The 56,478-nt window shown below is 71.2% G+C and carries 51 protein-coding genes and 2 pseudogenes (1 of these 53 only partly in view); 28 read left to right on the top strand and 25 right to left on the bottom strand.

Going from position 1 to position 56,478, the window contains the following annotated elements; translation table 11 throughout:
- Positions 1-110: 110 nt before the first annotated feature.
- The 8 genes from DI573_RS02475 to DI573_RS02510 all read right to left on the bottom strand — a co-directional run bounded on the left by DI573_RS02475 (position 111) and on the right by DI573_RS02510 (position 8,623).
- Positions 111-935, bottom strand: a complete 825-nt coding sequence (locus DI573_RS02475; protein WP_292810277.1) for an aquaporin — start codon at positions 933-935, stop codon at positions 111-113.
- Positions 936-1,074: 139 nt separating this feature from the next.
- Complete coding sequence (locus DI573_RS02480) at positions 1,075-2,589, bottom strand: catalase (protein WP_292810279.1); 1,515 nt, start codon at positions 2,587-2,589, stop codon at positions 1,075-1,077.
- Positions 2,582-3,055, bottom strand: a complete 474-nt coding sequence (locus tag DI573_RS02485) for a Fur family transcriptional regulator (RefSeq protein ID WP_292810282.1) — start codon at positions 3,053-3,055, stop codon at positions 2,582-2,584. Before DI573_RS02485 ends, DI573_RS02480 begins: the two co-directional genes overlap by 8 nt.
- Positions 3,056-3,125: 70 nt before the next feature.
- The gene (locus DI573_RS02490) at positions 3,126-4,445 is read right to left on the bottom strand and encodes a DUF58 domain-containing protein (protein ID WP_292810284.1); all 1,320 of its coding nucleotides are present in this window, start codon (positions 4,443-4,445) and stop codon (positions 3,126-3,128) included.
- 23 nt (positions 4,446-4,468) lie between these two features.
- Positions 4,469-5,425, bottom strand: coding sequence for a MoxR family ATPase (locus DI573_RS02495; protein ID WP_292810286.1), 957 nt, complete (start codon positions 5,423-5,425; stop codon positions 4,469-4,471).
- A complete protein-coding gene (locus tag DI573_RS02500; protein WP_292810288.1) occupies positions 5,422-6,648 on the bottom strand; it encodes a DUF4350 domain-containing protein in 1,227 nt (408 codons plus the stop codon). Before DI573_RS02500 ends, DI573_RS02495 begins: the two co-directional genes overlap by 4 nt.
- The gene (locus DI573_RS02505) at positions 6,645-7,310 is read right to left on the bottom strand and encodes a DUF4129 domain-containing protein (RefSeq protein ID WP_292810290.1); all 666 of its coding nucleotides are present in this window, start codon (positions 7,308-7,310) and stop codon (positions 6,645-6,647) included. The genes DI573_RS02500 and DI573_RS02505 overlap by 4 nt, the downstream gene beginning before the upstream one ends.
- A complete protein-coding gene (locus DI573_RS02510; protein WP_292810292.1) occupies positions 7,307-8,623 on the bottom strand; it encodes a glycerophosphoryl diester phosphodiesterase membrane domain-containing protein in 1,317 nt (438 codons plus the stop codon). Before DI573_RS02510 ends, DI573_RS02505 begins: the two co-directional genes overlap by 4 nt.
- A gap of 249 nt (positions 8,624-8,872) precedes the next feature.
- On the opposite strand from DI573_RS02510, the gene mtrA reads away from it, so the two are divergent.
- The 5 genes from mtrA (at position 8,873) to raiA (ending at position 14,502) form a co-directional block, all read left to right on the top strand.
- Positions 8,873-9,553, top strand: a complete 681-nt coding sequence (mtrA, locus tag DI573_RS02515; protein WP_292810294.1) for an MtrAB system response regulator MtrA — start codon at positions 8,873-8,875, stop codon at positions 9,551-9,553.
- Between the two features lie 8 nt (positions 9,554-9,561).
- A complete protein-coding gene (gene mtrB / locus DI573_RS02520) occupies positions 9,562-11,280 on the top strand; it encodes an MtrAB system histidine kinase MtrB (RefSeq protein WP_292810298.1) in 1,719 nt (572 codons plus the stop codon).
- Complete coding sequence (locus tag DI573_RS02525) at positions 11,277-12,956, top strand: LpqB family beta-propeller domain-containing protein (RefSeq protein ID WP_292810300.1); 1,680 nt, start codon at positions 11,277-11,279, stop codon at positions 12,954-12,956. The genes mtrB and DI573_RS02525 overlap by 4 nt, the downstream gene beginning before the upstream one ends.
- Positions 12,957-13,049: 93 nt before the next feature.
- Positions 13,050-13,745, top strand: a complete 696-nt coding sequence (locus DI573_RS02530; RefSeq protein ID WP_292810302.1) for a phosphoribosyltransferase family protein — start codon at positions 13,050-13,052, stop codon at positions 13,743-13,745.
- Between the two features lie 91 nt (positions 13,746-13,836).
- Positions 13,837-14,502 carry a ribosome-associated translation inhibitor RaiA gene (gene raiA, locus DI573_RS02535; RefSeq protein WP_292810304.1) on the top strand — a complete coding sequence of 222 codons (666 nt, stop codon included), beginning with the start codon at positions 13,837-13,839 and terminating at the stop codon, positions 14,500-14,502.
- 81 nt (positions 14,503-14,583) lie between these two features.
- Here the strand turns inward: raiA and DI573_RS02540 are convergent, their stop codons facing one another.
- Together DI573_RS02540 and DI573_RS02545 are read right to left on the bottom strand one after the other, a co-directional pair.
- On the bottom strand, positions 14,584-15,906 hold the full coding sequence (locus DI573_RS02540) for a hypothetical protein (RefSeq protein ID WP_292810306.1): 1,323 nt from the start codon (positions 15,904-15,906) through the stop codon (positions 14,584-14,586).
- A gap of 59 nt (positions 15,907-15,965) precedes the next feature.
- On the bottom strand, positions 15,966-16,595 hold the full coding sequence (locus DI573_RS02545) for a PadR family transcriptional regulator (protein ID WP_292810307.1): 630 nt from the start codon (positions 16,593-16,595) through the stop codon (positions 15,966-15,968).
- A gap of 156 nt (positions 16,596-16,751) precedes the next feature.
- Here DI573_RS02545 and DI573_RS02550 point away from each other — a divergent pair, with 156 nt between their 5' ends.
- Positions 16,752-17,741: a phosphodiesterase gene (locus DI573_RS02550; RefSeq protein WP_292810309.1), complete on the top strand. Its 990-nt coding sequence runs from the start codon at positions 16,752-16,754 to the stop codon at positions 17,739-17,741.
- On the opposite strand, the gene DI573_RS02555 is transcribed toward DI573_RS02550, so the two are convergent.
- Positions 17,704-19,284 (bottom strand): stealth family protein, encoded by a 1,581-nt coding sequence (locus DI573_RS02555; RefSeq protein WP_292810311.1) that lies wholly within the window; start codon positions 19,282-19,284, stop codon positions 17,704-17,706. The genes DI573_RS02550 and DI573_RS02555 overlap by 38 nt on opposite strands.
- Positions 19,285-19,511: 227 nt before the next feature.
- Here DI573_RS02555 and secA point away from each other — a divergent pair.
- Positions 19,512-22,243 (top strand): annotated as a pseudogene (gene secA / locus DI573_RS02560) (preprotein translocase subunit SecA).
- 67 nt (positions 22,244-22,310) lie between these two features.
- A complete protein-coding gene (locus DI573_RS02565) occupies positions 22,311-23,537 on the top strand; it encodes a pyridoxal phosphate-dependent aminotransferase (protein WP_292810313.1) in 1,227 nt (408 codons plus the stop codon).
- A gap of 18 nt (positions 23,538-23,555) precedes the next feature.
- Here the strand turns inward: DI573_RS02565 and DI573_RS02570 are convergent, their stop codons facing one another.
- On the bottom strand, positions 23,556-24,002 hold the full coding sequence (locus DI573_RS02570) for an Rv3235 family protein (RefSeq protein WP_292810315.1): 447 nt from the start codon (positions 24,000-24,002) through the stop codon (positions 23,556-23,558).
- Between the two features lie 128 nt (positions 24,003-24,130).
- Here DI573_RS02570 and DI573_RS02575 point away from each other — a divergent pair, with 128 nt between their 5' ends.
- On the top strand, positions 24,131-24,748 hold the full coding sequence (locus DI573_RS02575) for a hypothetical protein (RefSeq protein WP_292810317.1): 618 nt from the start codon (positions 24,131-24,133) through the stop codon (positions 24,746-24,748).
- A gap of 20 nt (positions 24,749-24,768) precedes the next feature.
- On the opposite strand, the gene DI573_RS02580 is transcribed toward DI573_RS02575, so the two are convergent.
- Positions 24,769-25,050 carry a helix-turn-helix domain-containing protein gene (locus tag DI573_RS02580; protein WP_292810319.1) on the bottom strand — a complete coding sequence of 94 codons (282 nt, stop codon included), beginning with the start codon at positions 25,048-25,050 and terminating at the stop codon, positions 24,769-24,771.
- Between the two features lie 136 nt (positions 25,051-25,186).
- Between DI573_RS02580 and DI573_RS02585 the strand changes: the two genes are divergently transcribed.
- The 3 genes from DI573_RS02585 to DI573_RS02595 are packed head-to-tail and all read left to right on the top strand — an operon-like array spanning position 25,187 to position 28,605.
- The gene (locus DI573_RS02585) at positions 25,187-25,813 is read left to right on the top strand and encodes an SAF domain-containing protein (RefSeq protein ID WP_292810321.1); all 627 of its coding nucleotides are present in this window, start codon (positions 25,187-25,189) and stop codon (positions 25,811-25,813) included.
- Positions 25,810-27,102, top strand: coding sequence for a P-loop NTPase (locus DI573_RS02590; RefSeq protein WP_292810323.1), 1,293 nt, complete (start codon positions 25,810-25,812; stop codon positions 27,100-27,102). The genes DI573_RS02585 and DI573_RS02590 overlap by 4 nt, the downstream gene beginning before the upstream one ends.
- 9 nt (positions 27,103-27,111) lie before the next feature.
- Positions 27,112-28,605: a PAS domain-containing sensor histidine kinase gene (locus DI573_RS02595; RefSeq protein WP_292810325.1), complete on the top strand. Its 1,494-nt coding sequence runs from the start codon at positions 27,112-27,114 to the stop codon at positions 28,603-28,605.
- Positions 28,606-28,635: 30 nt separating this feature from the next.
- Here DI573_RS02595 and DI573_RS02600 read toward each other — a convergent pair whose 3' ends face one another.
- The gene (locus tag DI573_RS02600) at positions 28,636-28,884 is read right to left on the bottom strand and encodes a WhiB family transcriptional regulator (RefSeq protein WP_036295594.1); all 249 of its coding nucleotides are present in this window, start codon (positions 28,882-28,884) and stop codon (positions 28,636-28,638) included.
- A gap of 260 nt (positions 28,885-29,144) precedes the next feature.
- Between DI573_RS02600 and DI573_RS02605 the strand changes: the two genes are divergently transcribed.
- Complete coding sequence (locus tag DI573_RS02605) at positions 29,145-29,549, top strand: histidine kinase (RefSeq protein ID WP_292810331.1); 405 nt, start codon at positions 29,145-29,147, stop codon at positions 29,547-29,549.
- A gap of 6 nt (positions 29,550-29,555) precedes the next feature.
- On the opposite strand, the gene bcp is transcribed toward DI573_RS02605, so the two are convergent.
- The 3 genes from bcp to aroA are packed head-to-tail and all read right to left on the bottom strand — an operon-like array spanning position 29,556 to position 32,497.
- Positions 29,556-30,032, bottom strand: a complete 477-nt coding sequence (gene bcp, locus DI573_RS02610; RefSeq protein ID WP_292810333.1) for a thioredoxin-dependent thiol peroxidase — start codon at positions 30,030-30,032, stop codon at positions 29,556-29,558.
- Between the two features lie 9 nt (positions 30,033-30,041).
- Positions 30,042-31,118 carry a ribosome small subunit-dependent GTPase A gene (gene rsgA, locus DI573_RS02615; RefSeq protein WP_292810335.1) on the bottom strand — a complete coding sequence of 359 codons (1,077 nt, stop codon included), beginning with the start codon at positions 31,116-31,118 and terminating at the stop codon, positions 30,042-30,044.
- 17 nt (positions 31,119-31,135) lie between these two features.
- On the bottom strand, positions 31,136-32,497 hold the full coding sequence (gene aroA, locus DI573_RS02620) for a 3-phosphoshikimate 1-carboxyvinyltransferase (protein ID WP_292810337.1): 1,362 nt from the start codon (positions 32,495-32,497) through the stop codon (positions 31,136-31,138).
- A gap of 95 nt (positions 32,498-32,592) precedes the next feature.
- On the opposite strand from aroA, the gene DI573_RS02625 reads away from it, so the two are divergent.
- From DI573_RS02625 to DI573_RS02640, 4 genes are read left to right on the top strand one after another with little or no spacing between them, the layout of a single operon-like run.
- Positions 32,593-33,210: a sigma-70 family RNA polymerase sigma factor gene (locus DI573_RS02625; RefSeq protein ID WP_292810439.1), complete on the top strand. Its 618-nt coding sequence runs from the start codon at positions 32,593-32,595 to the stop codon at positions 33,208-33,210.
- Positions 33,207-33,452: a zf-HC2 domain-containing protein gene (locus DI573_RS02630; RefSeq protein ID WP_292810340.1), complete on the top strand. Its 246-nt coding sequence runs from the start codon at positions 33,207-33,209 to the stop codon at positions 33,450-33,452. Before DI573_RS02625 ends, DI573_RS02630 begins: the two co-directional genes overlap by 4 nt.
- Positions 33,453-33,501: 49 nt before the next feature.
- The gene (locus DI573_RS02635) at positions 33,502-34,806 is read left to right on the top strand and encodes a GNAT family N-acetyltransferase (RefSeq protein WP_292810342.1); all 1,305 of its coding nucleotides are present in this window, start codon (positions 33,502-33,504) and stop codon (positions 34,804-34,806) included.
- 1 nt (position 34,807) lies between these two features.
- Positions 34,808-35,473, top strand: coding sequence for an SDR family oxidoreductase (locus tag DI573_RS02640; protein WP_292810344.1), 666 nt, complete (start codon positions 34,808-34,810; stop codon positions 35,471-35,473).
- A gap of 23 nt (positions 35,474-35,496) precedes the next feature.
- Here the strand turns inward: DI573_RS02640 and DI573_RS02645 are convergent, their stop codons facing one another.
- A complete protein-coding gene (locus DI573_RS02645; protein ID WP_292810346.1) occupies positions 35,497-39,303 on the bottom strand; it encodes a multifunctional oxoglutarate decarboxylase/oxoglutarate dehydrogenase thiamine pyrophosphate-binding subunit/dihydrolipoyllysine-residue succinyltransferase subunit in 3,807 nt (1,268 codons plus the stop codon).
- A gap of 149 nt (positions 39,304-39,452) precedes the next feature.
- On the opposite strand from DI573_RS02645, the gene DI573_RS02650 reads away from it, so the two are divergent.
- The 7 genes and pseudogenes from DI573_RS02650 to DI573_RS02680 all read left to right on the top strand — a co-directional run bounded on the left by DI573_RS02650 (position 39,453) and on the right by DI573_RS02680 (position 47,227).
- Positions 39,453-40,907, top strand: coding sequence for a GuaB1 family IMP dehydrogenase-related protein (locus DI573_RS02650; protein WP_292810348.1), 1,455 nt, complete (start codon positions 39,453-39,455; stop codon positions 40,905-40,907).
- A gap of 125 nt (positions 40,908-41,032) precedes the next feature.
- Positions 41,033-42,415, top strand: a complete 1,383-nt coding sequence (locus tag DI573_RS02655) for a hemolysin family protein (protein ID WP_292810350.1) — start codon at positions 41,033-41,035, stop codon at positions 42,413-42,415.
- Entirely contained in the window at positions 42,412-43,458 is a 1,047-nt protein-coding gene (locus DI573_RS02660; RefSeq protein ID WP_292810352.1) for a hemolysin family protein, read from the top strand. Before DI573_RS02655 ends, DI573_RS02660 begins: the two co-directional genes overlap by 4 nt.
- Positions 43,459-43,523: 65 nt before the next feature.
- Entirely contained in the window at positions 43,524-44,387 is an 864-nt protein-coding gene (locus DI573_RS02665; RefSeq protein ID WP_292810354.1) for an ADP/ATP-dependent (S)-NAD(P)H-hydrate dehydratase, read from the top strand.
- Between the two features lie 9 nt (positions 44,388-44,396).
- Entirely contained in the window at positions 44,397-45,647 is a 1,251-nt protein-coding gene (locus DI573_RS02670) for a hypothetical protein (protein ID WP_292810356.1), read from the top strand.
- 29 nt (positions 45,648-45,676) lie between these two features.
- A complete protein-coding gene (locus DI573_RS02675) occupies positions 45,677-45,985 on the top strand; it encodes a thiamine-binding protein (RefSeq protein WP_292810358.1) in 309 nt (102 codons plus the stop codon).
- Between the two features lie 52 nt (positions 45,986-46,037).
- A pseudogene (locus tag DI573_RS02680) lies at positions 46,038-47,227 on the top strand (MFS transporter).
- An 89-nt stretch (positions 47,228-47,316) separates the two neighbouring features.
- Here DI573_RS02680 and DI573_RS02685 read toward each other — a convergent pair.
- Positions 47,317-48,522 carry a homoserine O-acetyltransferase gene (locus tag DI573_RS02685; protein WP_292810359.1) on the bottom strand — a complete coding sequence of 402 codons (1,206 nt, stop codon included), beginning with the start codon at positions 48,520-48,522 and terminating at the stop codon, positions 47,317-47,319.
- Between the two features lie 343 nt (positions 48,523-48,865).
- Entirely contained in the window at positions 48,866-50,188 is a 1,323-nt protein-coding gene (locus tag DI573_RS02690) for a bifunctional o-acetylhomoserine/o-acetylserine sulfhydrylase (protein ID WP_292810362.1), read from the bottom strand.
- A gap of 171 nt (positions 50,189-50,359) precedes the next feature.
- Here DI573_RS02690 and DI573_RS02695 point away from each other — a divergent pair, with 171 nt between their 5' ends.
- The 4 genes from DI573_RS02695 to DI573_RS02710 all read left to right on the top strand — a co-directional run bounded on the left by DI573_RS02695 (position 50,360) and on the right by DI573_RS02710 (position 53,034).
- Complete coding sequence (locus tag DI573_RS02695) at positions 50,360-51,145, top strand: SDR family oxidoreductase (RefSeq protein ID WP_292810364.1); 786 nt, start codon at positions 50,360-50,362, stop codon at positions 51,143-51,145.
- Between the two features lie 69 nt (positions 51,146-51,214).
- Positions 51,215-51,709, top strand: a complete 495-nt coding sequence (locus tag DI573_RS02700) for a phosphoribosyltransferase (protein WP_292810366.1) — start codon at positions 51,215-51,217, stop codon at positions 51,707-51,709.
- A gap of 13 nt (positions 51,710-51,722) precedes the next feature.
- Positions 51,723-52,415, top strand: coding sequence for a uracil-DNA glycosylase (locus DI573_RS02705; protein ID WP_292810368.1), 693 nt, complete (start codon positions 51,723-51,725; stop codon positions 52,413-52,415).
- A 10-nt stretch (positions 52,416-52,425) separates the two neighbouring features.
- A complete protein-coding gene (locus DI573_RS02710) occupies positions 52,426-53,034 on the top strand; it encodes a GNAT family N-acetyltransferase (protein ID WP_292810370.1) in 609 nt (202 codons plus the stop codon).
- Here the strand turns inward: DI573_RS02710 and DI573_RS02715 are convergent, their stop codons facing one another.
- The 5 genes in view from DI573_RS02715 to DI573_RS02735 are tightly spaced (at most 52 nt apart) and all read right to left on the bottom strand, a layout consistent with a single transcriptional unit that may run on beyond the window.
- Complete coding sequence (locus tag DI573_RS02715) at positions 53,035-53,370, bottom strand: protealysin inhibitor emfourin (RefSeq protein WP_292810372.1); 336 nt, start codon at positions 53,368-53,370, stop codon at positions 53,035-53,037.
- Positions 53,351-54,445, bottom strand: coding sequence for a M4 family metallopeptidase (locus DI573_RS02720; protein WP_292810374.1), 1,095 nt, complete (start codon positions 54,443-54,445; stop codon positions 53,351-53,353). Before DI573_RS02720 ends, DI573_RS02715 begins: the two co-directional genes overlap by 20 nt.
- A gap of 52 nt (positions 54,446-54,497) precedes the next feature.
- The gene (locus tag DI573_RS02725; RefSeq protein ID WP_292810376.1) at positions 54,498-55,307 is read right to left on the bottom strand and encodes an ATP-binding cassette domain-containing protein; all 810 of its coding nucleotides are present in this window, start codon (positions 55,305-55,307) and stop codon (positions 54,498-54,500) included.
- Positions 55,304-56,107, bottom strand: a complete 804-nt coding sequence (locus DI573_RS02730) for an ABC transporter ATP-binding protein (RefSeq protein ID WP_292810378.1) — start codon at positions 56,105-56,107, stop codon at positions 55,304-55,306. The genes DI573_RS02725 and DI573_RS02730 overlap by 4 nt, the downstream gene beginning before the upstream one ends.
- On the bottom strand, positions 56,104-56,478 hold the 3' end of the coding sequence (locus DI573_RS02735; protein ID WP_292810380.1) for an ABC transporter permease. The gene runs 510 nt beyond the window's last position; 375 of the gene's 885 nt are visible here — the last part of the coding sequence; its start codon lies beyond the right edge, outside the window; its stop codon occupies positions 56,104-56,106. The genes DI573_RS02730 and DI573_RS02735 overlap by 4 nt, the downstream gene beginning before the upstream one ends.

Genomic DNA, 56,478 nt, shown 5'->3' on the forward strand with positions numbered 1-56,478 from the left:
GGCGGGGTTTGCCCATGTTGGGGCGTCGGGGCTGCGTTGGGGCGTGCTGCAGCGCGCCCCACGGTGGTTTGAACGCCCCAACGCGGCACAGACGGCGCGGGATGCTGCGGCTACGACTTCTTCGTGGCGTCGAACAGTGCGCGGTACGACCAGCCGGCCAGCAGCGCGCCGAGGATCGGGAAGACCAGGAAGACCCACAGCTGCCCGAGCGCGTCGGGTCCGCCGTAGATCGCCGTGGCGATCGAGCGGGCGGGGTTCACCGAGGTGTTGTCGACGGGGATGCTCACGAGATGGATGAGGGTGAGCGAGAGCCCGATCGCGAGGCCCGCGAAGGTCGTGCCGCGCGTCGAGTGCGTGACGCCCAGGATCACGAGCAGAAACAGGAACGTGAGGATCACCTCGATGATCATCGCGGCGGCGATGCCGAAGCCGCCCGGCGACAGCACGCCCCAGCCGTTGCTGGCGAAGCCGCCGTCCTGGGCCGCCGAGAGCCAGCCCTCGGGGCCGAACAGGCCGACGAGGACGATGGCGGTCGTCGCGGCCGCACCGCCGACGATCTGCGCGGCGATGTAGCCGCCGGCCTCGCGCCAGGGAAAGCGACCCGCGGCCGCAAGGCCCAGGGTCACGGCGGGGTTGAAGTGCCCGCCCGAGATCGGCCCGAAGGCGTAGGCGCCCATGATCACGGTGAGCCCGACCGCGAACGACGCCGCGATGTAGACGATTCCGGGGGCGAACGCGCCGGCCTCGTTCGCCAGGTGCGAGCCGAAGAGCGCGGTGCCGATGAGGCCGAACACGAGCAGGAAGGTGCCGAAGCCCTCGGCGGCGAGCTTGGCGCCGGTCGAAGGGCCGGCGGGCTGCAGCTCGGGAGTGTGCGCGAGTTCGGTGGGGTCGATCGGTGTCTCAGGGCGCGGATCATCGTTGCGTGCGGGGGACATCGCCTTCTCCTTCGTGGCGGCGACCCGATCGCGCGCCACCCGCATCATGGCAGGCGGGCGGGGCGCGGTGAAAGCGGAAACGCCGAGGGGCGAGAGGATGTCGATCCCCTCGCCCCTCGGCGTTCACCTGTCCGTGCGGTCAGACGCCCACCGGCTCGGCCTCGGGCTCGGTGCTGTAGGGAGCGCCGGGGGAGTCGGCGGCGGCGTTCGCCTCGGCCTGAGCGCGCACCTTGTCGGCCGTGGTCTGGTCGACCTGGCCCCAGTACCAGAGGAAGCGCTCGCGCACCTCCGGGCGGGTCAGCGACTCGTACTGGCCGACGAGGGTCTCCACGAATCGAGCCTTCTGCGCGTCGTCGAACACCTCGCGCACGAGGGTGCCGGCCTGGCCGAAGTCGTCGTCCTCGGCGCGCAGCGTGTAGGCCGAGCGCACGAGGTCGCCGTCGTTCTGCCATCCGCCCTCACCGGCGCGCACGGCGTCGGCGCGCGGGCCGCCCAGCGAGTTCGGGGCGTAGACCGGGCGCTCGCCGCCGGAGAAGAAGTGACGCATCGCGCCCTCCTTGCCGTAGGAGTGCACCTCGGAGAGCGGGCGGTTCACCGGCAGCTCGTTGTAGTTGGTGCCGATGCGGTAGCGGTGCGCGTCGGCGTAGGAGAAAATACGCGCGAGGAGCATCTTGTCGGGGCTCGCGTCGATGCCGGGGACGAAGTTCGACGGCGCGAAGGCGGCCTGCTCGATCTCGGCGAAGTAGTTCACCGGGTTGCGGTTGAGCTCGAACTCGCCGATCTTGCGCAGCGGGAAGTCCGCGTGCGGCCAGATCTTGGTCAGGTCGAACGGGTTGAAGCGATAGGTCTTCGCCTCGTCGTTCGTCATGATCTGCACCGAGACGTCCCACTTCGGGAACTCGCCCCGGTCGATCGCGTCGTACAGGTCGCGCAGGTAGTAGTCGGTGTCTTCGCCGACGATCTGCTGTGCCTGCTCGCCCGTGATGTTGTGCACGCCCTGCTGGGAGTGGAAGTGGTACTTCACCCAGAACGTCTCGCCGGCCGCGTTGATCCACTGGTACGTGTGCGAGCCGTAGCCGTTGACGTGACGCCACGAGGTGGGCAGCCCGCGGTCGCCCATGAGGTAGGTGACCTGGTGGGCCGACTCGGGGGAGAGGGTCCAGAAGTCCCACTGCATGTCGGCGTCGCGCAGGTGCGTGTGCGGCAGGCGCTTCTGCGAGCGGATGAAGTCCGGGAACTTGATGCCGTCGCGGATGAAGAACACCGGGGTGTTGTTGCCGACGAGGTCGTAGTTGCCCTCGGGGGTGTAGAACTTCAGCGCGAAGCCGCGCACGTCGCGCCATGTGTCGGGCGAGCCGAGCTCACCGGCGACCGACGAGAAGCGCAGCAGCAGCGGCGTCTCGGCGCCCTGCTGGAACAGCGCTGCGCGGGTGTAGGCCGACACATCCTCCGTGATGGTCATGGTGCCGAAGGCGCCGCCGCCCTTGGCGTGCACGACACGCTCCGGCACGCGCTCGCGGTTGAACTGCGCGAGTTTCTCGACGAGGTAGTGGTCGTGCAGCACGGTGGCGCCGTCGGCGCCGACCGTGCGCGAGAACTCGTCGGACGCGACGGGCGCCCCGTTGTCCTTCGTGGTGTAAGTCGGATCAGTCATCTCTCTGTTTCCTTTCGCACTCGGCACAGATGGCCCGGAACGTCACGCTCGCCTCGAGGACGCGCATGCCGTGGTCATGGGAGGGGTGCAGGCAGGGCGCCGCACCCACGGCGCACTCGACGTCTTCGACACGACCGCACACGATGCACTGCACGTGATGGTGGTTGTCGTCGTCTCGGTGCAGTTCGTACAGTGCGCTCGGGGCGCCCGGAAGGCTCACGCGGCGCACGACGCCGGCGGCGGTGAGGTCGTTCACGACCCCGTGCACGGTCTGCAGCGCGATGCCGGGCACACGTGCGCGGACCGCTCCGTGCAGCAGATCGACGGGGGCGTGCGGCGCCTCGTTCAGCGCCTCGAGCACGGCGGTGCGCTGTGCCGTGACCCGGAGCCCCGCGGCGCGCAGCAGCGGCGACGCCTCGAACTGCTCCGGCAGGCCGGAGACATCGTCGAGGGGGGTGATCGTCACCGTCCCAGTCTAGCTAATCCTGAATGATTAGCAACAATGAACACCTCGTGAATTGCACGGGATGCTGTCGTCACAGCCGTCCCGCGGCCTTCAGCTCGAGATACCTGTCGGCGACCTTCGGGGGCAGCTCGTCCGGGCCCTCGGCGATCGCCTCGGCCCCCAGGCGCGTGATGGCGTCGGCGAGGCGGCGCGCGTCGAGGAGCGTGCGCTCCGCGGCCGCCGCCCGCCAGATGTCGTCTGCGGAGGAGCGACGCGTCGCAGCCTCCGCGATGCCGGTGTCGGTGACCGAGCCGACGATGACGCGTGCGCGGGCGGTCAGGCGCGGCAGGGCGCCGAGCAGGGCACGGCTGGCGCTTGCGGCATCGAGGGCGGACAGCAGCACGACGAGGGAGGGACGCGTGGTCAGGCGCGCCGCCTCGCCGAGCGCCTGATCCCAGTCGGTGTCGATCAGCTGCGGCTCGACACCGGCGAGCGCGTCGACCATCGCCGGCAGCAGCGCCTGCCCGCGCCGACCCGTGACCCGCGCGCGAACGAGGCGATCGAACACGACGAGATGCACGTGATCGCCTGCCCGGTCGGCGAGGGCCGCGAGCAGCAGCGCCGCCTCCATCGCCGCATCCAGCCGGGTGCCATCGCCCACGCGCGCGGCCGACGTGCGGCCCGAGTCGATCACGATCACGACGTGACGATCGCGTTCGGGGCGCCACGTGCGCAGCATCGTCGTGCGCGCGCGGGCGGTCGCGCGCCAGTCGATCGAGCGCACATCGTCGCCGCGCACGTACTCGCGCAGCGAATCGAACTCGGTGCCCTGGCCGCGGATCTGCACGCTGGTCGATCCGTCCAGCTCACGGAGCCGGGCAAAGCGCGAGGGCAGGTGCCGCCGCGACGCGAAGGGAGGCAGCACGCGCAGCGCCCCGGGCGCATCCCTGCGCGCCTGCCGGCCGGCGAATCCCAGCGGGCCGCCCGAGCGCACGACGACGAACCCGGTGCGGCGCTCGCCGCGGCGGCGCGGACGCAGGACGATGCCGATGCGGCGGCTCTCGCCGGGCGGCACCTCCAGGCGCGCGCGCGCCGGTTCGGCTGCCGCCGTGGGCTGCCATCCATCGCGCAGCCACCCGTGCACCGGGCGCGCACCGTCGTTGGCGACGATCACCGAGGTGGGGACCGCTTCGCCGAGGCGTGCCCGCGCGGGCAGGTCGCGTGCGATGCGCAGCGTCCGCGGATCGGCCGCCGCGACGAGATCCGCCGCGAACAGGGCGAGGCAGAGGAGGATCCAGCCGCCCGCGGCGATCCAGGCGACGGATGCCCGGCCCCCCGCCGCCGCGGACAGCAGCACGACGGGCACGACACCGAGCCCCGTGAGCAGGGCGGCGCGGCCGGTGAGGTACATGGCGGATCGATTCGCGAGGCGGGTCAGAGGGGGACGCGGGTCTGCTGCAGCACCGAGCGGAGCGTCGCGTCGGGCGACACGCCCTCGATCTCGGCCTCGGGGCTCAACCGGATGCGGTGCCGCCACACCGGCACGAGCATCGTCTGCACGTGATCCGGGGTGATCGCCGGGTAGCCGCCCAGCCACGCCCAGGCCTTCGCGGCGGCCAGCAGAGCGGTCGAGGCGCGGGGGCTGACGCCCAGCTGCACCGACGGGGCGGCCCGGGTGCCCCGGGCGAGGTCGACGACGTAGGCCAGCACGTCGTCGGTGACGGTGACGGATGCCGCGGCCCGCTGCGCCGCGTGCACGTCGGCGATCGAGAGCGCGACACCGACGCCCGCCGCAGCGAGGTCGCGCGGCGAGAAGCCCTCGGCGTGGCGGCGCAGCACGGCCACCTCGGCATCGCGGTCGGGCACGTCGATCACGAGCTTGAGCAGAAACCGGTCGAGCTGCGCCTCGGGCAGCGAGTACGTGCCCTCGTGCTCGATCGGGTTCTGGGTCGCCGCGACGAGGAACGGGTCGGGCAGCGCGCGCGTGACCCCGTCGGCCGAGACCTGTCGCTCCTCCATCGCCTCCAGCAGCGCCGACTGGGTCTTCGGCGGCGTGCGGTTGATCTCGTCGGCCAGCAGCACGTGGGTGAACACCGGGCCCTCGCGGAAGGCGAACTCGCCGGAGCGGGCGTCGTAGACGAGCGATCCCGACACGTCGCCCGGCATGAGATCGGGCGTGAACTGGATGCGTGTGGTGTCGAGCCCCAGCGCCTGGCTGAACGAGCGCACGAGCAGGGTCTTGGCCACCCCGGGCACGCCCTCCAGCAGCACGTGGCCGCGGGCGAGCAGAGCGATCAGCAGGCCGGTGACCGCGCCGTCCTGGCCGATCACCGCCTTGCCGACCTCGATCCGCACGCGGTTCATCGCGTCGCGCAGGGCGTCGTCGCTCATCGGGTTGCTCCTTCGTCTCGCAGGGCGGCGCGCACGGCGCGCTCGAGGTCGTCCAGCCCGTCGCTGATCGCGACGAGATCCTTCTCCGTGCCGGGGACGTCGTCCACGAGCAGCGCCCGCACGCGCGCCCGCGGCGCCCCCGTGCGGTCGGCCGCAGCGTCCGCGATCGTGTGCACATCTGCGGCGCGACCGAGTCCCAGCATCCGCGCAAGTCTGCCCGCCGCGCCGATGCGCAGCGCGTCGGCGGCGTGCGCGGTGTCGCGGCCGCGGGCGTAGAGGCGCGCGCGGCCCTCCATGGTCTCGGACGCCCGCACGGTCACCGGCAGGTCTTCGACGACGAGAGGGCCGAACCGCCGTCCGCGCCAGATCGCGGCCGCGACCGCCGCAGCGGCGAGTACGACGATCGCGGGGGTGACCCACCCGGGTGTCAGCTCGCCGAGCGTGGGCTCGGCCGCGATGTCGGCGTCGTCGACGCCGGGGGAGTACCAGACCACGGTGGGCAGGCGTCCCATGAGGCTGAGCGCGAGCGCGGCGTTGCCGTTTTGCGCGAGGGCCGAGTTGATCACGATCTCGCGACCGTCCAGGGCCGAGGCGACACCGCCGGTCGCGCTCTCGCCCACCAGCAGGCCGTAGCCCCCGCCTGTGGGGTAGCAGGCGGTCAGGCCCGCGGCCGTTCCCGGCTGCAGCAGGCGCCCCGGCACGATCTCGCCCGCGCGGGCCGCCACCTCGCTCGCGCACTCGGGCGCGACGGGCGCGTCGGGCGCGAAGCCCTCGGACAGCGCGCCGGGCAGCACGATCTCGACCGCCCGCGCGCGGGGGTCGATCAGGACGACGTCGGTCGCGGCGTCGACGATCCCGCGCAGGGTGTCGTCGCTGAGCAGGGGGGAGTCCGCCGTGACGAGCGTGGCGGGGGATGCTGTCGCCAGAGCCTCCCGCGCATTCTCGCGATCGCGGGCGATCACGACATCGATCCCGCCCTCGCGCAGCAGCTCGACCACCGCGGCGGCGCCGTCCGGCCCCCGGCTCTCGGGGTCGAGCACGTCGCGCTCCGACCATTCGCCCAGGCCGGAGAGCGCGGCGCCGGCACCGCCGACCACCACCAGCAGACCGGCGATCGCCGCCCAGGCCCACAGCGACCGGCGACGGGAGGACGGGGCGGCACCGGGGGGCGCGGCACGCGAGGCGGCCCCGGGCGCGATCGAGGACGTCGTCGCGCCGCTCACCGGGGGGCCTCCGAGGCTGCACCGGTCACCGAAACGAGCGCGGGGCGGGCAGAGCCGACCTCACGGTCGGCGCGAGCGACACGCTCGTAGAGTGCGGCGGTCGCGGGGCGGCGCAGATACCGCACATCGTCGAACGCGTCGGCCGCGGCGTCGAGATCGGCGGCCAGCGTCGGGAACGCCCGGGTGGCTGCACGTGCGAAGGCGTGCACGGTCGCTCCGGGCGCAAGATCCACCACGCCGCGCTCGAGGGTCCCGCGGGCCAGCGCGCGCAGGCGCAGGATCACCGCCGTGTCATAGTCCCCCGAGGCCGCGGACGCCTCGGCCTCGGCCCGAAGGCTCGCGGCCGAGCGCGCCTCGTCGCCGTCGAACAGGCCGGGGCCCGCGGCACGCGATCTCGCCGACATGCGCGGCCTGCCCCAGATCGCGAAGGCGGCCGCGATCAGGCCGATCGCGACGACCGCGATCCCCACGAGGATCGCGGGGCCGAGGCCCGCCGGCGCCTGTGCGCCGAAGAGGGCCTCGAGCGCGTCGCCGATCGCCTGCGCGATGCGGTCGAGCGGCGTCGGCTCGGCGGCGGCGAACTCGGGCCGGGAGAGCACACGTTCGGCCTGCTCGCGCGCCTCGTCGCCGTCGGGCGTGAGCGGTGGTTCGGCGAAGATCACGCCGGCGGCGGCTCTCGGTCGGCCGATCCGGCACCGGGCGCCGTCCACTGCGTCGCCGCGGGCGGGACGGGCAGCGGTGGGGTGGCGGGCGGCTGCGGCGCGGACGGCGCGGTGGGCGCGACGGCGCTGCCCGCGGGCGGCTGCGGCGCATATCCGTAAGGGGCCTGCGCGCCGGGCGGCATGGGATACCCGTACGGTGGCTGGGCGTATCCGTACGGTGGCTGTGCGGGCGCGCCGTAGGCCGGCCCGTACGCGGGCGCACGCACCGGCGCCGGGCGGCCGGGATGCACGGCCCAGGGGTCCTCGAGGGTGGGGGCGCCGGCATCCCGCCGCTCGACGTAGGTCAGCAGGTCGATGTCGAGCCCCTCGTGCCGCATGCGGCAATCGACATAGAGCAGCACCGAGGCGGTTGCCTGCACGACGAGCGCGACCGCCTGCACGAGGAGCACGACGATGTTGCCGAGCAGGATCGCGACGACGAAGCCGATGACCGCCTCGGCGCCGGGCTCGCCGGTGGGTGCGAAGACGGTGAGGAAGCCGCTGGAGAGCAGCGAGAAGGGGATCTGCACGAACTGGGCGATGACGCCGAACAGCAGCGAGATGACGACGATCACACCGAGGATCGGCCAGAACCGGCGGCGCGTCAGCCGCCAGGACCGGGCGATCGCCCCCCGCACGCTCGCGCGCTCGAGGATGATCGCGCTCGGCGCGAGCAGCAGCTTGGTGCTCAGCCACAGGTAGAGCGGAATCGCGCCGAGGAATACGAGGATCGTCAGCACAACGGCCAGGACGGGCCCCGCCGCCGCACCCACCGCGAAGATGACACCGCCCACCGCCGCGACGAAGAGTACGACGGCCAGCAGCACGAGGAAGGTGTAGCCGAGCAGCCGCCACAGCGAGGGACGCACCTGGCGCCACAGCGCGCCCAGCGTCAGCTTCTCGGCGACGACGGCGTGGGCGACCTCGCCGACGACGACCGCCTGCACGATGACCTGGAGTGCGGAGGCGAGAAGCCCGAGCACCAGCCCCGCGAGGGCCGTGACCAGCACGGATCCTGCGGTGACGGCATCCCACTCGTCCGTGCCCGGGGTCAGGGTGTCGAGCCGCGAGAACGACAGCCAGCCCACCCCCGCGATGCCGACGATCAGCAGGATGAACACGAGCGACTGCACGCCGAGCGCGAAGCCCAGCAGCACCTTGGGGTTGTGGCGCAGGGCCTGGAACGACCTGCCGAGCACGGCTCCGAAGGTGAGCGGATGCAGCGGGATGATGCCGGGGCGTGCCGCGGGTGTCCAGCCGGGCTGGGCGCTCATGTGCTTCCTCCGTCCGCGGCGGCCGGGGCCGCGGGTCGTCGCGACCGCCCCGCGGGGTGGTCGACCGTCACGTGTTCCCCATCGTTCCACATGCCCGGGGCCCGATCATCCCGGGCGCCGGGGTGTCCAGCTTCTTCCCGGCGGGCCATCGGACGGCGTCCGGCCGGTGTCGACTACGCTGTGCCTTGCGGCCCCACGGGGGAGCCGAATCCCGTGATCCCCGTCTCACGAAGGACGAAACGCCGTTCCATGACCTCACGCATCCTGGTCGTCGACGATGACACCGCCCTCGCCGAGATGATCGGCATCGTGCTGCGCACGGAGGGCTTCGAGCCGGTGTTCTGCGCCGACGGCGCCATCGCGGTCGACGCCTACCGCACCGAGCGGCCCGACCTGATCCTGCTCGATCTCATGCTGCCCGGCATGGACGGCATCGAGGTGTGCACACGCGTGCGTGCCGAATCCGGCGTGCCCATCATCATGCTGACCGCCCGCACCGACACGGCGGATGTCGTCAAAGGGCTCGAGTCCGGTGCCGACGACTACATCGTGAAGCCGTTCAACCCCAAGGAGCTGGTCGCGCGCATCCGCACCCGCCTGCGTCCGACGCCCGAGGGGGCGGGTCCGCTGCTGCGCATCGGCGACCTCAGCGTCGACGTCGCCGCCCACGAGGTGCGTCGCGCCGATGAGGTCATCCCGCTCACCCCCCTCGAGTTCGAGCTCCTGGTCGCGCTGGCGACCAAGCCCCAGCAGGTCTTCTCCCGCGAGATGCTGCTCGAGCAGGTCTGGGGCTACCACTACAAGGCCGACACGCGCCTCGTGAACGTGCACGTGCAGCGCCTGCGCGCCAAAGTCGAGCAGGATCCCGACAACCCGAAGATCGTCACGACGGTGCGCGGCGTGGGCTACCGCGCCGGCGCCGTCGTCTGAGCGCGGTCATGACGCGCCCGAGGAGCGGGGGCGGTCCGGCGACGGGGGCCATCCGCACCTCGGTGCCGCTGGATCTGCGCCGCCCGACGACGTGGATCGAGGGCACCTCGCGCCTGTGGCGCAGCTCGCTGCGCTTCCGCACGATCCTCATCACCGTCACCCTGACGGCCCTGACGATCCTCATCGCGTGCGTCTGGATGGCGCTGGCGATCCAGAACGACCTGTTCCAGGCACGGCTGGATCGAGTGCTCGACGATTCCCGCGGCGCCACGGCCTCGGCGCAGGAGACCCTCGACGCCGCCGAACCCCAGGGCGAGCGCGTGCAGTTGCAGAACCTCATGACCGCCGTCGCGCGCGACGTCGCCCGGCAGTCCTCCAGCGACGGGATCGCGGCGCTTCGCATCGACACCGCCCCCTCCTCGATCGCCCCGCAGAACTTCTTCTCCGGCGCGCTCTCCGAAGACATCGTCTCCGACGGCCTTCGCGAGCGCGTGCAGACCCAGGCGCAGACCCAGTGGTGGCAGTCGGTGCCGCTCGCCGTGGACGGGCAGGAGGTTGCCGGCGTCGTCGTCGGACAGCAGATCCTCGTCCCCGATGTCGGCGCCTACGAGCTCTACCTCGCCTACGACCTCGCGGCCGAGTCGCAGACGCTCGGCTTCGTGCAGGGCACGCTGTGGATCGTCGGCATCGCCCTGGTCCTGCTGATCGGGGCGATCTCGTGGCTCGTGCTGCGTTCCGTCGCGACCCCGATCGCCGAGGCCGCCGACACGAGCGCGCGTCTCGCGGCGGGCGAGCTGCAGGTGCGGCTGCCCGTGCGGGGCGAGGACGAGCTGGCAACGCTCGGACGGTCGTTCAATGCGATGGCCGACAGCATCCAGACCCAGATCAGGGAGCTCGCCGACCTCTCGCTCGTGCAGCAGCGGTTCGTCTCCGACGTCTCGCACGAGCTGCGCACGCCGCTGACCACCATCCGGCTCGCCGCCGACATGATCAACGATCAGCGCGAGAGCTTCGACCCCGCGACGGCGCGCGCCGCCGAGCTGCTGCACGCGCAGGTGCAGCGATTCGAGACGCTGCTCGGCGACCTGCTCGAGATCAGCCGGTACGACGCGGGATCCGTGCAGCTCGAGTGGGAGCCCACGAGCCTCGCCCACCTGGCGGAGGATGTCATCGCCTCGATGCAGCAGCTGGCCGATCAGCACGGCAGCGACGTGCGCCTGGTCGCCCCCGGCGGATATTCCCCCGTCGACATGGACGCCCGGCGCGTGCGGCGGATCGTGCGCAACCTGCTCGGCAACGCCATCGAGCACGGTGAAGGACGACCGATCGTCGTCACGGTGGACAGCAGCTCGAGCGCCGTCGCGATCGGCGTGCGCGACTACGGGATGGGTATGCAGAAATCCGACGTCGAGCGCGTGTTCGATCGATTCTGGCGGGCCGACCCCTCACGTCGGCGCTCCATCGGCGGCACCGGCCTGGGCCTGTCGATCGCGCTCGGCGACGCCCGCCTGCACGGGGGCACCCTGGCCGTGTGGAGCGAGCTCGGACGCGGCTCCAACTTCGTGCTCACGCTGCCCCGGCAGCCCGGCGGCCCGATCGATGCCCCACCGCTGCGGCTGGACACGGGGGATGACCCGCTCGAAGACCTCGGCATGACGCAGCCGATCGACATCCAGGAGGCCCGCGCGCTCGACGAGGCGGACCGCCGGGCGGGGGAGCGCTCATGAAGGCCCGCACCGCCGCGATGCTCGTCGCCCTCCTGCTCGCGCTCACCGGCTGCGCGGGACTGCCCACGGCGGGGCCCGTCAACCCGGGCCTGGGCGCCGCCGAGGCACCGGACGTGCCCGACTTCTCCTTCTCGCCCGACCGCCCCCAGCCCGGCGCGACGCCCGAGCAGATCGTCGAGGGCTTCGTCGCCGCGGCCACGGGATCGCAGAACGACTGGGAGATCGCGCAGCTCTTCCTCGCCCCGGCGATCCGCGAGAGCTGGCGGCCCGAGGCGGGGGTCACGATCGACCGTCCCGGCTCGCGCACCGTCACCGCGATCGAGGACGGCCGTGTCGAGATGAGCGTGGTCGTCACCGCCTCGGTCGACGAGAACGGGGCGTACGAGCTCGCCGACGAACCCACCCAGACCTTCTCGTACGGCCTCGCCGAACAGGCCGACGGGCAGTGGCGCATCACCGAGGTGCCCGATGGCATCGTGCTCGACGAGGACAACTTCGACAACGTCTTCCGCGCCTACTCGCTGATGTACTTCGATCCCTCGTGGAACTACCTCGTTCCGGACGTGCGCTGGTTCGCCACCCGCAACCCCGCGACCCGCATCACGCGGGCGCTGCTCGGGTCGACCCCCAGCCCCTGGCTGCAGGAATCCGTCGCCTCGGCCGCGCCCGAGGGTGTCTCGCTCGCGCGGCAGTCGGTGCCCGTCGTGCAGGGTGTGGCCCGCATCGAGCTCACCGAGGCGGCTCTCGACGCCGACCCGGTGACACTCGGACGGCTGCAGAGGCAGTTGCAGGCGAGTCTGCAGGGGGCCGGCATCGCCGGCGCCGAGATGCTCGTCGACGGCGCGGCGCTCACCGTCGAACCCGCGCCCGTGCGCGGCACGGCGATCGATGCGCGACCGCTCGTGCTCACCGACGACGTGTTCGGCTTCCTCTCCGACGGCGAGGTCGCGCGACTGGGAGGCATGAGCGCGACCATCGAGTCCCTCGGTGTCACCGCCGTCTCGATGGGCCGGGGCGAGGAGACGGCCGCGGTGAGCCTCACGGGCGGCGGCGTCGCGCGGGTGGATGCAGATGGCGAGGCGACCACAGTCGACCCGCGGGCGGGACTGGCCGAACCCGCGCTCGACCCGGACGGCGTGATCTGGACGGTGCCGCGCGACCAGCCGACCGCGCTGCGGGCGACGCTCGCGGACGGCACGGCGATCGACATCGAGGGCGCTTGGGTCGGGTCCTCGCGCGTGCAGGCGATCCAGATCAGTCGCGACGGCACCCGCATGGCCGCGATCCTCACGGCGGGAGGCCGCGACTGGGCGGTGGTCTCCGGCATCGTCCGCGACGCCGACGGGGTGCCCCGCTCACTCGGGGAGTCCCGACGTATCGTGCGCCTCGACGGCAGCGGCATCGACGTCGCGTGGCTCGATGACCAGACCCTGGGCATCGCGTCGGCGGGTGACGACGGCGAGATGAGCGTCATCGAGCACGTCGTGGGTGGCACCGGACAGACGCTGTCGGGGCCCGCCGCGACGTTGACGACGATCGCGGCGGGCGCGACGGTGACCTCGGCCCGCGTGCTCAGCGACGACGGCGTGCTCTCACTGCGCCGGGGCTCGACGTGGCAGCCGGCCGCCGAGGGCGTGCGCGTCCTCGCCCCGCAGCTGGGCGCCGCGTCCGGCTGATCGCTCGTCCTCCCCAGTCTGTGGTGGCAGGGTCATCCCCCCGGGCGCACACACGACGCGACACGGGATGCTGCCCCCCGGCATCCTGGGCCCATGGATCCGGTCGTTCGCGACGCGCTGTCCCTCGCGCGCGGTGCCGTCGCCGACGCTCTGGCCCTGGTGCTGCCGGCGCCGTGCGTGGGATGCGGGGATGCGGGCGGTCCCGTCTGCGGACGGTGCCGGGAAGCCCTCCGCCCGCGGGTCGTCACGACGGATCTCGACGGTCTGCGGGTGTACAGCGGGCTGGCGTTCGAGGCGGTGGCGGCACGCGTCATCCGCGCGGTCAAGGCCGACGCGAGGCCGCGGCTGCTTCGTCCGTTCGCACCCGCGCTCGCCGCGGCCCTGCGGGCGTTGGCCGACGACCTCGGGGCCGACGCCGCATCGCTGCACGTCGTGCCGGTGCCCGCGAGCGCCCGCGCCATGCGCACGCGCGGCTTCCGCGTCGTGGAGGTCGCGACCCGACGTGCGGGGGTGGTTCCCGAGCGGCGGCTCGTCGCCGTGCGACGTACGGCCGATCAGCGCGAACTGGGCTTGGCCGAGCGCGTGCAGAACCAGCGCGGGAGCATGGCCGCCCGGAACGTGCGCGGAATGCCCGTCGTGATCGTCGACGACGTCCTCACCTCGGGCGCGACGCTGCGCGAGGCGGCGCGGGCGCTGCACGCGGGTGGTGCGGTCGTTGTCGGCGCGGCGACCATCGCGGCGACGCCGCGACGACATCGCCCCCGGAGCGCATCACAAATTCACACGTGACATCGTCGGGGGCCGCCACTACGGTGGAGCGAACAAGGCGACCGCGGTCCGCCCTTGTACGGGCGGACCGTCCCGAACAAGGAGGTCAAAGATGGATACCAACATCGTCGGCGTGGGTGTGGGGGTCACCGATCGGTTCCGGTCGGTGGTCGAAGAGAAGGCCGCACGCATCGAGCACCTGGCGTCGCGCGTGCAGCGCCTCGACGTCAAGGTGACGCACCGGGCCTACCACAACGGACGGGTCGAGGACGACACCGTCGAGCTGACCCTGCTGGGAAAGGGCCCCGTCGTTCGGGCCGAGGCCACCGACGGCGACAAGTTCGCCGCTCTCGATCTTGCGGTCGACAAGCTGTGCGAGCAGCTCCGGCGCGCCAAGGGCAAGCGCGTCGACGCCCGCAACCACCCCCGCGGCCCTCACTTCGAGAAGGGCAAGGGTGAGATCGAGGGCATCGATGTGCAGCCGGCATCCGTCGAGGCCATCCGGGCCGTGGCGACCGGCGAGGTGCCCGTCGTGGCCGGTGCGGACGACGAGGAGGAGTACACCCCCGTCGTCATCCGCGTGAAGAACTTCGATGCCGAGTGGATGACCGTCGAGAACGCCGTCGACCGGATGGAGCTGGTCGGTCACGACTTCTTCCTCTTCATCGACGCGCGCACCGACCACCCGAGTGTCGTGTATCGGCGCAAGGGGTGGGACTACGGTGTGATCTCGCTCGAGGCCGCCGCACCGCCGGTCGAGGCGGCGATCGCCTCCTAGACTCCGCGCGTCGCACGATCAGACGGATGCCCGGGGCTCACCGCCTCGGGTATCCGCGTGTGCGGGTGCACACACCGGAACTCAGCCGTCGAAGATGTCGCCGAGCAGGCCGCCGATGACGAGCCCGCCGAGCACGCCGCCCATCATGTCGCCCATGCCGCCGCCGCCGCGTCTTCCGCCGCCCTGTCCGCCCCAGCCGCCGTCCTGCGGCCGCGACGAGTCGATGTCGCGCTGCGCAAGATGAAGCGCCTCGCTCGCGAGCGATCCGGCGCGGCGCGCCATGTGCAACGCCTTCTCGAGCGAGTCGTCCTCGTCGGGCAGAGCGTTGATGTCCGTGCGGACGCGCTCGGCCTCGGCCAGGCGCGTGCGCGCATCGGCGCCGATCCAGCCGCGGTGCCCCGCGATCACGTTGCGGGCGACGGCGATCTGCCGGTCGGCATCGTCGACCGCGTGGCGCACGTGCGCGGGGTCGGGAAGCGGACGGGCCGCCCGTTCGCGGGCCTTGTCGACGGCGGCGTCGAGCGCGGTGTTGGCCTCGCGCAGCTGCGACAGATCCTCGAACGGGTCGGTCTTGGTGCCGGCCGGGGGGAGAGCGGCGAGCGCGCGCTGCAGAGTCGCCATCGCCTCGACGACGGCGGGCGTCTGAGGGGCGGTCCGCGCCTGCACGAGGTCGTCGCGGGAGTCGGCGATCACGTCCGCGAGGGTGGATTCGGCGCGCAGCGCCTCGATCTCCCAGTCCTCGACCCCGTCGATGATCGTCGCCGAGCGGCGCACGGCCTCGGTCGCCGTCTCGAGGGCCAGGTTGGCCTCTTCGGTGCGGCCCGCTTCGCGGCGACGCGTGGACACGTCCGCGCTGTGCAGCGCGAAGGAGAGCAGCTGGTCGGCCTCATCGGCGCTCTGCACGATCTGGCGCAGCGCCGCGTCCGAGTAGCGGGCGCCCATCCGCTCGATCGTCGAGCGCGCGTGCGGCAGACGTTCGCGCAGCCGCTCGGCGTCGGCGCGCACCTGCGCGAGGATCTCCGGCGCCCGGCGCACCCGCGCGATGTCGGCCGCCAGGGCCTCCGTGCGCTCGTCGAGCAGCTGTTCGGCCCACTCGCACAGCTGGATGATGCGCGCATTGCGCGTGCGCAGCTCCTCGGGGGTGTCGGGGATCTCGTCGTGATTGAGCTGATGCAGGTGGTACGCCTCGCCGAGATGTTCCGTGACGGCATCCAGCGCTGCGCGAAGATCCTTCGTCAGACCCTCACCGAGCTCGGCGACCGCGAACGCGAGCTCGTCGCGCGTCACGCGGATCCGCTCGTCCGCCCCCACGAGCGCGATGCCCGCCCGACGAGCGAGGTCGGCGTCGTGCGCGTCGAGCTCCGCCTGCTGCTCTCGTTTTCGCTTGCCCCAGAATCCGGCCATGCTCTCGATCCTAAGTCGCAACGACCGAGTGGATGCCGGGCGCCCGGCGCGCGCGGCAGCTACACGGCCGCGGTGCGCGGTCGGGGCGCTCCCGCCTTCGGCGGCCGGCCTCTGCGGGGCCGCTCGCTCGCGGGCCCGAGCGGCAGAGTCGGCGCGGGGTGCGCGAGCACGCGGGCCTCGACGTGGTCGAGCAGCCGCAGCTCGGCCTCGACCTGTGCGATCCGGCCGTCGGCGACGATCTGCCAGGCGAGCAGCTCACCGGTGCGGGCGGAGCCGGAGGCGCTCTCGCGATCGTGCCGCTCGGAGCGCAGCGCCGCCAGCGCCGCCTGCGAGGCCCGGCGCTGGGCGCGGAGCACCGGGGCGACCTCGACGCGCGGAAGACTGGCGGCCAATGCCAGTTTTAGTGGCAGCTCGTCGCGCGCGCCCGTCGCCGTGGCGACGGGGGAGAGCAGCCAATCGCCGACCTCGTCGCTTCCGGCCGGGGTGATCCGGTAGTACACGTGCCCGGCAGGGTCGGCATCGCCCTTGGCCACGAGACCGTCGCGTTCGAGTCGATCGAGCGTGTTGTAGATCTGCCCCACGTTCAGCGGCCGGGCGCCGCCGGTGCGTCGCTCGAACTCGCTGCGCAGCTGATAGCCGTAGCAGGGACCGTGATCGAGGATCGCCAGCAGACTCATGCGCACGGACATGTCTTCCCCCACCCCGCGACCTCGGTGCATGTCGCGTATCTGAATTCTGAGTATATGCATACCCGGAATTCGGTTCGTGTGATGTGCACCGGTGATTTTCCGGCCGTTCACGCGTCATTCGCCGGGTGCACGAAACATGCCTGTAACATTTCGGGCGTGACGAGTGACAGACCGACCCCGCGGATCGCCGAGTATCCGCGCGCCGGCCACCAGCTGCTGCACCTGAGCGACACCCACCTGCGCGCCCTGGGCGACCGGCTCTACGGGTCGATCGATGCCCGGGGGCGCCTCGAGAGGGCCCTCGCGCAGATCGAGGCGTCGGGTACGCGTCCCGCCGCCGTGGTCTTCACGGGCGACCTGGCCGACTTCGGCGAGGCCGCGGCCTACGCGGATCTGCGCGCCCTCGTCGAGCCGTGGAGCAGGCGCCTGGACACCCGTCTCATCTGGGTGATGGGCAACCACGACGATCGCGCGGCGTTCCGCGCCGAGATGCTCGAGGGCGACTCGGGCGCCGATCCGTACGCGCCCCACGACTCGGTGTCCGACGTCGACGGGCTCCGCGTCATCGCCCTCGACACCTCGGTGCCCGGCCACCATCACGGCGAGATCTCGGATGAGCAGCTGGCGTGGCTCGAGCTCGAGCTGTCGGTGCCCGCGCCGCACGGGACGATCCTCGCGATGCACCACCCGCCCGTGCCGAGCGTGCTCGACCTCGCCGTCACGGTCGAGCTTCGCGAGCAGTCCAGGCTGGCGGCGGTTCTGCGCGGCAGCGACGTCCGATCGATCCTCGCCGGTCACCTGCACTACTCGACATCGGCGACGTTCGCCGGCATCCCCGTCTCCGTCGCATCGGCCACCTGCTACACGCAGGACCTGTCCGTGCCCGTGGGGGGAACGCGTCCCTGGGACGCGGCCCAGGCGTTCAACCTCGTGCACGTATACGAAGACACCGTCGTGCACTCGGTCGTCCCGGTCTCGGACGCCCCCGGGCTGACCTACGTCGACGCCGACGAGAGCGCGCGCCTGCTCGCCCGGGCGGGCGTCGTCATCCCGGACGCCACGACCGGCGCCCTGCGCGCGCAGCACACCCGCGACGCCGCGCTCGCGGCTAACCCGCCGACGGCTCCGCTGCGGATCGTCGGCTGATCTCGACCTCGTCGACCGCCACCTCCCACGGCGCCCGCACGGGGAAGTAGGCCTCGAGCGTCTCGCGCAGGACCCGTTCGCGCACGTCCTCGGGCACCTCGGGACGGCTTCCGTCGTTGAGGCAGAACATGTCGACGTCGCGCTTGGCGAGCAGTCGCTCCATCTGCGCGAGCGCCGGCTGCAGCGTCGTCTGGATGTATCGCGTGCGCGGCTCGGTGGTCGCGATGGCGCGCCCCGTCATGAGGGCGTAGTAGTGGTAGAGCGAATTGGTGACCGAGATGTCGGTCGCGGAGCGGAAGGTGGATGCCGCCGTCCGGGCGAAGTCCTCGGGAAACGCCTGCTCGAGCTCGTACATCACGCTCCGGCGCAGGGGGGCCGCGCAGTGCTCGAGATCGCGGGTGATCACGCGGCCGAACCGCTGCTGCAGGAGCGCACGGTTGACCCGGGCGGCGTTGTCGTGGCCGCTGCGGTCCGTGCTCGTGGGCCCGACCCCGATGCGCACCCCGGACTCGACGAAGCGCGAGACCCCGCCGGGGGTGAAGAACAGCTCGGGGCGCACCGCGCGCCCGAAGAACATGTCGTCGTTGGCGTAGAGGAAGTGCTCGGCGAGCCCCTCGATCCGGTGCAGCTGAGCCTCGACGGCGTGGGAGTTGTGCGTGGGCAGCACCGAGGTGTCGGCGAAGAACTCCTCGCTGCGCACGACCGTGACCTTCGGGTGCTCGGCGAGCCACCAGGGCGCGGGGCTGTCGGTGGCGATGAAGATCCGGCGGATCCACGGCGCGTAGAGGTGCACGCTGCGCAGCGCGTACCTGATCTCATCGACGTGGCGGAAGCGCGCGGAGTGGTCGTCGCCGTCGCCGACGACGTATCGGCTCATGCGGCGGGCACGCTCCCGCTGGAAGTCGCTGGATGACCCGTCGACCCACGAGAAGACGAGATCCACATCCTCGGTGAATTCGCCGGGCGTGGGAGTGAACATGCCGTCGATGGTGCGCCACGTGCGTCCGTGCTTCTCGAGCTGCACGATCGTCATGTCGTCCTCGGCGATGATCCGGCGGGTCAGGGCGTTCGCCGAGGGTGCCGTGATCAGGCCGCCCTCACGACGCCAGAACTCGAGGCGGATGCCGGAATCGGCGCCGTGACGCAGGGTGCCCGCGGCGGTCGTGCGCGGTCGGTACAGGGTGACGGCGTCGTGCGAGCCGAAGCTGCGGGCGCCGTGATGGGCCAGGGGCCGCACCCGGCCGCCGCGACGGGCGACCCAGGGCTCGTCGTCGGCGCACAGGGCGATGATCGCCCGGGCACGCTCGACGGCGTCGACCGCGAGAGCCGGGCGGCCGCTCGATCGGCGGATGAGCAGCGGCTCGACTCCGACAGCCTCGAGCACCGCCGCGATGCGCAGCAGATCCTCGGTCTGGGCCTCGTCCGCGGAGACGTCTCTGATCAGGTGCGGGATGCCGGCCACGAGCACGACGTCGTCGCGCGCGCCTCCTGACTCCCATCCCCGGGGGACTCCGCTACCGGGCATCGCGTCGAGCAGTGCCATCTACCACCTCTTTCTTCTCGGCGCCCGCCCTCGCGGAGGCCACCCTGAAGTCTAGGTCGGCTGTGTGTCGGGCATGTTGCGGGCCGCGGATGCGTGCGTCGGATGCGCACCCCGGCGCGGGTGGAGTCCCAGGCTGAATCCAGGTCACGGCCCGGTAACATGGGAGGGATATGCCTGTCGCGTGGGCTGCACCGCCGCGCGGCATCCGATCGGATGGAGATCCTCCCGTGGCAAACCCGCTCGAGAAACTGCTGCGCGCCGGCGAGGGCCGCATCCTCAAGAGGCTGCAGCAGGTCGTCAAGGCCGTCAACGCGCTCGAGGAGGACTACGCGCACCTCACCGACGAGGAGCTGCGCGGCGAGACCGCCGAGCTGCGCGCGCGTCACGAGGCCGGCGAAACGCTCGACCAGCTGCTGCCGGAGGCCTTCGCCGCCGTGCGCGAGGCCGCCAAGCGCACCCTCGGTCAGCGCCCCTACGACGTCCAGCTCATGGGCGGGGCGGCGCTGCACCTGGGCAACATCGCCGAGATGCGCACCGGTGAGGGCAAGACGCTCGTGGCGACCCTGCCCTCGTACCTCAACGCGATCGCGGGCAAGGGCGTGCACGTGGTCACCGTCAACGACTTCCTCGCGAGCTACCAGTCCGAGCTCATGGGGCGCGTCTTCCGGGCCCTGGGCATGTCGACCGGCGTCATCCTGTCGGGGCAGACTCCTGCCCAGCGCCGCGAGCAGTACGCGTGCGACATCACCTACGGCACGAACAACGAGTTCGGCTTCGACTACCTGCGCGACAACATGGCCTGGCGCAAGGAGGACCTCGTCCAGCGCGGTCACTTCTTCGCGGTGGTCGACGAGGTCGACTCGATCCTGATCGACGAGGCGCGCACCCCGCTCATCATCTCGGGTCCGTCGTCGGGTGAAGCGAACCGCTGGTTCGCCGAGTTCGCCAAGATCGCCGCCACCCTTGAGGCCGGCGTGGACTACGAGGTCGACGAGAAGAAGCGCACGATCGGCGTGCTCGAGCCCGGCATCGAGAAGGTCGAGGACTACCTCGGCATCGACAACCTGTACGAGTCGGCCAACACCCCGCTGATCTCGTTCCTGAACAACTCGATCAAAGCCCTCGCGCTGTTCAAGCGCGACACCGATTACGTCGTGATCAACGACGAGGTGATGATCGTCGACGAGCACACCGGCCGCATCCTCGCGGGCCGGCGCTACAACGAGGGCATCCACCAGGCCATCGAGGCCAAAGAATCCGTGCCGGTCAAGGCCGAGAACCAGACTCTGGCGACCGTCACGCTGCAGAACTACTTCCGTCTCTACGACAAGCTGTCGGGCATGACGGGCACGGCCGAGACCGAGGCGGCTGAGTTCATGTCGACCTACAAGCTGGGCGTGGTGCCGATCCCCACCAACCGGCCGATGGTCCGCAAGGACCAGCCCGACCTGGTCTACAAGAACGAGCAGGCCAAGTTCGCGCAGGTCGTGGAGGACATCGCCGAGCGTCACGAGGCGGGGCAGCCCGTCCTCGTGGGCACCGTGAGCGTCGAGAAGAGCGAATACCTGTCGCGTCTGCTGGCCAAGAAGGGCGTCAAGCACGAGGTCCTCAACGCCAAGAACCACGCTCGAGAGGCCGAGATCGTCGCCCGCGCGGGGCGCCTGGGTGCCGTCACCGTCGCGACCAACATGGCCGGCCGCGGAACCGACATCATGCTCGGCGGGAACGCCGAGTTCCTCGCCGTGCAGGAGATGAAGACCAAGGGCCTCGACCCGGTCGACACCCCCGACGAGTACGAGGCCGAGTGGGACGGCGTCTATGAGGCCGTGCGCTCCCGCGTGGCCGAAGAGGGTGAGAAGGTCGTCGCCGTCGGCGGCCTGTACGTGCTCGGCACCGAGCGCCACGAGTCCCGCCGCATCGACAACCAGCTGCGCGGTCGGTCGGGCCGCCAGGGCGACCCCGGCGAGAGCCGGTTCTACCTCTCGCTGACCGACGACCTGATGCGCCTGTTCCAGTCCGGCGCGGCCGAGGCGATTCTGTCGCGGGCGAACTTCCCCGACGACGTCGCGATCGAGTCCTCGATGGTGAGCCGGGCGATCAAGAGCGCCCAGTCGCAGGTCGAGTCGCGCAACGCCGAGACCCGCAAGAACGTCCTGAAGTACGACGACGTCCTGAACCGTCAGCGCGAGGCCATCTACGCCGACCGCCGGCACATCCTCGAGGGCGATGACATCGCCGACCGCGTGCAGCACTTCATCGAAGACGCGGTGAGCGCCGTCATCGCCGAGCACACCTCGTCGGGGCACAGCGAGGGCTGGGACTTCGACGCGCTGTGGACCGAGCTGAAGACGATGTACCCCGTCGGCGTGACGATCGACGAGGTCGTGGCCGAAGCCGGCGCGAAGGGACGCATCACCGCCGAAGGCCTCACGCGCGAGCTGCTCTCCGACGCCCGCATCGCCTATGCGGGGCGCGAGGAGAAGCTCGGCGCGCAGGCGATGCGCGAGCTCGAGCGGCGCGTTGTGCTCCAGGTGCTCGATCGTCGCTGGCGCGAGCACCTCTACGAGATGGACTACCTGAAGGACGGCATCGGCCTGCGGGCGATGGCCCAGCGCGACCCGCTGGTCGAGTACCAGCGCGAGGCGCGGGCGAGGGCCCCGAGGCCCACGCCGAGGTCGCGGCCAAGGGTCTCGCGGCCGGGCCCGGCGACGAGCGGCTCGAGTTCTCGGCGGCCAACGACGCGGGCGAGGTCGAGGTGCGTAACGAGCGCGGTCAGGTGCAGCAGGCGGCGACCGCCAAACTGCAGCGGGCGGCGGCGCAGAGGGGTGCGCAGGCGCCGGATGCCGGAGCTCCGGCGGCGCGCGGAGCCTTCGGTCAGCCGACCGATCAGGCCGACCCGGGGCAGGGCCAGGCTCCGGTGAACCGCGCCGAACGGCGCGCGTCGGCCAAGCGCAAGTAGTCGCCCGGCTCCCGAGCATGCCACGGGGTGTCCGGTGGCCTGCTCGCACCGCGGATATCCTGGGCCGATGAGCACCCTCCGTCCCCTCGATCAGTCCTCGAAGCTGAAGAACGTCCTCTACGAGATCCGCGGCAACGCCCTCGTCGAGGCCGCCCGGCTCGAGGCCGAGGGGCACACGGTGCTCAAGCTCAACACCGGCAACCCCGCCACCTTCGGGTTCGAGGCGCCCTACCAGATCGTCCGCGACATGATCGCCGCGATCCCCACGGCGCACGGGTACAGCGAGAGCCGCGGCATCCTCTCGGCGCGTCGCGCCGTCGTGTACCGCTATGAAGAGGTCGAGGGCTTTCCACGCATCGATCCGGACGACGTGTTCCTCGGCAACGGCGTGTCCGAACTGATCACGATGACGATGCAGGCGCTGCTCGACGAGGGCGACGAGGTGTTGATCCCCGCGCCCGACTACCCGCTCTGGACGGCCATGACGAGCCTGTCGGGGGGCACTCCCGTGCACTACACGTGCGACGAGGAGAACGAGTGGCAGCCCGATCTCGAAGACATCCGCGCCAAGGTCACTCCGCGCACCAAGGCGATCGTCGTGATCAACCCGAACAATCCGACCGGTGCCGTGTACTCGCGGGCCGTGCTCGAGGGGATCGCCGAGATCGCCCGGGAGCACTCGCTGCTGGTCCTCGCCGACGAGATCTACGACCGCATCCTCTTCGACGAGGCGACGCACATCCCGATGGCGAGCGTGGCTCCCGACCTGCTCTGCCTGACCTTCAACGGGCTCTCGAAGACCTATCGGGTGGCGGGCTACCGCTCGGGCTGGATGGTCATCACAGGTCCGCAGCGGCACGCGGCCGGATTCCTCGAGGGCATCAACCTCCTGGCCTCGACACGTCTGTGCCCCAACGTCCCCGCGCAGCACGCGGTGCAGGCGGCCCTCAGCGGAGTGCAGTCGATCGACGCGCTGATCGCGCCGTCGGGACGCCTGCACGAGCAGCGCGATGTCGCGTGGGAGGGGCTGGAGAGCATCCCGGGCGTCTCGTGCGTGCGCCCGCGGGGAGCGCTCTACGCGTTTCCGCGACTGGACCCCGAGGTGCATGAGATCCGCGACGACGCCAAGCTCGTCTACGACTTCCTGGTGCAGGAGCACGTCCTGCTCGTGCAGGGCACCGGGTTCAACTGGCCCACGCCGGATCACCTGCGTGTCGTGACACTGCCCGAGGCGCGCGTGCTCGCGGATGCCGTCGAGCGGCTGGGCAACTTCCTGTCTTCGTATCGCCAGTAGCGCCCCGCGGGCCCTGAGTCAGAGCACGGCCAGGGACGTCGCGCGCCAGCGCCCGTCGGTGCCCTCGAGCCGCAGGGCGATCGCGCGCGTGCGGTGCGGAGCGGAGATGATCACGACGGCCTCCACCACGCCGTCGGCGGGGCTCATCGATCGGGTGGAGAGCACGGCGAGGTGCGGCCTGACGGCCGGGACGCCCCGTGCGCTGCGGGCGCGGGTGGCGAGGTTGCTTCGGGTCACGAGCCGGCGGAAGGCGTCCTCGGAGAGCCATCGGGCGAGCTGGTCGACCTCCCGAACGCCGGCAAGCACTTCGAGCACGCCACGGGCGAGGTTGGTGACGAGCGGGTCAGGGTCGGGCAGGTCGGATGTCGGTGTGCGCTGCCGCGAGAAGTACTCGTCGGACTCGCCCGGATAGGCGCTGCGGCGCGCACGCGGCGCCCCAGCACCGTCGGCGGCGGACCTGCTCATGGAGACCCCCATCTCTCGAGCGTTTGCTGTGTTGGCAGTAGACCACACGCAGCCTAGGAGTAGCCCGGGAAGGGGGCACGTGTGGATAACTCGCCGGGAGCGCGGCCCGGCTGTCCTAGGGTCGGCGCGTGCGCTGGGATCGGCTCTTCGAAGACCTCGAGGATCAACTCGCCTCCGAGTGGGAGGCCGAACGTGCTGCCCTCGACAGCGAAGCCGAACGCGTCCGGATCGCCAGAATGACGCTGCGGAGCCGACTGAGCGCGCTCGTGGAATCACCGCCGCGGTCCGCCGATCGGGTCGGCGTGGAGGTGCTGTGCGGCGACGTGCTGACCGGCTCGCTGCGGGCGGTCGGGGCGGATTTCACCGCCATCCGCGCCGACGACGCCGTGCACGGACTGGTCATCGCCCCGCTGGCGGCGATCGCGTCGGTGGCCGTGGCCCCGCACGCCCTCGTGCGCAGTGCGCGCCCACGGCCGCACGAGCGTGCCCACCTGTCGGAGCGGCTCACCTTCGGCTTCGTCCTGCGTGATGTCGCTCGCCGCCGTCTCCCCGTGCGTGTGGTGTCCGCGCAGGGTCGGCATCAGACGGGCACGATCGATCGCGTGGCGGCCGATCATCTCGATCTGGCGGTGCATGACGCGGGCACGCCCCGGCGTCAGCGGGAGATCACCGCGGTGCGCATCGTGCCGTTCGCCGCGATCGCCTGCGTCCACCTCGACGCGGACGCGGCTCCCGCCCTGGTGTGACGCGCTGCGGCGTCGGACGATCACTCGGGCCGGTAGCTCGCGCCGCCGCCCCACACCTCGGGAAAGCTGGCCGCCTGCGACTGCTGCCACAGGTGCATCTGTCGCGCTTCTTCGACCTGGTCGTCGATGTACCCGCGCAGGCTGTCCTCCTCGATGCGCCACTTCGCCGGCGAGCCCAGTCGTGCGCCACGCAGGCGACCCTCGTGCACCAGCTCCATGACCTCGGAGACGTCGATGCTCAACAGCTCGGCCACCTGTGACGGCGCGAGGTAGCGCACGCCGCCTGGGGAGCTATCGGACATGACCCCCATTATGGACCCGGCCACGGACGCCCGGATCGCGTGACCTGTGGATAACGGGACGCGCCGATCCGCCCGCATCGGCCACGATGGGCGATCGGACAGGGGACGGCCGCCGCGCCGCCCGGAGAGGATCGCCATGACCGCAACGGACCCACCCCGACCACGCCGCCGTGTCTTCTGGGCTGACCTGCGTTTCTTCGTCGGCATCGCGCTGATCGCGCTGTCGGTCGCCGGCGTCTGGATCGTGGTGGATGCTGCCGCGACGACCAGTCCGGTGTTCGCCGCATCGCGCACCCTCATGCCCGGAGACCCCGTGACGGCCGCGGACCTGACTGCCGTCGATGCGGCTCTCGGTGCGGCGGGGGAGGCCTACTTCGGAGCCGAGCAGCTGCAGCCCGGCTCGGTGGCGACGCGCTCGATCCGCGAGGGCGAACTGGTGCCCCGCAGCGCCCTCGCGCCGGCGGAGGAGGTGAAGGTCACGACGGTTGTGGTCTCCAGCGCCACGCCGGTGCCCTCCGGGATGGGTCCGGGCGCTCCGGTCGAGCTGTGGGCCGCCTCCGCGGACGCCGACGGGATCCTGCGGACACCGTCGATCCTCGTGGCCGACGCGACGGTCGCCCGCGTGCGGGAGTCGGGATCGATGATGGGATCCGGCGGTACGGATGTCGAGATCGTCATCCCGCGCGCCGACGTCGCCGCGACCCTCGAGGCACTCTCGGCCGGGGCGGCCATCTCGCTCGTCCCGGCGGCGGTGACAGGATGAGTGCGCGGATCCTCGTCGCGCTGGGCGGCTCCGCGGCGTCGCGCGTCGCGTCGGAGCTCTCTCGCGCAGGGCTCGAGATCGTGGGCGTGGTGGATCCGGGCGCGCCCGCTGCGGCAGCATCCGATCTCCTCGCGGCTCCCGATCTCGATCGGACCCGTGACGCGCTCGCGCGCGCGACGGCCATGGTGCTGCGCGCGGACCGCCGCACGCTCACTGCTGACCTCGTCGCGGCGTGCGATCGTCGCGGGGTGCGGATCCTGCCGGTCTGCGACGACGCCGATGCGCAGAGGTGGGCGGGGGCCTTCGGGCTGGAGCCCGCGCTGATCGCGGCGGAGGCGTGGGCGGTCATCGACGCGCTGCGGGCCGATCCCGTGCCGGGCGCGACGGCGGCATTCGGGAGCCGGGGCCGCATCATCGCGGTGTGGGGGCCCGGGGGAGCGCCAGGGCGATCCACGATCGCGTCGCTCATCGCCTTCGAGCTGGCCCGCGGCGGCCGCCACTGCGCCCTCATCGACGCCGACGTGCACGCGCCCTCCCTCGCGCTCTCCCTGGGGATCGCCGATGAGGGCCCGGGGTTTGCGGCGGCGTGCCGGCAGGCCGGGCTCGGCTCGCTCGACGCACGCGAGCTGACCCGCATCAGCATCCCGCTCGCGCATGCCGGCGGGGTCGTCGATGTGCTCTGCGGGCTCAATCGGACGGGTCGATGGCCTGAGCTCGCCGAAGACCGCGTCAGCGCGGCGCTGGAGGCCTGCCGCGAGTGGGTCGACGCCGTGGTCGTCGACGTGTCTTCGTCGCTCGAGCGCGACGAGGAGCTCATGAGCGATCTCGACGGGCCGCGCCGCAACGGCGCGACGTCGGCCGCCCTGGCGTCCGCCGACCTCGTGATCGCGGTCTGCGCCGCCGATCCGGTGGGCGTGGCGCGGTTTCTGCGCGGGTACGCGGAGCTGCGCGCGACGATCGGCTCGACGAGGGTCGTGGTGGCTGTCAACAAACTGCGCCCGGGCGCCCTCGGATTCGACGCTCGCGGACAGATCCGACGCACTCTCGAGCGGTTCGCCGGCATCGACGACGTGTTCTTCCTTCCGCTGGACCCCCGGAGCGCGGATGCTGCGGTGCTCCAGGCGCGTCCGCTCGCGGAGGTCTCGCCCCGGTCGCCGCTGGTCGCCGCGGCGCGGCGACTCGTCGGGGAAGGGGTCCAGCCCGCGGTCGGAGGCGAGCTCGTGCCCGCGGGGTCGCGGGCGACGAAGCGTACACGCCGGCGGGCGGGGACCGACAGGCTCAGCGCCTAGGCTGGGGGGGTGTCGACCCTCAGCGAAATCGTCTACGCCCAGGGCCGCGCGACCGAAGCGGACGTGGAGTGGCTGCACCGCCTGGCGGGCGACGGCCAGCTGCTGGCAGACCTCGCCTTCGCCGACATCGTGCTCTGGGTGCCGACCCCCGACGACTCGTTCGTCGCCGTCGCGCATACGCGCCCCTCGGGCGCTGCGACGCTGTTCTATCGGGACATCGTGGGCGACCGGGTGCGGCCGCAATGGCGAACACAGGTGCGCGAGGCGTTCGACTCCGCGCGGATCGTGGACTCCGCGTCGCCCGACTGGTTCGAGGAGACCCCCACACGTGTGCGGGCGGTCCCCGTGATCAGCGTGCCCGCGCGGGATGGAGCACCCGCACGCGTCGTCGGCGTCCTCACCCGGCACACCAATCTCGGCGAGGCGCGCACGCCCAGCCGACAGCAGATCACCTTCAACGACTGCGCCGATGACCTGTTCGGCATGGTCGCCTGGGGTGAGTTCCCGGATCTGTCGGCCCCGACGGGCCCGCGCCGCGGGGCGCCGCGCGCGTCGGACGGTCTGATCCGTTTGGACGTCGACGGCATCACGACCTTCGCGAGCCCCAATGCGCTCTCCGCCTGGGGGCGGCTCGGCTTCGACGACGAGCTCGAGGGCGAATCCCTCAGCGAGGTGACCACCCGCATCCTTCCCGCCCAGGAGCAGATCGACGAGTCGCTGCCGCTCGTCGTGACCGGCCGCGCGCCGTGGCGTTCGGACATCGAGGCGCGCGGGGTCGCCGTCTCTCTGCGTGCGATTCCGCTTCGCCATCACGGCGAGCGCACGGGCGCGATCGTCCTCTGCCGCGACGTGACCGAGATCCGCCACCAGGAGCAGGAGCTGATCACCAAGGACGCGACGATCCGCGAGATCCATCACCGCGTCAAGAACAACCTGCAGACCGTCGCCTCACTGCTGCGCATCCAGGCGCGGCGCACGCACTCCGACGAGGCGCGCGATGCCCTCACCCAGGCGATGCGGCGGGTGTCGGCGATCGCGGTCGTGCACGACACCCTCTCGGAGGGGCTCACGCAGGCTGTGGACTTCGACGAGGTCTTCGATCGGGTGCTCAAGCTCGTCGCCGAGGTCGCGGCGGGCGCGGGAACGCGCGCGCAGACCCGATCGAGCGGAACCTTCGGCGAGCTGCCCAGCGAGTACGCGACGCCGCTCGCCCTCGCCCTCACCGAGCTCGTGACCAACGCCGTCGAGCACGGCCTCGCGGGACGCGAGGGAACCGTCGAGATCGAGGCCAAGCGCACCACGTCGCGGCTCAAGGTGAGTGTGCGCGACAGCGGGGTGGGCCTTCCCGAGGGTCAGGTCGGCCGCGGCCTGGGCACGCAGATCGTCCGCACCCTCATCCAGGGTGAGCTGGGAGGGACGATCGACTGGCACACGATCATGGGCAGCGGCACGGAAGTCACGATCGACATCCCGCTGCGGTGGATCGACCGCGCCAGGACCTGATCCGGCGCGGGCGATCCTCGGCGGTCGGGCTCAGCTGGCTCGGCGGGCGCGGGCGGCGCGGCGCTTGAGGGCGCGACGCTCGTCTTCGGAGAGGCCGCCCCAGACGCCGGAGTCCTGCCCCGACTCGAGCGCGTACTGCAGACAGATCTCGGTCACGGTGCAGCGGGCGCAGACGGCCTTCGCCTTCTCGATCTGGTCGACCGCCGGCCCGGTGTTTCCGACCGGGAAGAACAGCTCGGGGTCGACGGTGAGGCATGCGGCCTTATCGCGCCAGTCCATGCAGATAGCTCCTTGTTGCGAGGGGTGGGGGATGAGCGAGTGCTCAGAGTTCGGTTTCGGGTCCGGTACCCTGGTGAGGTGCGAGCAGGAAGCTCGCCCCACGGCGCTGTGGGAGCACATGGCTTGTCCCATCGTCCCACACGTCCCCGGACTGATCAAGGGTTCGTCCGGGTGTTTCCTGTGCACATTGCTGAGCGTTCGCTCTCAGCCCTGGAGGATCCGAACAACTTCGGGTGCGTCCCGCAGAGAGAGGCCGTCGAATGCGCAGCGATCCCGTGACCATCGCGGCGGCAGCATCCGTCGCTCTCGAGGGCCTGGTGCTGGGCGGTATCGCGCTCTGGATGGGCGCGTCGTTCTTCGGTGCCGAGGTGATGGATGTCGGCACTGCGACCGCGCTCGTCGTGCTCACGGCGGCGGCGGCCATCGCCCTCGTCGCGTTCGGCGTCGCGATCCTGCGCGATCAGGGGTGGGGGCGTTCGGGAGCGATCGTCGCCCAGCTGCTCATCCTCGCCGTCGCGCTCGGCGCCGCGACGGGCGCGTACGCCCACCCGGCGCAGGCGGCGCTGATCGCGGCTCCCGCGCTGATCGTGCTGCTGCTCGTGATCAGTGCCGCGCGGCGGTCGGCACGTCGTGCCGGATCCGATGCGCCGGCCGAGGGCGACTGAGCCGCGTCAGCCGTCGAGGCCGAGCATGCCGCGCAGACGCGCGACATGCCCCGTCGCCTTGACGTTGTAGAGGGCGTGCACGATGGAGCCCTGCTCATCGATCACGAAGGTGGACCGCAGGACGCCCTCGACGGTCTTGCCGTAGTTGACCTTCTCGCCCCACGCGCCGTACGCGTCGTGAGCGGCGCGATCGGGGTCGCTCAGCAGATCGAAGGTCAGCCCGTCGCGCTCGCGGAACTCGCGGAGCTTCGCCGGGTCGTCCCGCGAGACGCCGAGCACCGTGTATCCGCCGCCCTGCAGCGATGCGAGGCTGTCGCGGAAGTCGCAGGCCTGCGTGGTGCAGCCGGGGGTCATCGCCGCCGGGTAGAAGTACAGGATCACGCGTGAGCCGCGGAGATCGGCGAGGGAGACCTCTTCGCCGTCCTGATCGTGCAGACGGAAGTCGGGGGCGGGGGAACCGGGTTCGAGGCGCACGGAAGTCACCCCTTCAGACTAGGACGCATCGGTGCCGCTGTGGATGCGCGCGAACGTCGCCAGCAGCCGCTGCAGCGAATCCAGCCGGGCGGGACCCGTCGGGCCGAGCTCCCCGTCGGCCACGGCTTCGATGATCGCGCAGTCGGGGGCGTCGGGAAGATGCGTGCACCCGCGCGGGCAGCGCTCTGCGATGCGGTCGAGGTCGGTGTACGCGCGGAGGACGTTCGCGGGATCGATGTGGCCGAGGCCGAACGAGCGCACGCCGGGCGTGTCGATCACCCATCCGGAGCCGTCGGCGCTGGAATAACGCAGCGACACCGTCGAGGACGAGGTGTGTCGACCCCTGCCCGTCACCTCGTTGACGTGGCCCGTCGCCCGCAGCGCCGTCGGGACGAGGGCGTTCACGAGCGTGGACTTTCCCACCCCCGAATGCCCGACAAAAACCGTCGAGTGGCCGACGAGACTCGCACCGATGCTCTCCAACGGCATCTCCCCGCGCGCGCTCTCGAAGACCACGAGGTCGAGCCCTTCGAAGTGCGTGAGGAACTGCGCGGGAGAGGCCAGGTCGGTCTTGGTGATCACGAGCAGAGGCCGGATGCCGGCATCCAGCGCCGCGATCAGGTAGCGGTCGACGAGCCGGGGGCGGGGTTCGGGGTCGGCCGCGGCGACCACGATGAGCATCTGGTCGGCGTTGGCCACGACGACGCGCTCGACAAGATCGGTGTCGTCGGCGGAACGGCGGAGCAGGGTCGAGCGGGGTTCGATGCCCACGATCCGCGACAGGGTTCCCACCTCGCCCGACGTGTCGCCGACGACACGGGCTCGGTCGCCGGTGACGATCGGCTGCCGACGCAGCTCCCTCGCTCGCGAGGCGATGACCTCGTGCTCCTCGGGGGTGTCTTCGTCGAGCAGAACCGCGTACCGGCCCCTGTCGACGCCCAGCACCCTGCCGACGACGGCGTCGTGGTGACTCGGACGGCGCTTCGTGCGAGGGCGATTGGCTTTGGGATTGGGGCGGACGCGGATGTCGGCTTCGTCGAACTCGGGATCGTCGTCGGTCTCGCCGTCGTCCCACCAGTTCTCGGTCGGGTCCATGGGATCGCCGCGCGCCCTCAGCCCGTGCCGCCGAGCATCGTCATCCACAGCTGTTCGAACTGCGGAAGAGTCTTCGCCGTCACGCTCAGATCGTCGATCTCGACGCCGGGAACGGCAAGACCGAGCAGGGCGCCGGTCGTCGCCATGCGGTGATCGTGGTGCGAGCGCCACAGACCGCCGTGCAGCGGGCGCGGCGTGATGCGAATGCCATCGGGCAGCTCCGCGGCGTCGCCACCGAGCGCGTTGATGCCGTCGACGAGCGCCCGGATGCGGTCGGTCTCGTGCAGGCGGATGTGCCCGATGCCCGTGATGGTGCACTCGCCGTCGGCCAGGGCGGCGAGTCCCACGATCGTGGGCGCGAGCTCTCCCGCGGCCGAGAGGTCGATGTCGAAGGCACGGATGCCGTGTCCCGTGACCGTCAGGGCGCCACCGCGGCGCGAGACCCGGGCGCCGGCGGTGTGCAGCAGATCGTTGAGCATCGCGCCTGGCTGCGTGGAGTGCGCAGGCCATCCGGTCACCGTGACGGAGCCACCCGCGACCATGGCCGCGGCGAGGAAGGGCGCCGCGTTGGAGAGGTCGGGCTCGATGGCGATGTCTTTGGCCCGCAGGGCGGTGGCCGGGACGACCCACTCGTTGGGCGCCGGACGCTCGACGTGGACACCGCGATGGGAGAGCGCCTCGACCGTCATGTCGATGTGGGGCACGCTGGGCAGGCGGCTGCCGGTGTGGATGAGGTGCAGTCCGACGTCGAAGCGCGGTGCCGCCAGCAGCAGCCCCGACACGAACTGGCTGGATCGGGACGCGTCGATGCGCACCTCTCCGCCGCGGATGTGCCCGTGACCGCGAACCGTGAAGGGCAGCGACCACCGTCCGCCGTCGTCGATGTCGACGCCGATGTCGCGCAGGGCGTGGATCAGCTCCCCCATGGGCCGGTGCAGCGCGCTCGCGTCGGCGGTGAGGTGCACATCGCCTCGCGCGAGGCCCGCGAGGGGCGAGACGAAGCGCATGACCGTGCCGGCCTGGCCGCAGTCGATGTCGCCGCCTCCGGTGAACGACCCGGGCGGGGTGATGAGCAGATCGTCGCCGAAACCCCCCGCGCCCGGCTCGGCGTCGATCCGGACGCCGAGGGTGCGAAGCGCATCGACCATGCGGGCGGAGTCCTGCGAGTGCAGCGGGGCGATCAGACGCCCCGGTCCCTCGGCGAGCGCCGCGAGCACGAGCTCGCGGCCGGTGAGCGATTTCGATCCGGGGAGGGTGAGGGTGGCGTGCAGCGGGCCCGATGCGGTCGGCGCGGTCCATGCGGTGGGCTGCGCGGCATCCCGCGTGGGCGCGCCGGCCCGCGTCTCGTCTGCGAGCGGGGAATAGCCGTGCTGGGTCATCGGGTTCTACCTTATCGAGCCCCCGAGAGGACACGATGAACCTGACGCTGGAGAGGCCGCGGGCCAACGCAACCGCGCGCCTAGACTGGGTCGTCATGGACGACCAGCCTGAGCCCGACGAGGTGCTCGCGCACCCCGGCACCGCGCGCGATCAGTTCGAGGCGCAGGCGCTGCCCTTCATGGATCAGCTCTACGGGGCTGCGATGCGCATGACGCGCAACCCGGCCGATGCGGCCGACCTCGTGCAGGAGACCTTCGTGAAGGCCTTCTCGTCGTGGGCCACCTTCCAGCAGGGCACCAACCTGAAGGCGTGGCTCTACCGCATCCTCACCAACAGCTACATCAACACGTACCGCAAGAAGCAGCGCGAGCCCTACCAGGGAACGATCGACGACCTCGAGGACTGGCAGCTGGGCGGAGCGGAATCGACGACGGCGACCAGCAGCCGCTCCGCCGAGGCCGAAGCGATCGATCACATGCCGGCGTCCGCCGTCAAAGACGCACTGCAGGCCATCCCCGAGGATTTCCGGCTGGCGGTGTACCTCGCAGACGTCGAAGGCTTCGCCTATCAGGAGATCGCGGACATCATGAAAACCCCCATCGGCACGGTCATGAGCCGCCTGCACCGCGGCCGGCGGCTGCTGCGCGACCTGCTTGCCGACTACGCAAAAGAGCGGGGCATCGTTCCCGCAACCCCCAGGAGCACAAAATGACCGATTGCGGCTGTGAGAAGGCGCGGCGCGACCTCGAAGAGTACCTCCGCAACGAAGTGTGCAAGACCGAGCACCAGGACATCACCGAGCACCTTGCGCACTGCCCCGAGTGCAGTGACGAGGCTCTTGTGGCGAAGACCCTGACCGACGTCGTCGCGCGCGCCTGCCGTGAGACGGCTCCCGAAGAGCTGCGCGATCAGGTCCTCGCCCGACTGCGCGTCGCGCAGGCCTCTCACACCTGACGCCGACGGCGGGCCGGATGCCCGAGCCCGGCACCGTTAGCCTCGATACATGGCACGCACCGACGCCCGCACCGTTCCGCTCGATTCCACGTCACGGCAGGCGCTCGCCGCCTCCGGCTTCCGCTATGCGGTCGTCGATCCCGCGGACGACGATGCGGCTCGTGCGTACATCCAGGCGGAGAGTCGCGGATTCCTCGGCGGCGAGCAGTCGGATGACGAGGTGGCCGAGTTCCGCGAGCAGCTCGCGTACCGGCGGTGGGTGGGCGTGTACGACGCCGGGGCCGACGCGGGCTCCGCGCCCGTGGGCACGGTCAACTCGTGGACGGGGGAGCTGAGCGTCCCGGGCGAGCGCACCGTCCCGTTCTGGGCGATCAGCGGCGTGACTGTGTCGCCGACGCGTCGCCGTCGCGGCATCGCCCGGGCGATGCTCCAGGGCGAACTGCGCGCGGGTCGCGATGCCGGCCTCGCGATCGCGGGCCTCACCGTGTCCGAGGCTACGATCTACGGTCGGTTCGGGTTCGCTCCCGCTGTGCGCACCGCCGACTGGGTGATCGATACACGCCGCGCCGGCTGGGCGGGGCCGGATGCGCCGGGCACCCTCGACCACGTCGATCGGTCTGAGGCCGTGGCTCTGCTCGGCGCGCTCCACGATCGGGTGAGAGTGAATCGACCGGGCGAGGTCGATGGGTGGCTGGGGCGCTGGCGCCAGTTCGCGGCCGTGGCTCGCGGCTCGGAGCATCCCGGCCGCACCCGCGCGGTGGCCTACACGAGTCCGCAGGGGGAGCGCACCGGGCTGCTCGTCTACCGGATCACCGAGGACGAGACGGACTTCGCGCGGCACACGCTGGATGTGCGCGCACTCTTCGCGGACGGCCCCGACGCCTATGCGGCACTGTGGCGCTTCGTGATCGAGCATGACCTGGTGCATCGGGTTCACGCGCGGCTGCGGTCGATCGAAGAGCCCCTGCCATGGATGCTCCGCGATGAGCGTGGCCTCGTCTCGACGGTGCGCGACCACGGCTGGCTGCGCATCCTCGATGTGCCCGCCGCCCTCCGAGCGCGCGAATACTCCGCCGTCGCGGACGTCACGATCGAGGTCGCCGATCCGCAGGGCTTTGCGACGGGATGCTGGAGCCTGCAGATCGGGGACGATCGTCGCGCCCTCATCGACCGAACGGGTACGTCGGCACAGGTGCAGCTCTCAGCCGCGGCGCTCGCCGCCGGCTACCTCGGCGGCGTGCGCTTCTCGACGCTGCGGGGAGCCGGTCTCGTGCGCGGCGACTCCGACGCCATCGCCGCGCTGGATCGGGCGTTCACGGCGCCCACGGCTCCCCGACTCGGCATCTGGTACTGACATGCCCGTCGCACTCGTGACCGGTACGGCGCGCGCGGACAGCATCGCCGCAGCCATCGTTCCCCGGCTCGCCGCGGACGGATGGGATGTGATCACCAGCGACCGCGATACCGGCGACTACCCGTGCGACCTGTCCGATATCGCGGCGCCCACCACCCTCATCGAGCGGATCGCACGCGAACGGGGTCCGCTGTCCGCGCTGGTGCTGAGCCACGCCCACGGCGTCGAGTCCGGCATCCTCGATACAACGGCCGAGAGCTTCGATGAGCACCTTGCCGTGAATGCGCGCGCGACGCTCCTTCTGATCGCGGCGTTCGCTCGCCAGGTCGATGCGTCCGGCGGGGCGATCGTCGCATTCACGAGCGACCACACGACCGGCAACCTTCCCTACGGTGCATCCAAGGGCGCCCTCGACCGGATCGTCATCTCGGCGGCCCGCGAACTCGGGCCGCGACTGATCTCGGCCAACGTGGTCAATCCGGGTCCGGTCGACACGGGGTGGATGGACGATGAGACACGGGCGACACTGCTGGCGTATCAGCCGCTCGGAAGAGCCGGAACGCCCCCGGACATCGCCGGCATCACGTCCGTCCTGCTCTCCGACGAGGGTCGCTGGATCAGCGGCCAGCTTCTCCACGCCGACGGTGGATTCTCCGCGCGGTTCTGAGAGGTGTCGGCGTTCCTCGGCGATCAGCCGGCGGCCGGCGCGAGAGCCTTCTTCATGAGCTCGGCGTGCTCGATCGCGTGCACCTTCGGCGAGCCGGTCGCGGGCGACGCCGCGGCGGCACGGGAGATGCGGCGGATCGTGCGACCGTGCAGGTGCTTGACGACCTCGAGGGCGATGAACGGCCACGCGCCCTGGTTCTCGGGCTCGTCCTGCACCCAGTACAGCTGCGCGTTCGGGTAACGGTCGATGACGGCATTGAGCTCGTCGATCGGCGCCGGGTAGTACTGCTCGAGACGCACGAGCGCGATCGACGGGTCGGGGCGCTTGTCGAGTTCGGAGCGCAGATCCCAGTGGATCTTTCCCGCGTGCAGCAGCACCTTGGTGACGGCCGAGGCATCGAGCCCCCGGTCATCGTCGAGCACCGACTCGAAACGGCCGCTCGTGAAGTCCTCGACCGGGCTGGTCGCGCCGCGCAGGCGCAGCATCGCCTTGGGCGTGAAGACCACCAGCGGTCGGCGGGGCCGTGCGTAGGCCTGCCGGCGCAGCAGATGGAAGTAGGAGGCGGGGGTCGAGGGACGTGCGACGATCATGTTGTCCTGCGCGCACATCTGCAGGTAGCGCTCGATGCGTGCCGAGGAGTGATCCGGCCCCTGGCCCTCGTAGCCGTGGGGGAGGAGCAGGGCGACGCTGGATTGCTGACCCCACTTCTGATCGGCCGACGAGATGAACTCGTCGATGACCGACTGGGCGCCGTTGGCGAAGTCGCCGAACTGTCCCTCCCAGAGCACGAGGGCGTCGGGCCGCTCGACGGAGTACCCGTACTCGAACGCCATGGCGGCGTATTCGCTGAGCAGCGAGTCGTAGACCCAGAACTTGCCCTGACGCTCGCTGAGGTTGGCGAGCGGGATCCACTCCTGCCCGTTCGCGCGGTCGTGCATGACCGAGTGGCGCTGGACGAACGTGCCACGGCGGGAGTCCTGCCCCGCCAGGCGTACGTTCGTTCCCTCAAGCAGCACCGAGCCGAAAGCAAGCAGCTCGGCGAAACCCCAGTCGATGGTGCCGTTGCGGCTCATGTCCAGGCGCTTGTCGAGCAGCTGCTGGATCTTGGGATGCACCGTGAAACCGTCGGGCTTGTTGACGAACGCGTCGCCGATCAGGTGCACGACATCGGTCGACACCCCCGTGGTCTCGAGTTCGCCCCACGAGATCTCGCCCGTCTCGTCGGCGGCGGCGTCCGAGACGACATCGTGCGCCCCCGTCTCGGCCGCGTGGGTCTCGGCGAAGGCGACCTCGAGGCGATCCTGGAAGTCGCGCTTGGCCTTCTCGTACTCGGCCTCGGTGATGTCGCCACGACCGACGAGGGACTCGGTGTAGAGGCGGCGGACCGAGCGTTTGGCCTCGATGAGGTTGGTCATCAGCGGCTGCGTCATCGAGGGGTCGTCACCCTCGTTGTGACCGCGGCGGCGGTAGCAGATGAGATCGATCACGACGTCGCGGTGGAAGCGCTCGCGGTATTCGAAGGCGAGCTGGGCGACGCGCACGACGGCCTCGGGGTCATCGCCGTTGACGTGGAAGATCGGCGCCTGGATGGTCTTGGCGACATCCGTGGCGTACACCGAGGATCGGGCGTCCTGGGGGAGGGTCGTGAAGCCGACCTGGTTGTTGACCACGACGTGGATCGTGCCGCCCGTGCGGTAGCCGCGCAGCTGCGACATCTGCAGGGTCTCGACCACGACCCCCTGGCCGGCGAAGGCCGCATCGCCGTGTACGAGGATCGGCAGCCACGAGAAGGTGCCGATGGGCTTGCGGTCCTGTTTGGCCCGCACGATGCCCTCGAGCACGCCGTCGACCGTCTCGAGGTGCGAGGGGTTGGCCGCCAGGTAGACCGGCAGCTCCTCGCCGCCGTCGCTGATGAAGGTGCCCTCGGTGCCGAGGTGGTATTTCACATCGCCGGAGCCGCGCTTGTTGCCGAGCGCGACGGAGCCCTCGAACTCGCGGAACACCTGACCGTAGGTCTTGCCCGCGATGTTCGTCAGCACGTTCAGGCGACCGCGGTGCGCCATGCCGATCGCGGCGCCGTCGAGGCGGGCCTCGGCCGCGCCCTGCAGGATCTCGTCGAGGAGGGGGATGAGCGATTCGCCGCCCTCGAGGCTGAAGCGCTTCTGGCCGACGTACTTGGTCTGCAGGAAGGTCTCGAACGCCTCGGCCTCGTTGAGCTTGCTGAGGATGCGCAGCTGCTCGTCGTGGCCGGGTTTGGTGTATTTGACCTCGACCTTCTGCTGGAACCAGCGGCGCTGCTCCGGGTCCTGGATGTGCATGTACTCGATGCCGAGTGTGCGGCAATACGAGTCCCGCAGCACGCCCAGGATGTCGCGCAGCTTCATCATGCGCTTGCCGCCGAAGCCGCCCGTGACGAACTCCCGGTCGAGGTCCCAGAACGTCAGCCCGTGCTCCTCGATCTCGAGGTCGGGGTGGGTCCGCTGGACGTATTCGAGCGGGTCGGTGTCGGCCATCAGGTGCCCGCGAACCCGGTAGGAGTTGATGAGCTCCTGCACACGCGCCTGCTTGTCGATGCGCTCGGCGACGTCGACGTTGATGTCGGCGGCCCAGTGGATCGGTGCGTACGGGATGCGGAGCGCCGCGAAGATGTCGTCGTAGAAGCCGCGCTGCCCGATGAGCAGCTCGTGCACCTTCTTGAGGAACTCGCCCGATCCCGCGCCCTGGATGACGCGGTGGTCATAGGTGCTCGTCAGGGTGATCGTCTTGCCGATCGCGAGCTCGTTGAGGGTCTTGTCGCTCGCGCCCTGGAACTCGGCCGGATACTCGAGGGCGCCGGCGCCCACGATGCAGCCCTGGCCCTTCATCAGGCGCGGCACGGAGTGCACCGTGCCGATGCCGCCAGGGTTGGTGAGCGAGATCGTCGTGCCCTGGAAGTCGGTCGCCGCGAGCTTGCCCGCCCGCGCACGGCTCACCAGGTCTTCGTAGGCTGCGAGATACTCGCCGAACGCCATGGTGTCGGCGCGCTTGATGCTCGGAACCATGAGCGCGCGCGTGCCGTCGGGTTTGGGCAGATCGATCGCGATGCCGAGGTTGATGTGCGCCGGAGCCACGACGGCGGGCTTGCCGTCGACCTCGGCGAAGAAGACGTTCTGGCTCGGGAACTCTTTGAGTGCCTGGATGATCGCCCAGCCGATCAGGTGGGTGAAGCTGATCTTGCCGCCACGCGTGCGCGACATGTGGTTGTTGATGACGATCCGGTTGTCGATCATCAGCTTTGCCGGGATCGTGCGCACGCTCGTCGCGGTCGGCACGGTCAGCGACTCGTCCATGTTGGCCGCGAGCGCCTTCGGCATCCCGCGGAGCGGGGTGACCTTGTCGGCCTCGAGCGGCTCTTCGGAGGACGTCGCCGACGTGACGGGTGCCTGCGCGGGGATCGGCTGGCGCGCGGCGGGCTTGGCCGTCGTCCGGGCGACGGGCTGCGCGCCCATCACGGGGATGGGAGCGGTCACGGGGTGCGGCTCCGATCCGGCGGAGTTCGACGCGGGCGCCGGGTCAGCCGGGGCGGGGGGTGCGGCCTTCGCGGCGGTCGCCGACGGCGGTGCCGCCTCGGACCTCGGCGCCGTGGGCACGGACTGCTCGCCGGCGCCGGCTGCAGCATCCGTGCCGTTCTCCACATCGACGGGGTGGTAGGCCTCGAGGATCGGCCACCAGGCCTTGTCCACTGAATTCCGATCCGCGGTGAACTGCTCGTAGAGTTCGTCCACGAGCCACTCGTTGGCCCCGAATTCTCCCTCGTTCGAAGTCCCGACGCCCGCCACCTGGCTCGACACGCTCGATCGCCCTCTTTCATCGATGAAGTGTGGTTCGCGCGTGGCTTTCGTGCCTGCCGCGCACGACTACCAACCTATCCCAGAATCCGCGCCCCCGTTCCGGCACGCGCGGCCCTGGCGGGGCCGGGCGGAAGGGTTACCTTAAAGGAATGGACTTCTCCGGTGAACGCCCGATGGTCGATCTGACCTACTCCGATGTGTTCCTGGTACCGCGGCGATCCGATGTCTCGAGCCGCCTGCAGGTGGACCTCGCGCCCGCGGACGGCACCCCGGCCACGATCCCGCTCGTGTCGTCCAACATGAACTCCGTCACGGGCGCGCGGCTCGCGGCGACGCTGGCCCGGCGGGGCGGACTGGGCGTCCTGCCGCAGGACCTCCCGCTGCAGGAGCTCGACTCCGCCATCCGGTGGGTGAAGTCGCAGCCCGTGCCCTGGGACACGCCGCTCGTGCTGCCCCCCGATGCGACCGCCGCCGACGCGCTGCGGCTGCTGCCGGCGACCCCGGGTCACGGCATCGTCGTCGGGGAGGGCGGGCCCCGCGTGCGAGCGGGCGCGATCAACGGCATCGTGCCGGCCGCACGGCTCGCGACCGCGCTGCCCGACGCCCGACTGGGCGACCTCGCGCGACCCGACGCCCCGGCCCTCGACGCCGAGGACGTCACCGACCCCCGCGCGGCGTTCGATCTCATCGTCGAGGCGGGCGTCGATCTCGTCGCGGTCGTCGAGCACGGCCACCTCGTCGGCACGCTCAGCCGCCGCAGCGCTCTGCGCTCGACGCTCTACCGACCCGCCGTGGACGCCGCGGGCCGCCTCGCCGTCGCGGCGGCGGTCGGCATCAACGGCGACGTCGCGGGCAAAGCGCGCGCGCTCGCGGCCGCGGGCGTGGATGTGCTCGTCGTCGACACCGCCCATGGGCATCAGGAGGGCATGCTGAGGGCGCTCCGCGAGGTCGCGGCCCTCGACCTCGGACTTCCGATCGCCGCGGGCAACATCGTCACCGCCGAGGGCGTGCACGATCTCGTCGTCGCGGGCGCGACGATCCTGAAGGTCGGCGTCGGTCCCGGCGCGATGTGCACGACCCGCATGATGACGGCGGTGGGGCGTCCCCAGTTCTCCGCGGTGCTCGAGACCGCCGAGGCTGCGCGCGTGATGGGCGCGCACGTGTGGGCCGATGGCGGGGTGCGGTATCCGCGCGATGTGGCGCTCGCGCTGGCGGCGGGGGCGGCATCCGTGATGGTGGGATCGTGGTTCGCGGGCACGATCGAGGCACCCGGCGAGCTCCTGGTGGACGCCGAAGGCCGCGCCTACAAGGAGTCGTGGGGCATGGCCTCGACCAAGGCCGTGCACGAGCGGTTCGGGCGGCTCGACCCCTACGAACTCGCCCGCAAAGAACTCTTCGCGGAGGGGATCTCGTCGTCGCGGATCTATCTCGACCCGCTGCGTCCCGGCCTCGAGGACCTGCTCGACATGATCACGTCGGGTGTGCGGTCCTCCTTCACGTACGCGGGTGCGGCGTCGGTGCCCGAGTTCCACGACCGTGCGCTCGTGGGACTGCAATCGGCCGCCGGGTACGAGGAGGGCAAGGCGCTGCCGGTCAGCTGGTAGCGGGGATGCCGTCACCCGGTTTTCGGCGGGCGTCCTGCCGTTAGACTGATCGGCACAATGGACGACCCTCCCAGTTGCAGACGCACGCCCCACCGCCCGCTCTCTCGCATCCGAGGGGCTGACGCATGACGTACGACTACATCATGTTGGGCGTGGGGCTTCTGCTGATCGTGGGCACCGGCCTGTTCGTGGCGAGCGAGTTCGCCCTCGTCAACCTCGACCGCGCCGACCTCGAGGCGCGCCGCGATCGCGGCGAGACACGGCTCTCGCTGACCATCAGCGCGCTGAAGATCACCTCGACGCACCTCTCCAGCGCGCAGCTGGGCATCACCCTGACGACGCTGCTGACCGGATACACGATGGAGCCGGCACTGTCGAACTTCCTCCGGCCGGTGCTGACGGGGTGGGGGCTTCCCTCGGGGCTCGTCTCCCCGCTCGCGGTCATCGTCGCGGTCACGGTCGCCACGGTGCTGTCGATGATCGTCGGCGAGCTCGTGCCCAAGAACTTCGCCCTGGCGCTGCCGCGTCAGACCGCCAAGCTCGTCATCCCGTTCCAGGTCGCCTTCACGGCCGTGTTCCGGCCCGCGATCGCCCTCCTCAACGGCTCGGCCAACGGCATCCTCCGCTCGATGGGCATCGAACCCAAGGAGGAGCTCTCGGGCGCCCGCACGGCCGAGGAGCTCTCCTCCCTCGTGCGGCGCTCCGCGAGCGCCGGCGTGCTCGAGCAGGACACCGCGTCGCTCCTGAACCGCACCCTGCTCTTCTCCCGTCTGAGCGCGGCCGATGTCATGACGCCGCGCCCTTCGATGCACTCCCTCTCCCGTGACGACTCGGCCGACGACGTCATCCAGATCGCCCGGCGCACGGGGCACAGCCGATTCCCCGTCTTCGGCGAGTCGCTCGATGACATCGTCGGCGTCGTCCATCTCAAGGCTGCCGTGGCCGTGCCGCGCGAGCGCCGCGCCGAAGTGCCGGCCGGCGCCCTCGCGAGCGAGCCGCTGCGCGTGCCCGAGACGGTGCACCTCGACGGCCTCATCGCCGAGCTGCGCGCGCGCGGCTATCAGCTGGCGATCGTCGTCGACGAGTACGGCGGCACCGCCGGTGTCGTCACCCTCGAGGATCTCGTCGAGGAGATCGTCGGCGAGGTCGCCGACGAACACGACCGCAGCCGCGCCGGCATCGTGCGGCAGAAGGACTCGATCACCTTCCCCGGCAACTGGCGCCCCGACGAGCTCATCGACCGCACCGGCATCCGCGTGCCCGAGGGCGAGGTCTACGACACCGTCGGGGGCTTCCTCATGAGCGAGCTCGAACGCATCCCCGTCGTCGGCGACGAGGTCCGTCTGGAGGGCGGGATGCTGTCGGTGCAGCGCATGGACGGACGACGCGTCGACCGCGTGCGCTTCACCCCCGACCCGGAGCCCGAGCCCGAGGCCGACACCGCTCAGATGACGGGACCGCAGCGCATCCTCAGGGACCGCGTGGCGAGCGAGAGGGGTGCACGATGAGCGATTGGGCCGGAATCATCTGGCTGGTCGTGCTGCTCGCGGTCAACGCGTTCTTCGTCGGCGCGGAGTTCGCCGTGATCTCGGCGCGACGGTCTCAGATCGAGCCTCTGGCGGAAAAGGGCTCCCGCGCCGCCAAGACCGCGCTGTTCGCCATGGAGCACGCGACCCTCATGCTCGCGACCTCGCAGCTGGGTATCACCGTGTGTTCCCTGCTGATCCTGAACGTCTCCGAGCCCGCGATCCACCACCTGCTCGAGATCCCCTTCTCCCTCACGGGCCTGCCCGAGGCGGCGGTCGATGTCACGGCCTTCGTGGTCGCGCTGCTGATCGTGTCGTACCTGCACGTCGTGTTCGGCGAGATGGTGCCGAAGAACCTCGCCTTCACCCTCCCCGATCGCGCGGTGCTGCTGCTCGCGACGCCGCTGGTGTGGGTGGCCCGGATGCTGCACCCGGTGATCTGGACGCTGAACTGGATCGCGAACCACGTGCTGCGCCTGTTCCGAGTCGAGCCGAAGGACGAGGCGGCGTCGACGTTCACGCTCGATGAGGTCGCGACGATCGTGAACCAGTCCACGAGCGAGGGCGTGCTCGATGACTCCACCGGAGCGGTGCTCGCCGCGGTGGAGTTCACCGACAAGAAGGCCCGCGACATCGCGGTGCCCCTGCACGATCTGGTCACCCTTCCCGAGACGACGACGCCGCTCGAGATCGAGCGCGCGGTCGCCACGCACGGCTACTCGCGCTACGTGATCGTCGACGCCGGCGGCGAGCCGGTCGGCTACGTGCACCTCAAGGACATCCTCCGCGAGGCGGATGTCTCCGATGCGCGTCTGGACGAGCCGGTTCCCTCGAAGCGGGTGCACCACATGATCCCCGTGCAGGAGACGACAGACCTCGAGGACGCCCTCGCCACGATGCGTCGCGCCGGCCGCCACCTGGCCCGTGTGCGGGACGGGGAGGGGCGCACCACGGGCGTGCTCTTCCTCGAGGACATCATCGAGGAGCTCGTCGGCGAGGTGCAGGACGCCACCCGGCGCGTCTGACCGCCGGACCGGAGGCCCCGCGCGCGTCGGCGCGGAGTCTCGGAGCCGCGGAGTAGCGTGAAGGCATGCAGGACTCCGGGTCGTGGTCGCGAGCCGACGCCGCCGCGCACCTGCGCGCCGCGGCCGATCGCGACGACAAGTACACCCGCGGCGTCGTCGGGATGCGCACGGGTTCGCCGGCGTATCCGGGTGCGGCCGTTCTGGGTGTCGAGGCCGCGTGGCGCGCGGGCGCCGGCATGGTGCGCTACGTCGGAGAGCCCGAGGTCGGTCGCGCGGTGCTCGCCCGGCGCCCCGAGACGGTGCTCGCCGCGGGGCGCGTGCAGGCCTGGGTGATCGGATCGGGAACCGACCCGAAGCATCGCAGCGCGCAGGAGGAGCGGGCCCTTCGCGACCTGCTCGGTGCAGAGACGCCGGTCGTCGTCGACGCGGGGGCCCTGGATCTCGCCGCCGCAGCGACCGCTCCCGTGCTCGTGACCCCGCACGCGGGCGAGTTCGCGCGGTTGCGACGGATGCTGGGGCTCGACCCCGATGCGGGCGCCGATGTCGACGCGGTGCGCCGCACGGCCTCGGTGCTCGGTGCCGCCGTGCTGCGCAAAGGCGCCGAGACGATCGTCGCGACACCCGGCGGCTGGTGCGCCCGCATCCGCTCCGGAACCCCGTGGCTCTCGACGGCGGGGACGGGAGATGTGCTGGCCGGCGTCCTCGGGGCGATCATCGCGGCGGCGAGCGAGCGCGAGGGATTCGACGTCGAGACGCTCGGGCCGCTGGCCGCGACCGGGGCGTGGGTGCACGGCGTGGCCGGGCGGCGCGCGGCCGGGGATCCGGACGGACACGGCCCCGGGCATCCCCTCGTCGCGCTCGAGGTCGCCGAGGCGTTGCCGCGAGTCATCGGCGACCTGCTCGGCGGCGGCGCGGGCCCGCGCGCCTAGGATTGTCGGGTGTCGAGGCGGGGGCTGCTGTGGACGGCGTTCGCCGCCGTGCATCTGATCGTCGCCGCGCTCGGCTGGCTGCTGCCCAACCAGCCGATGGGCGATGTGTATCTCGTGTACGAACCGTGGGCGGCGTCGACGCTCAGCGGGTCCGGCATCCCGGGCATCCACTCGAGCTTCGTCTACCCGCAGCTCGCCCTCGTCCCGATGCTCCTCGCCGAGGCGCTGTCGTGGGCAGGCGGGTACATCATCGCGTGGGCGGTGCTCGTGACGGCGTTGGATGCTGTCGCCTTCGCCGTGCTCGTCGGCCGTGCGCGATCGCGCGGTCGTGTGCGGGCGGCGTGGTTCTGGCTCGGGTTCGCGCTGCTGCTGGGGCCGATCGGGATGTACCGGATCGACGCGATCACCGTGCCGATCGCGGTGGTCGCGCTGCTTCTGCTGGCCCGCCGGCCGGTGCTCGCGGCCGCGCTCCTGACCGCGGGTGCGTGGATCAAGGTCTGGCCCGCCGCGCTGGTGGCCGCGGCCGCGGTCGCGGTTCGCCGCCGGGTTTCGGTCATCGTGTCCGCTGCGGCGGTCAGTCTCGCCGTGCTCGGTGCGATCGTCGCGGCGGGGGGTGCCGCGCACGCGCTGGGCTTCGTCACGGGACAGACGGGCCGGGGTCTGCAGCTCGAGGCACCGGTGAGCGCGTTCTACCTGTGGCGCGCGGTCCTCGGCGAGGACGGGTCCTTCATCTACTACGACCGCGACATGCTCACCTTCCAGGTCGCGGGTCCCGAGGTCGACGTCGTGATCGCCCTCATGACGCCGCTGCTCGCGTGCGCGGTCGGCGCGGTGCTTGTGCTCGGCGCCATCAAGGCCTGGCGAGGCGCGTCGTTCGCCCGGCTGATGCCGCCGCTCGCCCTCGCGCTGGTGCTCGTGCTGATCGTCGTGAACAAGGTGGGGTCGCCGCAGTTCCAGACCTGGTTGATCGCGCCGCTCGTGCTGTGGATCGTGCTCGATCGCACGGCCGCGCGACTGCCCGCCGCTCTGGCGCTGATCGTCGCGGCCCTCACCATGGCCGTGTACCCGCTGACCTACGGCGGGCTGCTGGCCGCCGACTCCTTCGCCGCCACCGTACTGACCGCCCGCAATGCGCTCGTGATCGGTCTGCTCGTGCTCGTTCTCGTGCACCTCGCGCGCGTGCCCGTGCGGCGGGCCCGCATCCGGCGGCCGGCTGCACCCGGCGCCGAGGCCGACGCGCGGTACGCACCCTCGTCCTGATCCCTTCCCTCGAATCCCCGGAGGTCCTCATGCTCATCGCCTTCAGCGTCGCCCCCAGCGGCACCGGTCGTGCCGACGGATCCGTGCACGACGCGGTCGCCGCCGCGGTGCGGGTCGTCCGCGACTCCGGCCTGCCCCACCGCACGACGTCGATGTTCACCGAGGTGGAGGGGGAATGGGACGAGGTGTTCGACGTCGTCCGTGCGGCCACCGAGGCGGTGCTGCCCTTCGGATCCCGTGTCTCGCTCGTTCTCAAAGCAGACATCCGCCCGGGTTTCACGGGTGAGCTCGACGGCAAGATCGAGCGCCTCGAGCGCGCCATCGACGACACGCCCTGACCTCCGGCATCCCTCGTCGAATCGATTCGATCGGTGCGTTAGACTCGCCCCTGTGACCCCCACTTCTCGCACGCGGGGGGCGGCGGCGTGGGCGCTCCTCTCGCTCGCCGTCGGCAGTTTCGGCATCGGCATGACCGAGTTCACCGTCATGGGCCTGCTGCCCGACATCGCACAGGACCTGCTGCCCGACGTCTGGGCGATCTCGCCCGACCGGGCCATCGCCGACGCGGGCTGGCTCATCACCCTGTATGCGCTCGGCGTCGTCATCGGGGCCCCCACGATCTCGGGTCTCGCGGCGCGCTACCCGAGGCACCTCGTGATCCTCGGTCTGGCGGCTGCGCTGTCGCTGTTCACCACGCTGACCGTCGTGGCGCCCACCTTCGAGCTCGTCGCCCTCTCGCGCCTGCTGGCAGGTCTGCCGCACGGGGCGTTCTTCGGCATGGGTGCCCTCATCGCCGCGGACGTGCTCGGAGGGCGGCGTTCGCCGTCGTCGCCGCGATCTTCGCGCTCGCGGCGGTCATGCTCGCCGTCTTCACCCCGCGCCACGCGGGTGACCCCAGCCGCACCTTCCGCGGCGAGCTGCGGGTCTTCCGCATCGGTCAGGTGTGGCTCGCCCTCGCGATCGGTGCGATCGGATTCGGCGGCTTCTTCGCGGTCTACAGCTACATCGCGCCGCTGGTGACCGAGGTCTCGGGAAGCCCCGAGTGGACGGTGCCGCTCGTGCTCGTCGTGATGGGACTGGGCATGACGCTCGGCAACCTGCTCGGCGGGTACTTCGCCGACCGCGACCTGCGGCGCACGCTGCTCGGCGGACTCATCGCGCTCGCGGTCGTGCAATCTCTGCTCGCCCTGACTGCGGCCTGGATCGTGCCGCTCGTGCTCTTCGTCTTCCTGGTCGGAGCGGCGTCGTCGCTGACGAGCCCCGTGATCCAGACCCGCCTGATGGATGTCGCGGGCGACAACCAGTCCATTGCCGCGGCCCTCAACCATTCGGCCCTGAACATCGGCAACAGCATGGGGGCCTTCCTCGGCGGACTGGTCATCGCCGCCGGATGGGGCTTCGTGATGCCCGCCTGGGTGGGCGTCGCGCTCGCGGTGGCTGGGTTCGGCGTCGCCGTCCTGAGCTTCGGGCTCGAGCGACGCGCGGACGCGCTCGCGCTGGCGTCGTCGTCCGTGTCGGATTCCCCGGAGGTCGTCGAGCGACGCGAGCTCTCCGCAACCGGACCGATGCGCACGCTCTGACCGTGGCTCGCCACCTCGGGGCGGGGCGGGCGGGGCGGGGCGGGCGCCGGGGGCGCGGCGGGCTACGCCGGGGCGGGACGGCGCCGGGCTCAGGCGTCCAAGAGTCGACGCAGGTGCCGGCTGACGGCATCCGTCTCGATGAGAAAGCCGTCGTGGCCGAAGTCGCTCGTGATCACGGTCGCGCGGTCGCCGTCGAGGGTGTCGGGGATGCTGCGTGCGATGCGGTGCTGACCCTCGACCGGAAAGAGCCGGTCGCTGTCGATCCCGAGCACGAGTGTGCGGGCGGTGACCGCGCGCAGCGCCTCTTCGACGCCGCCGCGGTCGCGCCCCACGTCGTGCGAGTTCATCGCCTCGACGAGCGTGATGTAACTGTTGGCGTCGAAACGGCGCGTGAACCGGTTGCCGTGGAAGTCCAGGTAGGACTCGACGGCGAACCGGCCGCCGTGGCCGAGCGGGCTCACTCCCGACTGCCAGGAGCGCTGGAAACGCTGGTTCAACTCGGTGGGGCTGCGGTAGTTCAACAGCGCCATGCGGCGGGCGAGCGCGAGTCCGCGATGGGGACCGTCGCCGTCGGCGGAGTCGTAGTACTCGCCGCGCTGGAATCGCGGGTCGATGGCGATCGCCTCGAGCTGCACGGAGTTCAGCGCGATCTGGTCGGCGGTGTTGATGGGGGGAGCGGCGAGCACCGCCAAGCGCGTGACCCGCTCGGCATGGCCGGCGCCCCACTCCAGCGCGTGCATGCCGCCCATGGATCCGCCGACGACGGCCGCCCACACGTCGATCCCGAGGGCGTCCGCGAGGCGCACCTGTGCGGCGACCTGGTCGCGGATCGTGAGGTACGGAAACCGCGAGGCCCATTCGTAGCCGTCGGGAGCGATGCTTGCGGGACCGGTCGAGCCCTGGCATCCACCCAGCATGTTCGGCGCGACCACGAACCAGCGATCGGTGTCGATCGGGGCGCCCGGGCCGACGATGTCGGACCACCAGCCGTCCGTGGGGTGGCCGGGGGCCGCTTCGCCGCGCACGTGGCTGTCGCCGGTGAGCGCATGGAGCACGAGGACGGCATTGTCGCGGGTGGGGGAGAGCTCGCCCCAGGTCTCGAACGCGAGTCGGAAGCCCGGCAGTTCCTCGCCGCCCTCGGCGCGGAACGACCCGAAGGCCGCGAAGCGCCGGTCGCCCGCCGGGTCGCCGTCGCGCCAGGCGCCGGTGGCGGGCGGGCGGGCGCGCAGCAGGCGTGCGTCGGCCTCCGTCACGGGCGACGCGGGCGCCGTGTCTTCGGAGGTCTGCCAGTCCATCAGGCCATTCTGCCGCGTCGGTCAGCGGGCGGCGCCCACGTTACGCGCCCGCTCCCGCAGCGTTGGGGCGTCAGAACGACGTTGGGGCGCGGAGCAGCGCGCCCCAACGTCGTTCTGACGCCCCAACGCGGGGCATCGTGCGGGCGACGGGCCAGGGCGGGATGTCGTGCCCGGGCGCCGTGCGGCGCCGGGTGCGGGGCCCGAGTGGGCCAACATTCCGGAGGCATTGTGCGCGCGGGGTGGGCGACACTCGTGATCCCGCGGCAGTGGTGCAGGCGCCGCCGCGGATCTCCGGAATGTTGTGCCGCACGCCCGGGTGTCCGGGCGTGCGGCACACGGATTCTCAGGCGCGCGCGGCCTCGGCGACGCGTCGCGCGGCCGCGAGGGCCTGCTCGAGGTCGGCCTTGAGGTCATCGACGTTCTCGATGCCGACCGACAGGCGCACGAGCCCGGGCGTCACGCCCGTCGTCAGCTGCTGCTCGGGCGTCAGCTGCGAGTGCGTCGTCGATGCCGGGTGGATCACGAGCGAGCGCACGTCGCCGATGTTGGCGAGGTGGCTGAACAGCGTGAGCGAATTGACGAACTCACGACCCGCCTCCACACCGCCCTTGAGCTCGAACGAGAGAACCGCACCGACGCCCTTGGGCGCGTAGGTGTTGGCTGCGGCGTACCACGGCGAGGTGGGAAGGCCCGAGTAGTTCACCGAGGCGACATCGTCCTGGTTCTCGAGCCACTCCGCGATCTCCTGCGCGTTCTGCACGTGCCGTTCGATGCGCAGCGAGAGGGTCTCGATGCCCTGGATGAGCAGCCACGCGCTCTGCGGCGAGATCGACGCGCCGAGGTCGCGCAGCAGCTGCACGCGCGCCTTGATCACGTAGGCGAGGGCGTCGCCCACCGCGGTCGTGTAGCTCGCACCGTGGTACGAGGGGTCGGGCTCGGTGAGACCGGGGAACTTCTCGACGTTCTGCGACCACCCGAACCGGCCGCCGTCGACGATGACGCCGCCGATGACCGTGCCGTGTCCGCCCAGGAACTTCGTCGCCGAATGGATGACGATGTCGGCGCCGTGCTCGAAGGGCTTGATCAGGTAGGGGGTCGCGATCGTGTTGTCGACGATCAGCGGCAGGCCGTTCTCGTGGGCGACTCCCGCGACCTTGGCGATGTCGAGGATGTTGATCTTGGGGTTGCCGATCGTCTCGGCGAAGAACAGCTTGGTGTTCGGCCGGACCGCCGCCTGCCACTCGGCCGCGTCGTCCTGGTTCTCGACGAACGTCGTCTCGATGCCGAGCTTGGCGAGGGTGTACTTGAAGAGGTTGTAGGTGCCGCCGTAGATCGAGCTCGACGAGACGATGTGGTCGCCGGCCTGCGCGATGTTGAGCACGGCGAAGGTCTCGGCGGCCTGGCCGCTCGCCACCAGCAGCGCCCCGGTGCCGCCCTCGAGCGCGGCGATGCGCTGCTCGACGACATCCTGGGTCGGGTTCATGATGCGCGTGTAGATGTTGCCGAACTCCGCCAGCGCGAAGAGGTTCGCGGCATGGTCGGTGTTGTCGAACACGTACGACGTCGTCTGGTAGATCGGCGTCGCGCGCGCCTTGGTGGTCGGGTCGGGCTGGGCGCCGGAGTGGACCTGCTTGGTCTCGAAACGCCAGTTCTCGGGTGCGGACATTGTCGTCCTCCTGGTCGGTGGTTCTCGGCCACGTGGCGGTTGCCGGGCCTCAGGCGAGAGTACGGTCGCCGGATGCTGTCAACAACGGATCGGTCATGTTACGTAACCTGCAGGTCGACGCGGCCCCGCCCCGCGTCGTGTCGGGGCTCGGGCGAGCGTTAGCGTGGAGGCATGGCGAACAGACGTGCGGTCGTGACGGGAGCGAGCTCGGGAATCGGTGAGGCGACGGTACGCGCACTGCGCGGCGCCGGGTGGGATGTTGTGGGCGTGGCCCGCCGGGCGGACCGCCTCGCAGCTCTCGAGGCCGAGACGGGTGCCGGGGTGTTCGCCGCCGATCTGACCGCGCAGGCCGACATCGACGCGCTCGCCGCGTGGCTCGCCGATTCCGGACCGGTGCACGCGCTCGTGCACGTGGCGGGCGGCGCCCGCGGCACCGATCGCGTCGAGGACGGTCTCGCCGAGGACTGGACGTGGATGTTCGAGGTGAATGTGCTCTCCGCCCAGCGCCTTGTCGCCGCTCTCATGCCGCAGTTGCGCGCCGCGGCCGCCGCAGACGGCCATGCCGACACGCTTTTCGTGACCTCGACGGCGGCGCAGGTGGCCTACCCGGGCGGTGCGGGCTACAACGCCGCGAAGGCGGGCGAGTCCATGCTCGTGCGCGCGCTGCGTCTCGAACTGAGCGGCGAGCCGATCCGCGTCGTCGAGATCGCGCCCGGCATGGTGCAGACGCCCGAGTTCACCCTCAATCGTCTGGCCGGAGACAGCGCCGCCGCCGATCGGGTCTACGAGGGCGTCGAGGCCCCGCTCGTCGCCGAAGACGTCGCCGATGTGATCGCGTACGCGCTCGGCGCGCCCGGGCACGTCAACCTCGACCTCGTCACGATGCGCCCCGTCGCCCAGTCCGCCCAGCATGTGCTGGCCCGCGGTCCGCTGCGGGTGCGCGGCGCGAGCGAATGAACGGGATGCCGGGGCACGGCGCTGCGGCAGGTGAGGGCGCCGGCGCGGCCGGCCGGAAGGAGCACGGCGATGGCTGAGGCGAGGGGCGAGCGCGAGACGCTCACGTGGGACGGGTTCGGCGAGGCGTGTCGAGATCTGGCGCGGGAGATCGTCGCCGACGCATTCGTGCCCGAGGTCGTGGTCGCGATCGCGCGCGGCGGGCTGCTGCCGGCGGGGGCGATCGCCTACGGGCTCGGCATCAAGAACTGCGGCGCGCTGAACGTCGAGTTCTACACCGGCATCGGCACGGTTCTCGACGCGCCCGAGCTGTTGCCGCCGGAACTGGACATGACGTATCTGGGTGGCAAGCGGGTGCTGCTCGTGGACGACGTCGCCGACAGCGGACGCACGCTCGCCCTCGCCGTGAAGCTGCTGGCCGATCAGGGGGCGATCGTGCGCTCGGCGACGATCTACACCAAACCCGGCACCATCGCCGTTCCCGACTACGCGTGGAAGGACACCCCCCTGTGGATCGACTTCCCCTGGTCGTGGCAGGGTTCTGTGCTTGAAGAGGATGCGGCCTGAGGCGCGCGAGCCGATGGCGCGCACGCTCGCGGATCTCGCTGGCGCGGGACTGATCGACTCCGGCTGGGCGCGGGAACTCGCGCCGGTCGGCCCGCAGATCGCGGCGCTGGGCGAGCGCCTGCGCGTCGAGACCGCGAGCGGGCGGGGTTATCTGCCCTCCGGCGATCGAGTGCTCCGTGCCTTCGCCCGCCCGTTCGACGACGTGCGTGTGCTCATCGTCGGACAGGACCCTTATCCGACACCCGGTCACCCGATCGGTCTCTCGTTCGCCGTCGATCGCCATGTCCGACCGCTGCCCCGGAGCCTGGGGAACATCTACCGGGAGCTGGAGGACGACCTCGGCATCCCGCCCGCACCGCACGGCGACCTCTCGGCGTGGTCCGATCAAGGGGTGCTGCTGCTGAACCGCGTGCTGACCGTCGCCCCGGGGGCCCCTGCCTCGCACCGAGGCTGGGGGTGGGAAGCGGTCACCGAGCACGCGATCCGGGCGCTCGCCGGGCGCGAGCGTCCGCTCGTGGCGGTCCTGTGGGGGCGGGACGCGGCCGGCCTGCGGCCGATGCTGGGCGCGGTGCCGATCGTCGAGTCGCCGCATCCGTCGCCGCTGTCCGCCTCGCGTGGATTCTTCGGCTCACGTCCGTTCTCGCGCGTGAACGAGCTGCTCGAGAACCAGGGATCCGCACCGGTCGACTGGCGGGTGCCCGCGTAGGCTGTAGGCCATGCTCGAGGAGGAATACGACAAGCCCCGCCGGCTTCCCCGTCACCTGCGCCGTCCGCCCGAGCCGGAACGGCCGTTCACCTTCGAGATCCGCCCCGCCGAGGTGCGCGACATTCCCGACATCCGCGAGATCTACAACTACTACGTCACCAACTCGGTCGTCACGTTCGACGAGAAGCGCTGGTCGCTCAAGAAGTGGCGCGAGAAGTTCGATCATCTGACGTCGCTCGGGCTCCCCTTCCTCGTCGCCGAGAGCCCCAGCGGTCAGATCCTCGGATACGCCCTCGTCGCGCCGTGGGCGGGCAAGTCCGCATTCCGCTACACCGTCGAGAACTCCATCTACCTCGGGCACGCGGCGACGGGCAAGGGCCTCGGCCGCGCGCTGCTCGAGGCGCTGATCGCCGCGTGCGAGCAGCAGGGCATCCGCGAGATGGTCGCCGTCATCAGCGACAGAGGAGCGGACGCGTCCATCGCGCTGCACGAGCGGCTCGGGTTCGTCGAGGTGGGCCGGATGGGCAGGGTGGGGTTCAAGTTCGGCCGATGGCTCGGCACGGTCTACCTGCAGAAGTCGTTGAAGCCGGTCAAGAAGCGCGGCCTGTTCCGCCGCTGATCACTCGCGGCCTGCGGTGCCGCGGGCGCGCACCTCGTCGACGAGGTCGCGCCACGGCCCCCGCACGTCCCCGTCCGGCAGGCTCGTCGTCCGCTCGGTCTCCCCGCAGCGGGCGCGAATCGCCCACACGAAGCGGTCCGCGCCGCGGGTCGCGACGTCGGCGGGCTGCTCGTCCCACGCGCAGCGATCGATCAGCGCCGTCCAGAACCGGGCGTCGGGCCCGGTGGCATCGGCGCGCCACACGCGCGGGACTCCCGCCATCCCGCCGCTGCGCGCCACGCGAACCGAGACGGATGCCGCCTCGGCGGCCTCCTGATCAGACGAGATCTCGTCCATCCCACAGGCCGACGTCGATCCAGCCCGCCCGGACCGCCTCGGCCACCTCCGAATTCTCACCGTACTCCGCGACGGCGGCGGACAGGGTGGCGCGGGCGAAGGTCTCGAAATCGGCGGTGGCCGCCAGGCCTCCCGTGAGCGCGTGGTACCAGACCCGCCCGGCCCGCTGCCAGGCCGGCTCGTCGAGTGTCAACGCCGTCACGACGAAGGCGCGGTTGGGGATGCCGGAATTGATGTGCACGCCGCCGTTGTCGTCGTCGGTGACGACGAAGTCCCGCATGTGGGCGGGCTGCGGATCGCGGCCCAGGATGTCGTCGTCGTACGCCGTGCCGGGTGCGCGCATGGAGCGCAGCGCCACGCCCTCGACCTCTGGTGTGAAGATGCCCGCGCCGATGAGCCAGCTCGCGTCGGCGGCGCTCTGACCCCGCAGATGCTGTTCGGTCAGGGCGCCCAGCACGTCGGCGATCGATTCGTTCAGTGCGCCCGGCTGGTCGCGGTACACGAGGTCGGCGGTGTGCTGGATGACACCGTGGGCGAGCTCGTGTCCGATCACCGAGACGGATCCGGTGAAACCCGTGAACACCTCCCCGTCCCCGTCGCCGAAGACCATGCGCCCGCCGTCCCAGAACGCGTTGTCGTAGTCGCGTCCGTAGTGCACGGTTGCGCGCAGGGTCGCGCCGCGCCCGTCGATGGAGACCCGCTCGAACGCGTCGAGAAGCATGTCGAAGGTGGCGCCGAGGCCCTCGAACGCCTGGTTGACGGCGATGTCGTCGACGGGGCCGGTGTCTTCGGTGCGCACGGTCACCCCCGGCAGCACCTCGAGGCGCTGGGCGTCGCTGATGACCCGGTCGGGCGCGTCGCGCACCTGCGCGACGAGCGCCCCCTCACCATCGACCGTGAGCTCCATCGCCGTCCGTCGCGTGCGCAGCACGGGATCGTGCGCCAGCGTCTGGCGCGCGGCGTGGCGGGCGACCGCGAATCGCTCCGGCGCCTGGTCTGCGATGCGGGCGAGCAGGTAGGGCGGCACGATGCCGCGGCGGGGGGCGGACACAGGAGCGAGCGGCGGCGTGGTCATGGGTCGAGGGTACGGCGGGTACCCGACATCGACCGTGGCGGCGCGGCCGCCCTCAGTCGAGCGGCGAGGCGGGATCGATGGTGGGGATCGAATCCAGCAGGCGTCTGGTGTACGCCACCTGCGGCTCCAGCAGCACGCGTTCGGTGGGCCCCTCCTCGACGATGCGGCCGTCCTTCATCACGACGACGGTGTCGCAGAGATTCTGCACGACGCCGATGTCGTGCGACACCATCAGCAGCGCCATCCCCGTCCGCCGCCGCAGCTCGCGCAGCAGCTCGAGGATCTGGGCGCGGACCGTCACATCGAGGGCGGAGAGCGGTTCGTCGCCCACCAGCAGGCGTGGGCGGTGCACGATCGCACGCGCGATTGCGATGCGCTGACGCTGGCCCCCGGAGAACTCGTGCGGAAAGCGTTCCGCCATCGACGGCTCGAGCCCGACCTGATCGAGCACCTCGCGCACGCGCGCTCGGCGGTCGCCCTCGATGTCCAGGGCCCACAGCGGCTCGCCGACGATGCGTCCCACGCTCATCCGGGGGTCCAGCGAGGCGTACGGGTCCTGGAACACGATCCCCGTCTGCCGGCGCAGCCAATGCAGCGACCGAGCGGAGGCCCGGGCGTCGACGGGGCGCCCGTCGAAGGACACGGTTCCCGACGTCGGCAGGTCCAGGGCGAGCGCCAGCCGCACCAGCGTGGACTTGCCCGACCCGGACTCGCCGATCACGCCGACCGCCTCGCCCTCGCGCACATCGACATCCGCGTCGACCAGGGCGGTCGCCGTGCGTCGCCGCCCGATGAGCGAGTCTCGGGGCAGCGTGTGCACGCGCGTCAGGCCCCGCGCCTGGAGCAGGATGCCGGAACTCACGGTGCACCGCCGTCCCGGCGATCGGCCGACCGCCAGAGCGTCGCCGTCGCGTCACGCAGAAGTCCCTGCGTCACGGGGGAGACCGGTCGCGAGAGCAGGTCGGCGACGGGGGCGTCCTCGGCGACCCGTCCGTGCTCGAGCACGACGCCGTGCGTCGCGATCCGGGCGAGGACGGCGAGATCGTGGGTGATGAAGACCAGCGACATCCGGTCGTCGCGCACGAGTTGCGTGAGCAGGTCGAGCACGTCGGCCTGGATGGTGACATCGAGCGCCGTCGTCGGCTCATCGGCGATGAGCAGCCGAGGCCGGCAGGCGAGCGCCATGGCGATGGCGACGCGTTGGCGCTGGCCGCCGGAGAGCTGGTGGGGATAGCGCGAGACGATGTGCTCGGGGCCGGGAAGGCTCACCCGCCGGGCCTGCGCGAGGGCCCGATCGTTCGCGGTACGGCGTGAGACCCGTTCGTGGATGCGGATCGACTCCGCGATCTGACGACCCACCGGGCGAATGGGATTCAGCGCGGTGCGGGGCTCCTGGAACACGATTCCGATCTGGTCGCCGCGTATCGCCGCGAGTTCGCGCTCGGACAGCCCGATCAGCTCGCGTCCATCCCAGCGCACGCTGCCCGATGCGGTGGCGCCTTCCGGCAGCAGGCCCAGGATCGCCAGCGCGGTCAGGGACTTCCCCGACCCCGACTCGCCGATCAGACCCACGCGTGCGCCGTCGGGTACGTCGAAGGAGACGCCGTCGACGACCCGTCGCCCGGCGACGTCGACACTCAGGTCGCGCACCTCCAGGCTCACGAGACCACCGCCGGGGTGTGTGCGCGCGCCTCTCGCGCGGCTCCGCGGGCGTCCCGGAGGGTCGGGTCGGTCGCCTCGCGAACGGCGTCGCCCAACAGGTTCAGGCCGAGCACGGTCACCGTGATCACGAGGCCGGGCGTGAGCACCGAGAGCGGGTAGACCTGGATGTAGCTCTGCAGGTCTGCCAGCAGTCGCCCCCACGACGGTTCGGTGACGGACGCACCGAACCCGAGGTAGGACAGCCCCGCCTCGGCCAGCACGGCGACGGCCATCGACCACGACAGCTGCACGATGAAGACCGGCGCGACGTTCGGCAGCAGATGACGGAGGAGATTCTGCGACGGCGTGAGGCCGGCCGCGCGTCCCGCGAG

The organism is Microbacterium sp., assembly GCF_003248605.1.
In the GTDB taxonomy this organism is placed as follows: Bacteria; Actinomycetota; Actinomycetes; order Actinomycetales; family Microbacteriaceae; genus Microbacterium.

Excerpts from the sequence above, each read along its gene's own strand:
- DI573_RS02475 (WP_292810277.1), bottom strand. The coding sequence starts at position 935 with ATGTCCCCCGCACGCAACGATGATCCGCGCCCTGAGACACCGATCGAC.
- DI573_RS02480 (WP_292810279.1), bottom strand. The coding sequence starts at position 2,589 with ATGACTGATCCGACTTACACCACGAAGGACAACGGGGCGCCCGTCGCG.
- DI573_RS02490 (WP_292810284.1), bottom strand. The coding sequence starts at position 4,445 with ATGTACCTCACCGGCCGCGCCGCCCTGCTCACGGGGCTCGGTGTCGTG.
- DI573_RS02495 (WP_292810286.1), bottom strand. The coding sequence starts at position 5,425 with ATGAGCGACGACGCCCTGCGCGACGCGATGAACCGCGTGCGGATCGAG.
- DI573_RS02510 (WP_292810292.1), bottom strand. The coding sequence starts at position 8,623 with ATGAGCGCCCAGCCCGGCTGGACACCCGCGGCACGCCCCGGCATCATC.
- mtrA (WP_292810294.1), top strand. The coding sequence starts at position 8,873 with ATGACCTCACGCATCCTGGTCGTCGACGATGACACCGCCCTCGCCGAG.
- mtrB (WP_292810298.1), top strand. The coding sequence starts at position 9,562 with ATGACGCGCCCGAGGAGCGGGGGCGGTCCGGCGACGGGGGCCATCCGC.
- DI573_RS02525 (WP_292810300.1), top strand. The coding sequence starts at position 11,277 with ATGAAGGCCCGCACCGCCGCGATGCTCGTCGCCCTCCTGCTCGCGCTC.
- DI573_RS02530 (WP_292810302.1), top strand. The coding sequence starts at position 13,050 with ATGGATCCGGTCGTTCGCGACGCGCTGTCCCTCGCGCGCGGTGCCGTC.
- raiA (WP_292810304.1), top strand. The coding sequence starts at position 13,837 with ATGGATACCAACATCGTCGGCGTGGGTGTGGGGGTCACCGATCGGTTC.
- DI573_RS02540 (WP_292810306.1), bottom strand. The coding sequence starts at position 15,906 with ATGGCCGGATTCTGGGGCAAGCGAAAACGAGAGCAGCAGGCGGAGCTC.
- DI573_RS02545 (WP_292810307.1), bottom strand. The coding sequence starts at position 16,595 with ATGTCCGTGCGCATGAGTCTGCTGGCGATCCTCGATCACGGTCCCTGC.
- DI573_RS02555 (WP_292810311.1), bottom strand. The coding sequence starts at position 19,284 with ATGGCACTGCTCGACGCGATGCCCGGTAGCGGAGTCCCCCGGGGATGG.
- DI573_RS02565 (WP_292810313.1), top strand. The coding sequence starts at position 22,311 with ATGAGCACCCTCCGTCCCCTCGATCAGTCCTCGAAGCTGAAGAACGTC.
- DI573_RS02570 (WP_292810315.1), bottom strand. The coding sequence starts at position 24,002 with ATGAGCAGGTCCGCCGCCGACGGTGCTGGGGCGCCGCGTGCGCGCCGC.
- DI573_RS02580 (WP_292810319.1), bottom strand. The coding sequence starts at position 25,050 with ATGTCCGATAGCTCCCCAGGCGGCGTGCGCTACCTCGCGCCGTCACAG.
- DI573_RS02585 (WP_292810321.1), top strand. The coding sequence starts at position 25,187 with ATGACCGCAACGGACCCACCCCGACCACGCCGCCGTGTCTTCTGGGCT.
- DI573_RS02590 (WP_292810323.1), top strand. The coding sequence starts at position 25,810 with ATGAGTGCGCGGATCCTCGTCGCGCTGGGCGGCTCCGCGGCGTCGCGC.
- DI573_RS02600 (WP_036295594.1), bottom strand. The coding sequence starts at position 28,884 with ATGGACTGGCGCGATAAGGCCGCATGCCTCACCGTCGACCCCGAGCTG.
- DI573_RS02605 (WP_292810331.1), top strand. The coding sequence starts at position 29,145 with ATGCGCAGCGATCCCGTGACCATCGCGGCGGCAGCATCCGTCGCTCTC.
- rsgA (WP_292810335.1), bottom strand. The coding sequence starts at position 31,118 with ATGGACCCGACCGAGAACTGGTGGGACGACGGCGAGACCGACGACGAT.
- aroA (WP_292810337.1), bottom strand. The coding sequence starts at position 32,497 with ATGACCCAGCACGGCTATTCCCCGCTCGCAGACGAGACGCGGGCCGGC.
- DI573_RS02625 (WP_292810439.1), top strand. The coding sequence starts at position 32,593 with ATGGACGACCAGCCTGAGCCCGACGAGGTGCTCGCGCACCCCGGCACC.
- DI573_RS02630 (WP_292810340.1), top strand. The coding sequence starts at position 33,207 with ATGACCGATTGCGGCTGTGAGAAGGCGCGGCGCGACCTCGAAGAGTAC.
- DI573_RS02635 (WP_292810342.1), top strand. The coding sequence starts at position 33,502 with ATGGCACGCACCGACGCCCGCACCGTTCCGCTCGATTCCACGTCACGG.
- DI573_RS02640 (WP_292810344.1), top strand. The coding sequence starts at position 34,808 with ATGCCCGTCGCACTCGTGACCGGTACGGCGCGCGCGGACAGCATCGCC.
- DI573_RS02650 (WP_292810348.1), top strand. The coding sequence starts at position 39,453 with ATGGACTTCTCCGGTGAACGCCCGATGGTCGATCTGACCTACTCCGAT.
- DI573_RS02655 (WP_292810350.1), top strand. The coding sequence starts at position 41,033 with ATGACGTACGACTACATCATGTTGGGCGTGGGGCTTCTGCTGATCGTG.
- DI573_RS02660 (WP_292810352.1), top strand. The coding sequence starts at position 42,412 with ATGAGCGATTGGGCCGGAATCATCTGGCTGGTCGTGCTGCTCGCGGTC.
- DI573_RS02665 (WP_292810354.1), top strand. The coding sequence starts at position 43,524 with ATGCAGGACTCCGGGTCGTGGTCGCGAGCCGACGCCGCCGCGCACCTG.
- DI573_RS02675 (WP_292810358.1), top strand. The coding sequence starts at position 45,677 with ATGCTCATCGCCTTCAGCGTCGCCCCCAGCGGCACCGGTCGTGCCGAC.
- DI573_RS02685 (WP_292810359.1), bottom strand. The coding sequence starts at position 48,522 with ATGGACTGGCAGACCTCCGAAGACACGGCGCCCGCGTCGCCCGTGACG.
- DI573_RS02690 (WP_292810362.1), bottom strand. The coding sequence starts at position 50,188 with ATGTCCGCACCCGAGAACTGGCGTTTCGAGACCAAGCAGGTCCACTCC.
- DI573_RS02695 (WP_292810364.1), top strand. The coding sequence starts at position 50,360 with ATGGCGAACAGACGTGCGGTCGTGACGGGAGCGAGCTCGGGAATCGGT.
- DI573_RS02700 (WP_292810366.1), top strand. The coding sequence starts at position 51,215 with ATGGCTGAGGCGAGGGGCGAGCGCGAGACGCTCACGTGGGACGGGTTC.
- DI573_RS02705 (WP_292810368.1), top strand. The coding sequence starts at position 51,723 with ATGGCGCGCACGCTCGCGGATCTCGCTGGCGCGGGACTGATCGACTCC.
- DI573_RS02710 (WP_292810370.1), top strand. The coding sequence starts at position 52,426 with ATGCTCGAGGAGGAATACGACAAGCCCCGCCGGCTTCCCCGTCACCTG.
- DI573_RS02715 (WP_292810372.1), bottom strand. The coding sequence starts at position 53,370 with ATGGACGAGATCTCGTCTGATCAGGAGGCCGCCGAGGCGGCATCCGTC.
- DI573_RS02720 (WP_292810374.1), bottom strand. The coding sequence starts at position 54,445 with ATGACCACGCCGCCGCTCGCTCCTGTGTCCGCCCCCCGCCGCGGCATC.